Annotated in this window: 53 protein-coding genes and 1 tRNA gene (1 of these 54 running past the window's edge); 34 read left to right on the forward strand and 20 right to left on the reverse strand. The window is 63.4% G+C overall.

What is annotated here, in order from left to right; all coding sequences use genetic code 11:
- Positions 1-253: 253 nt before the first annotated feature.
- Entirely contained in the window at positions 254-1,633 is a 1,380-nt protein-coding gene (locus JAB6_RS12665) for a sodium-dependent transporter (RefSeq protein ID WP_070303131.1), read from the forward strand.
- On the opposite strand, the gene JAB6_RS12670 is transcribed toward JAB6_RS12665, so the two are convergent.
- The 7 genes from JAB6_RS12670 to JAB6_RS12700 form a co-directional block, all read right to left on the reverse strand.
- Entirely contained in the window at positions 1,634-2,248 is a 615-nt protein-coding gene (locus JAB6_RS12670) for a M15 family metallopeptidase (protein ID WP_070303132.1), read from the reverse strand.
- Positions 2,248-3,150, reverse strand: a complete 903-nt coding sequence (locus JAB6_RS12675) for a LysR family transcriptional regulator (protein ID WP_034752410.1) — start codon at positions 3,148-3,150, stop codon at positions 2,248-2,250. Before JAB6_RS12675 ends, JAB6_RS12670 begins: the two co-directional genes overlap by 1 nt.
- Before the next feature lie 83 nt (positions 3,151-3,233).
- Positions 3,234-4,034: an N-acetylmuramoyl-L-alanine amidase gene (locus JAB6_RS12680; protein ID WP_070303133.1), complete on the reverse strand. Its 801-nt coding sequence runs from the start codon at positions 4,032-4,034 to the stop codon at positions 3,234-3,236.
- Entirely contained in the window at positions 4,031-5,011 is a 981-nt protein-coding gene (locus JAB6_RS12685) for an N-acetylglucosamine kinase (RefSeq protein WP_070303134.1), read from the reverse strand. The genes JAB6_RS12680 and JAB6_RS12685 overlap by 4 nt, the downstream gene beginning before the upstream one ends.
- Before the next feature lie 93 nt (positions 5,012-5,104).
- Positions 5,105-6,766, reverse strand: coding sequence for a glycoside hydrolase family 10 protein (locus tag JAB6_RS12690; RefSeq protein WP_083292703.1), 1,662 nt, complete (start codon positions 6,764-6,766; stop codon positions 5,105-5,107).
- A gap of 91 nt (positions 6,767-6,857) precedes the next feature.
- Positions 6,858-8,168, reverse strand: a complete 1,311-nt coding sequence (locus JAB6_RS12695; RefSeq protein ID WP_070303136.1) for an MFS transporter — start codon at positions 8,166-8,168, stop codon at positions 6,858-6,860.
- A gap of 45 nt (positions 8,169-8,213) precedes the next feature.
- Positions 8,214-9,095 (reverse strand): N-acetylmuramic acid 6-phosphate etherase, encoded by an 882-nt coding sequence (locus tag JAB6_RS12700; RefSeq protein ID WP_034752419.1) that lies wholly within the window; start codon positions 9,093-9,095, stop codon positions 8,214-8,216.
- 187 nt (positions 9,096-9,282) lie between these two features.
- On the opposite strand from JAB6_RS12700, the gene JAB6_RS12705 reads away from it, so the two are divergent.
- Complete coding sequence (locus JAB6_RS12705; protein WP_070303137.1) at positions 9,283-10,341, forward strand: helix-turn-helix transcriptional regulator; 1,059 nt, start codon at positions 9,283-9,285, stop codon at positions 10,339-10,341.
- 127 nt (positions 10,342-10,468) lie between these two features.
- Positions 10,469-11,614, forward strand: a complete 1,146-nt coding sequence (locus JAB6_RS12710) for a nuclear transport factor 2 family protein (RefSeq protein ID WP_083292705.1) — start codon at positions 10,469-10,471, stop codon at positions 11,612-11,614.
- Positions 11,615-11,616: 2 nt separating this feature from the next.
- Here JAB6_RS12710 and JAB6_RS12715 read toward each other — a convergent pair whose 3' ends face one another.
- Positions 11,617-12,357, reverse strand: a complete 741-nt coding sequence (locus JAB6_RS12715; RefSeq protein ID WP_034752424.1) for a GntR family transcriptional regulator — start codon at positions 12,355-12,357, stop codon at positions 11,617-11,619.
- Positions 12,358-12,583: 226 nt separating this feature from the next.
- Here JAB6_RS12715 and JAB6_RS12720 point away from each other — a divergent pair, with 226 nt between their 5' ends.
- The 12 genes from JAB6_RS12720 to JAB6_RS12775 all read left to right on the forward strand — a co-directional run bounded on the left by JAB6_RS12720 (position 12,584) and on the right by JAB6_RS12775 (position 26,754).
- Positions 12,584-13,912: a serine hydrolase gene (locus JAB6_RS12720; protein ID WP_139143376.1), complete on the forward strand. Its 1,329-nt coding sequence runs from the start codon at positions 12,584-12,586 to the stop codon at positions 13,910-13,912.
- Positions 13,913-13,993: 81 nt separating this feature from the next.
- Positions 13,994-15,280: a D-amino acid dehydrogenase gene (locus JAB6_RS12725; RefSeq protein ID WP_083292706.1), complete on the forward strand. Its 1,287-nt coding sequence runs from the start codon at positions 13,994-13,996 to the stop codon at positions 15,278-15,280.
- 81 nt (positions 15,281-15,361) lie between these two features.
- Positions 15,362-15,814, forward strand: a complete 453-nt coding sequence (locus JAB6_RS12730; protein WP_070303139.1) for a YchJ family protein — start codon at positions 15,362-15,364, stop codon at positions 15,812-15,814.
- A gap of 40 nt (positions 15,815-15,854) precedes the next feature.
- On the forward strand, positions 15,855-17,477 hold the full coding sequence (locus JAB6_RS12735; protein ID WP_070303140.1) for a carboxyl transferase domain-containing protein: 1,623 nt from the start codon (positions 15,855-15,857) through the stop codon (positions 17,475-17,477).
- Between the two features lie 22 nt (positions 17,478-17,499).
- The gene (locus tag JAB6_RS12740) at positions 17,500-18,288 is read left to right on the forward strand and encodes an enoyl-CoA hydratase/isomerase family protein (RefSeq protein WP_035823218.1); all 789 of its coding nucleotides are present in this window, start codon (positions 17,500-17,502) and stop codon (positions 18,286-18,288) included.
- A gap of 19 nt (positions 18,289-18,307) precedes the next feature.
- Entirely contained in the window at positions 18,308-19,636 is a 1,329-nt protein-coding gene (gene bioA, locus JAB6_RS12745; RefSeq protein ID WP_070303141.1) for an adenosylmethionine--8-amino-7-oxononanoate transaminase, read from the forward strand.
- 1 nt (position 19,637) lies between these two features.
- Positions 19,638-20,834: an 8-amino-7-oxononanoate synthase gene (bioF, locus tag JAB6_RS12750; RefSeq protein WP_070303142.1), complete on the forward strand. Its 1,197-nt coding sequence runs from the start codon at positions 19,638-19,640 to the stop codon at positions 20,832-20,834.
- Positions 20,824-21,609 carry a dethiobiotin synthase gene (bioD, locus tag JAB6_RS12755; RefSeq protein ID WP_070303143.1) on the forward strand — a complete coding sequence of 262 codons (786 nt, stop codon included), beginning with the start codon at positions 20,824-20,826 and terminating at the stop codon, positions 21,607-21,609. The genes bioF and bioD overlap by 11 nt, the downstream gene beginning before the upstream one ends.
- Positions 21,610-21,654: 45 nt before the next feature.
- Positions 21,655-22,701: a biotin synthase BioB gene (bioB, locus tag JAB6_RS12760; RefSeq protein ID WP_070303144.1), complete on the forward strand. Its 1,047-nt coding sequence runs from the start codon at positions 21,655-21,657 to the stop codon at positions 22,699-22,701.
- Positions 22,702-22,861: 160 nt separating this feature from the next.
- Positions 22,862-24,889 carry an acetyl/propionyl/methylcrotonyl-CoA carboxylase subunit alpha gene (locus tag JAB6_RS12765; RefSeq protein WP_070303145.1) on the forward strand — a complete coding sequence of 676 codons (2,028 nt, stop codon included), beginning with the start codon at positions 22,862-22,864 and terminating at the stop codon, positions 24,887-24,889.
- A gap of 10 nt (positions 24,890-24,899) precedes the next feature.
- A complete protein-coding gene (locus JAB6_RS12770) occupies positions 24,900-25,832 on the forward strand; it encodes a glyoxylate/hydroxypyruvate reductase A (protein ID WP_070303146.1) in 933 nt (310 codons plus the stop codon).
- 1 nt (position 25,833) lies between these two features.
- Positions 25,834-26,754, forward strand: coding sequence for a hydroxymethylglutaryl-CoA lyase (locus tag JAB6_RS12775; protein WP_070303147.1), 921 nt, complete (start codon positions 25,834-25,836; stop codon positions 26,752-26,754).
- Between the two features lie 161 nt (positions 26,755-26,915).
- Here JAB6_RS12775 and JAB6_RS12780 read toward each other — a convergent pair.
- Positions 26,916-26,992, reverse strand: a tRNA-Pro gene (locus tag JAB6_RS12780).
- A gap of 205 nt (positions 26,993-27,197) precedes the next feature.
- On the opposite strand from JAB6_RS12780, the gene JAB6_RS12785 reads away from it, so the two are divergent.
- Positions 27,198-27,800, forward strand: a complete 603-nt coding sequence (locus JAB6_RS12785; RefSeq protein ID WP_070303148.1) for a hypothetical protein — start codon at positions 27,198-27,200, stop codon at positions 27,798-27,800.
- A 60-nt stretch (positions 27,801-27,860) separates the two neighbouring features.
- Here the strand turns inward: JAB6_RS12785 and rsmI are convergent, their stop codons facing one another.
- Entirely contained in the window at positions 27,861-28,769 is a 909-nt protein-coding gene (gene rsmI, locus JAB6_RS12790) for a 16S rRNA (cytidine(1402)-2'-O)-methyltransferase (RefSeq protein ID WP_070303149.1), read from the reverse strand.
- 165 nt (positions 28,770-28,934) lie between these two features.
- Here rsmI and JAB6_RS12795 point away from each other — a divergent pair, with 165 nt between their 5' ends.
- The 7 genes from JAB6_RS12795 (at position 28,935) to JAB6_RS12825 (ending at position 33,824) form a co-directional block, all read left to right on the forward strand.
- On the forward strand, positions 28,935-30,146 hold the full coding sequence (locus JAB6_RS12795) for a penicillin-binding protein activator (protein WP_083292707.1): 1,212 nt from the start codon (positions 28,935-28,937) through the stop codon (positions 30,144-30,146).
- A 9-nt stretch (positions 30,147-30,155) separates the two neighbouring features.
- Entirely contained in the window at positions 30,156-30,515 is a 360-nt protein-coding gene (locus tag JAB6_RS12800; protein WP_058049121.1) for a YraN family protein, read from the forward strand.
- Positions 30,516-30,572: 57 nt separating this feature from the next.
- The gene (locus JAB6_RS12805) at positions 30,573-31,169 is read left to right on the forward strand and encodes a phosphoheptose isomerase (RefSeq protein WP_034752465.1); all 597 of its coding nucleotides are present in this window, start codon (positions 30,573-30,575) and stop codon (positions 31,167-31,169) included.
- The gene (locus JAB6_RS12810; RefSeq protein ID WP_034752466.1) at positions 31,162-31,845 is read left to right on the forward strand and encodes a BON domain-containing protein; all 684 of its coding nucleotides are present in this window, start codon (positions 31,162-31,164) and stop codon (positions 31,843-31,845) included. Before JAB6_RS12805 ends, JAB6_RS12810 begins: the two co-directional genes overlap by 8 nt.
- A gap of 82 nt (positions 31,846-31,927) precedes the next feature.
- On the forward strand, positions 31,928-32,449 hold the full coding sequence (locus JAB6_RS12815) for a peroxiredoxin (RefSeq protein WP_070303151.1): 522 nt from the start codon (positions 31,928-31,930) through the stop codon (positions 32,447-32,449).
- Positions 32,450-32,541: 92 nt separating this feature from the next.
- Positions 32,542-33,132, forward strand: a complete 591-nt coding sequence (locus JAB6_RS12820; protein ID WP_070303152.1) for a sigma-70 family RNA polymerase sigma factor — start codon at positions 32,542-32,544, stop codon at positions 33,130-33,132.
- Positions 33,129-33,824: an anti-sigma factor gene (locus JAB6_RS12825; RefSeq protein WP_070303153.1), complete on the forward strand. Its 696-nt coding sequence runs from the start codon at positions 33,129-33,131 to the stop codon at positions 33,822-33,824. Before JAB6_RS12820 ends, JAB6_RS12825 begins: the two co-directional genes overlap by 4 nt.
- Before the next feature lie 106 nt (positions 33,825-33,930).
- Here the strand turns inward: JAB6_RS12825 and JAB6_RS12830 are convergent, their stop codons facing one another.
- A complete protein-coding gene (locus JAB6_RS12830; RefSeq protein ID WP_034782761.1) occupies positions 33,931-34,353 on the reverse strand; it encodes a PaaI family thioesterase in 423 nt (140 codons plus the stop codon).
- Positions 34,354-34,437: 84 nt separating this feature from the next.
- Positions 34,438-35,595 carry a PepSY domain-containing protein gene (locus JAB6_RS12835; RefSeq protein WP_070303154.1) on the reverse strand — a complete coding sequence of 386 codons (1,158 nt, stop codon included), beginning with the start codon at positions 35,593-35,595 and terminating at the stop codon, positions 34,438-34,440.
- A gap of 221 nt (positions 35,596-35,816) precedes the next feature.
- Between JAB6_RS12835 and JAB6_RS12840 the strand changes: the two genes are divergently transcribed.
- From JAB6_RS12840 to JAB6_RS12855, 4 genes are all read left to right on the forward strand, one after another.
- A complete protein-coding gene (locus JAB6_RS12840; RefSeq protein WP_070303155.1) occupies positions 35,817-36,362 on the forward strand; it encodes a YbhB/YbcL family Raf kinase inhibitor-like protein in 546 nt (181 codons plus the stop codon).
- Positions 36,352-37,173 (forward strand): helix-turn-helix transcriptional regulator, encoded by an 822-nt coding sequence (locus tag JAB6_RS12845; protein ID WP_070303156.1) that lies wholly within the window; start codon positions 36,352-36,354, stop codon positions 37,171-37,173. The genes JAB6_RS12840 and JAB6_RS12845 overlap by 11 nt, the downstream gene beginning before the upstream one ends.
- Before the next feature lie 69 nt (positions 37,174-37,242).
- Complete coding sequence (locus JAB6_RS12850) at positions 37,243-37,587, forward strand: hypothetical protein (protein WP_070303157.1); 345 nt, start codon at positions 37,243-37,245, stop codon at positions 37,585-37,587.
- Positions 37,588-37,677: 90 nt separating this feature from the next.
- A complete protein-coding gene (locus JAB6_RS12855; protein WP_070303158.1) occupies positions 37,678-39,834 on the forward strand; it encodes a TonB-dependent receptor in 2,157 nt (718 codons plus the stop codon).
- A 66-nt stretch (positions 39,835-39,900) separates the two neighbouring features.
- Here the strand turns inward: JAB6_RS12855 and JAB6_RS12860 are convergent, their stop codons facing one another.
- From JAB6_RS12860 to JAB6_RS12875, 4 genes are all read right to left on the reverse strand, one after another.
- The gene (locus JAB6_RS12860; protein WP_070303159.1) at positions 39,901-40,563 is read right to left on the reverse strand and encodes a uracil-DNA glycosylase; all 663 of its coding nucleotides are present in this window, start codon (positions 40,561-40,563) and stop codon (positions 39,901-39,903) included.
- A gap of 144 nt (positions 40,564-40,707) precedes the next feature.
- Positions 40,708-41,715, reverse strand: coding sequence for a lipoyl synthase (gene lipA / locus JAB6_RS12865; protein ID WP_034752483.1), 1,008 nt, complete (start codon positions 41,713-41,715; stop codon positions 40,708-40,710).
- Between the two features lie 39 nt (positions 41,716-41,754).
- Positions 41,755-42,459 carry a lipoyl(octanoyl) transferase LipB gene (gene lipB / locus JAB6_RS12870; protein ID WP_034752485.1) on the reverse strand — a complete coding sequence of 235 codons (705 nt, stop codon included), beginning with the start codon at positions 42,457-42,459 and terminating at the stop codon, positions 41,755-41,757.
- 75 nt (positions 42,460-42,534) lie between these two features.
- Positions 42,535-44,007 carry a PLP-dependent aminotransferase family protein gene (locus JAB6_RS12875; RefSeq protein WP_070303160.1) on the reverse strand — a complete coding sequence of 491 codons (1,473 nt, stop codon included), beginning with the start codon at positions 44,005-44,007 and terminating at the stop codon, positions 42,535-42,537.
- Between the two features lie 124 nt (positions 44,008-44,131).
- Between JAB6_RS12875 and JAB6_RS12880 the strand changes: the two genes are divergently transcribed.
- Entirely contained in the window at positions 44,132-45,397 is a 1,266-nt protein-coding gene (locus JAB6_RS12880; RefSeq protein WP_070303161.1) for a multidrug effflux MFS transporter, read from the forward strand.
- Here JAB6_RS12880 and yfcF read toward each other — a convergent pair.
- Positions 45,291-45,923, reverse strand: a complete 633-nt coding sequence (gene yfcF, locus JAB6_RS12885; protein WP_070303162.1) for a glutathione transferase — start codon at positions 45,921-45,923, stop codon at positions 45,291-45,293. The two genes, JAB6_RS12880 and yfcF, sit on opposite strands and share 107 nt — an antisense overlap.
- A gap of 108 nt (positions 45,924-46,031) precedes the next feature.
- On the opposite strand from yfcF, the gene gcvA reads away from it, so the two are divergent.
- A complete protein-coding gene (gene gcvA, locus JAB6_RS12890) occupies positions 46,032-46,937 on the forward strand; it encodes a transcriptional regulator GcvA (protein WP_070303163.1) in 906 nt (301 codons plus the stop codon).
- Here the strand turns inward: gcvA and JAB6_RS12895 are convergent.
- The 3 genes from JAB6_RS12895 to JAB6_RS12905 form a co-directional block, all read right to left on the reverse strand.
- The gene (locus tag JAB6_RS12895) at positions 46,930-47,226 is read right to left on the reverse strand and encodes a DUF493 family protein (protein ID WP_034752493.1); all 297 of its coding nucleotides are present in this window, start codon (positions 47,224-47,226) and stop codon (positions 46,930-46,932) included. The two genes, gcvA and JAB6_RS12895, sit on opposite strands and share 8 nt — an antisense overlap.
- Before the next feature lie 316 nt (positions 47,227-47,542).
- Positions 47,543-49,282: a DUF6600 domain-containing protein gene (locus JAB6_RS12900; protein WP_070303164.1), complete on the reverse strand. Its 1,740-nt coding sequence runs from the start codon at positions 49,280-49,282 to the stop codon at positions 47,543-47,545.
- Positions 49,283-49,385: 103 nt separating this feature from the next.
- Positions 49,386-50,027 (reverse strand): LysE family transporter, encoded by a 642-nt coding sequence (locus tag JAB6_RS12905; protein ID WP_070303165.1) that lies wholly within the window; start codon positions 50,025-50,027, stop codon positions 49,386-49,388.
- 192 nt (positions 50,028-50,219) lie between these two features.
- Here JAB6_RS12905 and JAB6_RS12910 point away from each other — a divergent pair, with 192 nt between their 5' ends.
- The 5 genes from JAB6_RS12910 to hemN all read left to right on the forward strand — a co-directional run.
- Positions 50,220-51,167: a DUF808 domain-containing protein gene (locus tag JAB6_RS12910; RefSeq protein WP_034782739.1), complete on the forward strand. Its 948-nt coding sequence runs from the start codon at positions 50,220-50,222 to the stop codon at positions 51,165-51,167.
- Positions 51,168-51,251: 84 nt separating this feature from the next.
- Positions 51,252-51,683 (forward strand): inner membrane protein YiaA, encoded by a 432-nt coding sequence (gene yiaA, locus JAB6_RS12915; RefSeq protein ID WP_034752499.1) that lies wholly within the window; start codon positions 51,252-51,254, stop codon positions 51,681-51,683.
- A gap of 45 nt (positions 51,684-51,728) precedes the next feature.
- A complete protein-coding gene (locus JAB6_RS12920; protein WP_070303166.1) occupies positions 51,729-53,837 on the forward strand; it encodes an EAL domain-containing protein in 2,109 nt (702 codons plus the stop codon).
- Positions 53,838-54,032: 195 nt separating this feature from the next.
- Positions 54,033-55,694: a PAS domain-containing methyl-accepting chemotaxis protein gene (locus JAB6_RS12925; RefSeq protein ID WP_070303167.1), complete on the forward strand. Its 1,662-nt coding sequence runs from the start codon at positions 54,033-54,035 to the stop codon at positions 55,692-55,694.
- 24 nt (positions 55,695-55,718) lie between these two features.
- Positions 55,719-56,495: the 5' portion of an oxygen-independent coproporphyrinogen III oxidase gene (gene hemN / locus JAB6_RS12930; protein ID WP_058050068.1), read on the forward strand. Its footprint extends 672 nt past the window's final position; 777 of the gene's 1,449 nt are visible here — the first part of the coding sequence; the start codon lies at positions 55,719-55,721; its stop codon lies beyond the right edge, outside the window.

The following is a 56,495-nucleotide window of genomic DNA, read 5'->3' on the forward strand; positions in this document are numbered from 1 at the left end:
ACAAAGCGTTGTGTTTGTCAGCTGCGAAGAAGGAAGAGTATGAAGCATTTCGCTACGTCCGTCAACTCCTTCTTTTTACTACCCAGCCTTTTCAGACTGTCCCTTTTATCTCGCATTTGACTGCGTCTCATTGGGGAGGCGAACTATAGCAAAGCGCCCCGGGAGTAGCAAGGCTTTTCCCGGGTATTTGCGGCCAACTGCTACAATTTCGCCCCCTCAGCGCAAATTCGCGTCCCACCATAGAAGATTCACCATGAAACAACAAGCTCAAGGATCAGGCCTGACCCTGAAACGGGCTGGCTTTACCACTGGCTTCGGCGTACTCGCCGCCACCCTCGGTTCCGCAGTCGGTCTCGGCAACATCTGGAAGTTCCCCTATCTGACAGGCGCCAATGGCGGCGCCGGCTTCCTGCTCATCTATCTGCTCGCTACCTTATTAGTGGGACTGCCTGTGATGATCGCGGAAATCACCCTCGGACGCCGGGCCAAGGTCAATCCCATCTCGACCATGGAGCAGTTGGCACCGAAGGGCAAGCCCTGGTGGCTGGTCGGCGTCATCGGCATGATCGCCGCCTTCCTGATCGTCGCGTTCTATTCGGAAGTGGTGGGCTGGGTGTTCGCCTATATTGCCAAGGCCATCGATGGCTCCATTCTCAGCAGCGACAAACTGGTGACGGAAGCGGCCTTCGCCTCCCTGATCAGCAATCCTCTGCAATCGCTGTTGTGGCAATGGGGCGTGCTGCTGTTTATCGGCGGCATCTTGATGCTGGGCGTGACCAAGGGCATCGAAGCGATCGCCAAGAAACTCATGCCGCTGCTGTTCCTGCTGCTGCTCCTGCTCTGCGCGGTCAGCCTGTCGCTCGATAAGGCGGGCGAAGGCCTGGCATTCCTGTTCCGTCCTGATTTTTCCAAGCTGACAGCTTCCGTCGTGCTGACAGCCATGGGCCTGGCCTTCTTTAAATTGTCTGTCGGCATGGGCACGATGATGACCTACGGCAGCTATTTCCGCGATGACCAGAATATCCCCGTCACGACCTTGCGCGTGATGGCGGCCGACCTCGGTGTATCAATGCTGGCCGGCATCGCCATCTTCCCCGCCGTGTTCACGTTCGGTTTCGCGCCCAGCGCGGGACCGTCGCTGGTATTCATCACCATCCCGGCCGTGTTTTCGCAGATTCCCATGGGACAAGTGCTGATGGTGGTGTTCTTCATCCTCGCCGCCGTCGCCGCCACGGGGGCGATGCTGTCGCTGATGGAAGTGCCCGTGGTGATTTTTCATGAACGCTTTGGCTGGACACGCACCAAGGCAACGGTCGTGACCATGCTGCTGCTGGCCGTGCTCGGTTCCGTGTGCGCGCTGAGTAACAGCACCCTGGCGGACTTCAAGCTGTTTGATTTGAATATGTTTGATCTGTTCGACTTCGTCTCATCGAATATCTTCTTGCCTGTGGGCGGCATCGCGATTGCCTTGTTTACAGGCTGGGCCTGGGGCAAGCAGCATTTCATCGATGCGATCAGCAATCGCGGCCAGTTGCAGAACAGGCAACTGGCACATGTGCTGCTGTTCCTGCTGCGCTTTATCTCGCCCGTGCTGATCCTGATCGTGATGCTGAAGGGTTTGAAAGTCTTTTAATCAGAGTACCCGGGTGTAGGTCTGGCGCACCAGCACCCGGTCGCCGCAATCGAAATGCCACCATTCGCTGTTGATGCCAAAGAAGCCCGCCTGGAACATGGCGTCGCGCAACAATCGGCGATTGTCCACTTGCTGCTCCGTAATTTCTCCCCTTTCCCGCATCACCAGTTCCAGTGCCGGATGCGAGCGCTCACTCAGGTCATCAAAACCCGTGCCCATGTCCAGTTCCTGCCCGTCCGGGCCGACGATGGTGATGTCGAGCGCCATGCCGAACGAGTGGATCGAGCCACGCGATGGCTCGGCGATGTAGCCGAGCAACTCCGTTCCCTGCAGCGCATCCCATAGTTGCTGCTGCACCCGCTGCGGGCGCAGGGCGTCGAGCACTAGCAGATGATGATCGGGCCGCCGCTCAGCCAGCCACGCCACGGCTTTCTCCAGCGCCACTGCCGCATCGCGGTGCAGCCAGGCGCAATCGATGGGGCTGTATAAGTCGCGGCCGACAAAATTGTCGGGCGTGGCATAGCGCAAGTCGACGGCGATGCCGGCGATGCTGCTCAGGTGGCGAAATTGCGGATCATTACTCACCGCTTCCAATTGCAGACTTGCAACAGACATCAGACTCCTCTTTCCAGGCAATTGCGCGCCGCCACGCCGATGCTGTCGGCCAGGCGCCGCGCGCCATGCGACAGCGGCGAATGGCTCGCCGTCAATAAATACAGTTGGATCGGTATCGTGGGCGCCCAGGGACGGCGCTGCAGCCGCTCGGGCGAGCCGGACGCGGCCGTAAACGGATCGACCACGGCCATGCCGGCGCCCGCTTCCACCAGCGAACGGGCGATTTGATAAGTTTGCACTACGGTGGAAAACACGGGGTGGATATCCTGCGCCTCGCAGGCGGCGATCACCAATTCGCCTAGCGGATCGTTGTCCGTATGGCCGATCAGCTCGCCGTTCAGGCCATGCGCCGTCAACGGGGTGCCGCAATCGGCCGCGCGCCAGGTGCCGGCCGGCGCGATCACCGTCATGACGCCCTGCGCGATCGGTTCGGCCACGATACCCGGATGGCGCGGGTCTTGCAGCGACACGGCCAGGTCCGCTTCACCGAGGCGCAAGGTATTGACGATCTCGCCCGTGTGGTGGGTAGCCAGCTGGCAACGCGTGTGGGGAAAGTCGCGCCGCCATTCCGTCATGGCGAACGGCAAGACGCTGATGGCAATCGTCGGCGTGGAGACCAGGCGGATGGTTTCCACCGCATGGCCCTTCAGGCTGGCCGCCAGGCGGCGGATGCCCAATAAATCGCGATTAAGCTTTTCTGTTTCTACAAACAAACGGTGCGCCTCGGGTTTCGGGTACAGCTTGCCCCGCACGCGCTCAAACAGCGGCATGCCCAACTGCAACTCGCAATGCTGCAAGACCTTGGTTACGGCCGGTTGCGAGATATGCAGCACCTGGGCGGCGCCGCTGATGGTGCCAACTTGCATGATGGCGTGAAACACTTCGATATGACGCAGCCGCATGAGCTATTCCTTTACCTTGCCGTGGCCGCCTGGGCCCTCAACGTTCAGCATATAAGAAAAAGTCATGGGCTGGAACGGCTATGCTACTTTGCAACAACAACTGGCGCCGGCGTCGTCAGCACTTCCAGCAGGGCCGCCGTTTCGCCGTCGGGTGTGCCGTCAAACAAGGTGTTGCGGTATTTCATCTGGAAGGCGATCAGCACATTGCGCGTCGCCTCGTCGAAAACGCCCGTGTTCGGCGTCGCATAACCGTGCTGGGCCAGCTTTTTCTGGAACCAGACGGCGTCCGGTACTTGCTGCTCAAAAATAAGGCGCTGCGCGGCAACACGGTTCGCATCGGGCCAGACGATCAGGCCCGCATCGGCCAGCTGGCGCCAAGGAAACAGCGGCCCCGGGTCCTGCTTGCGCTGCGGGGCGATCTCGTTATGGCCGAGGATATTTTCCGGCGCGATGTTGTAGCGGGCCTGGATATCTTTCAGCAGTGGAATCAGCTCATCGATCTGTGCCTGGGGAAACGGATACCAGAGGCGGCCTTCCGGCGTGTCCTTGTAGCCGGGGTTGACGATCTCGATGCCGATCGAGCTGACATTCAACTGTGTATAAGTCTTCCAGTTACTCACACCCGCGTGATTGGCCTGGCGCGATTCGTCGACCAGCACGTAAAACTTCGGCTTGTCCGTGTCCGTCAGCAAATAATGGCTGCTGACTACTTGTTCCGTCAGGATCTTGATCGAGCGGGGCAGGTCGCTGACCGTGTAATGGATGACGATGAATTTTACGCGCGGGCTCTGGCTGCGCGCATTCAAGCTGTGGTCGAGGTGCGGCGCGGGCGTGGTACAGGCGGAGAGCAGGGCCACCAGCAGGGCGAGGGCGATTTTTTTCATGAAAGATCCGTGTTCGGGTTAATAAAATGTTCAGTATTGGCCTGTGTATTGACCGCCGCCTTGACGGCTATCCTGGCTGCTGCGTCATGTGGACGGGCAACTTTCTGTTCCATCGTCAACGATACAGGCAAAGCGGCGCGCATGGCTGATGCGATGGCAGGGTGCAATTGCGCCGCGCGGCCCGCCAGCACCACAGGACGCGGACCATGGCGCGATACCAGTGCCAGGGCCAGGCGCGCCAGTTCCTGTCCCGCGCGCTGCAAGATGTCCAGCGCCAGCGGGTCGGCATCCGCACTGGCGGCCACGGCCAGCGCCAGCCGGCCGATGGCGCCCCGGTCCTGGCCATACATGAAGGCGCGCGACAATGACCAGTCGCTGCCGCCCAGTTGCGCAAACACGGCCTCGGCCATGGGCGACGCTTGCCAGCTGCCGGGCGCCTCGTCTTCGCGGCGCCAGATATGGCGCAAGGCTTCGCGCGCTATCCAGTAACCGCCGCCGCCATCGTCGAGCAGCACGCCGCGCCCGCCTGCGCGGTGAAACACGCCATCCGCATCGATCCAGGCCGCAATCGACCCTGTGCCAGCGTAGACCAGATAACCTTCGCCTGGTTCAAAACTGTCGCGATAAGCGATGTCGATATCGTTACCCAAGCGGACGTCGCCGGCATCCAGCGCCAGCAACTCCGCCAGCATGTGCGCCAGCGCCACATCGTCGCCGCCAAAACCCGTCAAGCCCGCCACCACGGCGCGCGGCTGGCCAACGGCCAGCACAGCCTGAGACAATTTCGCAAACGTGGCGTGCACGGCTGCGCGGCCCGCATCGCTGCTCATTTGCAAGGCAGACAAGCCTTCCACGGCCCCGTCCGCCACGATGGCGCCATCCGCGCCGGCCAAAGCCCAGCGCGTCTGCGTGCCGCCCGCGTCGATGCCCAGCCCGAGTACGGCCGTGTCAATATTGATTGCAGGGAAGGAAATCATGGCATGAGTGTAAAGCCAAGCGGAGCTTGCAGGCATGAAAGCTTGCGCATGTTTCATGCCTGCAGGTTATGGATTGCCGGTAAACCAGCAAAATTACTTGGCGGCGACCGTAAACGGTGCGCGCACGGTGACGCGGGGGCTTTCATTGCCGAGGCGGTCCACGGCGCTGACCACCACCGCATTGACTTTACCAATGGCATCGTCGACCAGGGTCAGTTCGCCTTGCATGCCCGTGACCACGGTAAAACGCCAGTCCTCGCCGTAGCGGGCCCAGACCGCGTACTGCGCCACGGGTTTGCCGCCGCCCGCCGTCAATTTGACGTTCAGGCTGGTGGAATCGCGGCGCAAGGCCAGCACGGGCGTACCCGGTGCTTCCTTGCCCAGCCATGGCGTGGCGGGAATCAGGGCAGGGCTTTGATACACGCTCGCCTTGAGTTGCTCGCTGACACCCTTGCGGTTCTGCATCAGGGGCACCATGCTGAAATGCACTTGGCCATTCGCGCCGGGGCGCGTGCGCGTCACTTCGATTTGCTTGATGATCTCTTGCGGCGTGAAGGACTTGGCGGAATTGTCGATACGGCTCGTGTACAGGCCAGGCCAAACATGGCGGCCATACGGGTTTTGCGCCAGCCAATAGTCGAGCAGTACGCCAAACGCTTGCGGCGCCTGCGCCACGGGCCAGTACAGCTGCGGCGACAGATAATCGAGCCAGCCCTTGGCCAGCCACAGTTCCGCATCCGCATACAATTTATCGTACTGGCTGAAGCCGACGATGCCGGCAGGGCGGCGGTCCGGACGGCCGATGCCGAACGGGCTGATGCCAAAGCGCACCCAGCTCTTTTCGCGGTGGATGCCTGTATACAAAGCCTCGATCAGCTGGTTGACGTTCTGGCGGCGCCAGGAAGGGCGGTCCAGCTGGCCGCCGGCCAGCAGATATTGCTGCCAGGAAGGCTCATCGGGAAACGGCAGTTCGCGCTTGGCGCCGCCGTTGCCCGCGTCCAGCGCGGCTGTTTCGGCCCCCGCACCGGCGCCAGGCGCGTCGATCGGGTACGGATAAAAGTAATCGTCGATGTGCACGCCATCGATATCGTAGCGGCGCACCACGTCGAGCACCACGTCCGTCGTGTGCTTGGAGGCGGCGGCGTCGCCCGGGTCCATCCACAGGTAGCGGCCGTATTGCTTGACGGACGCCGGGTTGGTGGAAGCGAAACTGTCGCGCGCCAGCGGCGACTTGGCCGTCGCGTGACGGGCCCGATACGGGTTGAACCAGGCGTGCAATTCCAGGCCGCGCGCATGCGCCTGGGCCACCCAGAAGGCCAGCGGGTCATACAGGGGCAATGGCGGCTGGCCTTGCTTGCCGGTCAGGTATTCCGACCACGGCTCCAGCTGCGACGGGTAAATCGTGTCGGCGCTAGGGCGCACTTGCAGCACAATCGCGTTCAGATTCAGGGACTTAGCACGGTCGAGAATGGCCAGCGCTTCCGCTTGCTGCTTGGCGACAGGCAAATTGCTGCGGCTGGGCCAGTCGATATTGGCCACCGTCGAGACCCAGGCGGCGCGGAATTCGCGCGGCGCCGGCGGCGGCACTTCACCCGTGATGTGCTGCACGGGCGGCACGGCCGGCAAACCCACTTCGCCCGGCGTCGCTGCGGAGGGGATCCTGGTGCTGGTACAGCTGCTGAGCAATGTGGCGGTGGCCAGCGCGGCCAATACGCCGGCGCTGGCGCTCAGGCGTTTTTTAAAAGTAGACAACAAAACAATTCCTTGCAGTGGTGAAGCGCAGGTCTATCGGTGCGGGCATTTTACTGTGCGCCCGCCATCCATGCGGGCGCACGGTTCAAAAGAATCAGGCCTCGGCCTTCTTGCCGAATTCGGGATCGATCTTGACCAGCGCGGCCATGATGAAAGCAGGAATGGTGGCGATGCAGACCCAGATAAAGAAGTGCTGGTAGCCAAGCATTTGCTGGATCCAGCCGCTGGCCATGCCCGGCAACATCATGCCCAGGGCCATGAAACCCGTGCAGATCGCGTAATGGGCCGTTTTATGCGCGCCATCGGAGACCATGATCATGTACAACATATAGGACGCGAAACCGAAGCCATAGCCAAATTGCTCCAACGCAATGCCACCGGCGATCACATAGATGCTGCTGGGCAAGGCGCTGGCCAGATAGACAAACACCAGGTCCGGCAGATGGACGGACAACACCATGATCCACAGGCAGCGTTTCAAGCCGAAGCGGGAAATGATGAATCCGCCCAGCAAGCCGCCCAGGGTCAGGGCGATCACGCCGATGGTGCCGTAGACGAGGCCCACCTGTTCCGTGCTGAGGCCCAGACCGCCCTTGGCGACAGGGTCGAGCAGGAATGGCGCGGCCAATTTGAGCAGTTGCGCTTCGCCGAGGCGGAACAGCAGCAAAAAGCCCAGAATGACGACAATATCCTTCTTCTTGAAGAAGGAAGCAAAGGTGGCGATGAATTCCTGCAAGGGAGAAACACCAACGCCCTGGATGCTGGGGCGGTCGTCCTTCGGTTTCGGCAAGACAAAATAGTGGTACAGGAAGAGGGCGATGAACAGGCCCGCCAGAATGGCGAAGACGACGGACCAGGCCAGCTGCACATTGCCCGTCGCATGCGTCAGATAGCCGGCCAGATACACGAGACCGCCCTGGCCGGCGATCATCGCCAGGCGGTAAAACGTGCTGCGCACGCCGACAAAGGCCGCCTGCTGGTGCTCTTCCAGGCCCAGCATATAAAAGCCATCAGCGGCGATGTCATGCGTGGCGGAACTGAAAGCCATCAGCCAGAAGATGGCCAGGCTGATCTGGAAGAAGTGCGGCAAGGAGGTCGTCAGGGCCACCAGCGCCAGCGCGGCGCCGATCACCAGCTGCAAGCCGACGATCCAGAAGCGCTTGGTGCGGTACATATCGATGAAGGGCGACCACAGCGGCTTGATGACCCACGGCAAGTACAACCAACTCGTATACAGCGCGATATCGGTATTACTGAAACCGTAGTTCTTGTACATGATCACGGACAAGGTCATGACCACTACATAGGGAATGCCCTGGCCGAAATACAGGGAAGGGATCCACAGCCACGGCTTATTTGACGGCTTATTTGCGCGCGCCGCGGCGGTTTGTTTCACTAGCTCCATACATCCTTCGTTGTCTCCCAGACAGAAGAATGCCGCGCCATCGGATCACGCCGCCAGTGCCGCCCGCACACTGCCGTTCGCGCCGGCCAACAATGCCTGTGCCTGGTTTGTGTTGATTTTTTTGATCAAGGCAACAATCGCCACCTTGACGTGATAGTGGCATTGCTCCAGCACGGTTCTGGCCTGCACTTCGCTGGCGCCGGTGGCGTGCATGGTCAGACGCACCGCCCGCCAGATCAGCTTGGCGTTGGTCGGCTTCAAGTCTACCATCAAGTTTCCGTAAGTTTTGTGCAAACCGACCATCAGGGCGCTGGAAATCGTGTTCAAGGTGATTTTTTGCGCCGTACCCGCTTTTAGGCGCGTGCTGCCGGATATGACTTCCGTCCCTGTGTCGAGCACGATGCCGCATTGCGCCTCGTGCGCCACGGGGGCGTCCACATTATTGGCGATGCCTATCGTCAAGGCGCCCGCCTGGCGCGCGGCCAGCAAGGCGCCCAGCACATACGGCGTGGCGCCGGAAGCGGCCAGCAAGATCACCACGTCGTTGACGTGCGGCTGCAGGGCCAGCAAGTCAGCCTCGCCTTGCTGTAAATCATCTTCCGCGCCTTCCACAGCAGTAAACATGGCGCCCGCGCCGCCGGCCAGGATGGCGACGGCCCGCTCGGGCGGCCAGGAAAACGTGGGATTCAATTCAACGCTGTCGAGCACACCCAGGCGGCCGGACGTGCCCGCACCCACGTACAGCAGCCGTCCACCGGCCGCGATGCGGGGCAGGGCGGCCGTGATGGCGGCGGCGATGTCGGGCGACGCCAGCCGTACGGCCTCGACGGCCCAGAACTGATCATCGACCAGCGCCGCCACCAGTTGCTCCACCGGATACAGGTCCAGATCCGGATGCCGCCGGCTCGGGGTTTCAGTTTTCAACATGATTTTAGAACATGGTTGAAGGTGAAACCAGTTTAATACCAACGAGCAATATCAGCCATGAAAGGTTGGCGGGCGGGCATAACGGGAGTTTATGGCTGGTGCAGGAACGTGGGGGTACTACTTGTACTTCGATACGGTTCCGTTTGTGTCTATACTTGGGTTCGACGCCAACATCAACGACATCCCCATGATCGCTCGCCAATTGCTGTTCCTGTTTAGCGCCCTTGGCGCCATCAACGGCATTTTTCTGGCCGTCTATTTTTTCAGCCGCCGGCCTCGCTGCCTCGCCGACTGCATGCTCGGTGCATTGCTGCTGGCCGTCGGGGTGCGCACCGCCAAATCCGCCTTCCTCTTCTTCAACCCGGCGATCGCACTCGAATTCCGCCAGCTGGGCCTGTCGGCCTGCCTGCTGATCGGTCCCTTGACCTATCTGTATGTGCGCTCTTTTCTGGCCGGGCTTGGACAATTTCCTGCTGGACAACAATGGCGTTGGCATCTCGGCTTGTCCTTCCTGCTCATTGGCATTGGCGTTGCCTTTCCGTATGCCGCGTATCGTTCTGTGTGGAACCTGTCGAGTCATGCCATTCATGTGTTCTGGCTAGGCTACCTGCTGGCGGCCGCCCGGCTGCTCTGGCAAAGCCGCCGCGCATGGTGGAACGACGGACAGCGGATGGCGACCAGCAACGTGCTCCTGCTGAGCGTCTTTGCAGGCAGCTGTGTCATGCTGGCGGCGTACGCGAGCACGCCGTTCACGTCCTATATCGTCGGTGCCTTGTCGTTCACCTTTTCGCTGCATGTCGCGGTCATGGTTTTTCTGCTGAGAAAAGAAACCTCGACGCCTGCCGAGCCAAAACAGAAGTACCAGCATAGCCGCCTGACGCACGACGATGCGCTTGCCGTGCTCGCTGCACTGGAACAACAGATGAGCGGGCAGAAATCCTATCTGAATCCGAATCTGACCCTGGCCCAACTGGCCAAGCGGGCCGGATGCACGCAGGCGCAGGTGTCGCAGGTACTCAATGACAAGCTGGGCAAGAGCTTCACTACCTACGTCAACGAATACCGTATCGCCGAGGCGAAACAGGTATTGACGGGCGAGCCACAACTGAACATGGATACCGTTGCCGAGCGCTGCGGGTTCAATTCCAGTTCCACCTTCTACTCGACCTTCAAGAAAGTGGCTGGGCAGACTCCCGCCAGCTTCCGGGCTCAATCCAGCCAGGCGGTCCCGGCCATTTCCGCATGAAACCGCTCCGGAATCGCCATTCCGGAGTCTGACATCCTGTTTGGCGACATCCATTCCCCTGCACTTCGCTAAATTATCGACCACCAGCGATCTGAAATAGTCGTTGCTCCGATAAACGAAATTCTTCATGCAGGGTAAAACCATGATCCAGTTTTTAGTGCGAACCGTACTCGCCTGTTGCTTGCTGGGCATCACCGCCGTCGGCACCGCCGCCACTGCGGACCAGGACGAACATGCCATCCAGGAAACCGTGCGCTTGTATCTGCATGGCACCAGCTTCAACGTGCAGGGCGAGATCAACCAGGCCTTCCATGCCAGCGCCCGCCTTTACCTGGACGGCAAAGACGATGCGGAATGGGAGTTGAGCGGTCCCGAATACGCCAAACTCTTTAGCGACGAGAAAAAAGGGCAATTCAATGGACGCCACGGGCGGCTGATCAAGGTGGAGGTGAACGGCAAGGTGGCCACGGCCAAGGCCGAGATCCACATTCCCCAACAAGGGGTCCGCTATGTGGATGTCTTCCTTTTGAAAAAGATCGCCGGCAACTGGAAGATCGTCAGCAAGTCGGCCGATCGCGAGCCAGCCGCGCGCCATGCGCGCAAGGTGCTGCTCGTCGTGTCGAACGTGCATCAATATCCCGGCACAAAAGTTAACGCAGGCAATAATTTCCCCGAGCTTGCCTATACCTATGATGCATTTCGCAAAGCAGGGTACGCGGTCGACTTCGTCAGTCCCGAGGGTGGCGCCGTTCCGTTGGAAATGATCGTCACGTCGGACGAGTTGCTCAAGAAGCATCTGTACGACAGTGATTTCATGTGGGCACTGGCCCATACCAAACCCGTCGCCGAGGTCAAGGCAGACGAGTATGCGGGCATGGCTTTCGTCGGCGGCGGCGCGGCCATCGTCGGCATCCCGGACAACAAGCCGCTGCAGGACATCGCCTTGCGTATCTACGAACAGCAAGGCGGGGTGATCGCGGCCATCTGCCATGGCACCGAGGGCATCAAGAACCTGAAGCTCAGCGACGGTACTTTCCTCATCCAGGGCAAGGTGCTCACCTCGTTCCCCGATGCGTTTCTCAACAAGGAATCGCCGATCTACAAGGCCTATCCCTTTTCGGCGGAAGGCAGCATCAAGCGCCAGGGCGGCATTTTCAGGCACGGCGCCAACGGACAGAGCCACGTCGAGGTCGATGGCCGGCTGGTGACCGGCATGAGCTGGGAGTCGTCCGTCGGCGTGGCGGAATCCATGATCCGTCTGATCGAGCAGTAAGTTTATGGGGCTCGGCGCATTTCCGCCACGAAATCGTAATGGTCGCTGCGGCAATACGAATGCGTGAGTTCCACCGCTTCGCCCGTCTCCAGGTAGGCGATGCGCGTGATGAACAGCACGGCCTGGCCATCGGGGATACCCAGTTGCTTGGCCAGCACGTCCGTCGCATTCATGGCGCGGATGTGCTGCAAGGCGCGCACGGGCGCCTTCTTGATGCTGCTCAAGTATTCATACAGCGAGTCGCCCATGGCGTCCGGGTCCGGCACCACGCTGAACGGCAGCACGCTCACTTCATACGCCATCACCACGTCGTCGGCCAGGCGCAAGCGCTCCAGGCGCGCCACTTTCGTGTTCTGCGCCAAGCCCAGGCTCAGCTGTTCATCGCTGCTGGCGATGACGACTTCGCGCTTGAGCCAGCGCGAGCCGGGGCGGTAGCCGCGCTGCTGCAGCTGCTCGGAAAAGCTCGACAGGTTCGACAGCGGCTGCTCGATGCGCGGAGCAATATAGTTGCCCGAACCACGGCGGCGCACGACGAGACCTTGCTCGACGAGCTGGTCGATGGCCTTGCGGGCAGTCACGCGCGATACGTCGAGCAGTTCGGACAGGGTACGTTCGGATGGCAGGGCCTGGTCTACCTGGTAGCGGCCGTTGCGTACGTCATCGCTCAGCTTGCGGGCGATCTGCATATATAAAGGCGAATTGTCATTTAAATCGACCTTGAGTTCTACGCTGGTCTGGCTCATACAGTTCTCCTTGTCCTCCTAGTGTAATAGCGATGGCGCTTGTGCGTAGCCCGTCCACCCATGAATAAATAGAAAATGGCCATAAATAACGGTTATACACTTAAAAAAACAATGTTTTACCGTACGTATAGCTTTGCATTATAGATAAATAAGCAATTTTCATTGGCGTCGTGAAGCATCCCGCCCTATGCTGGCGATGCCTCCACTACGCCGTGAACAGGGAAACATGCACAATAAAATGTCGGGTTTGCTGGGCTTGCTGCTGCTGGGCACGACCTGGAGCGCACTGGCCGCCCCGCCCGGTGGCGGCAAGGACCAGCAGCGCGCGCTCGATGCCACGCTATCGGCCATCGTCAATGATGCGGCCCACCCGCTGGCCAGCCTGTCCGTGCTGGCCATACGCCACGGCAAGGTGTCGTATGAGCAACAATTTGGCTACCGGCACATCGGCGCCACGCGGGCGGACAGCTTGCCCGTGACGCCGGCCACCCTGTTCCGCATCGCCTCGGTTTCGAAGATGATGACCACACTGGGCCTGATGCGGCTGGTCGAGCAGGGCAAGCTGAGCCTGGACCAGGATGTCGGCATCTATCTGGGCTTTTCCCTGCGCAACCCGCATTTCCCCCAACAAGCGTTGACCTTGCGCAGCCTGCTCAGCCATACCTCCTCGCTGCGCGACGCGGGCGGCTATGCCTGGGGGCCGGAACGCAGCCTGCGCGACGTGTTTACGGCCGGCGGCGACAGCATGTGGGACAAACAAACGGCGCCGGGCCGCTATTTTACGTACGCCAACCTGAACTGGGGCGTGATCGGCACCGTGATGGAAAAAGTCACGGGAGAGCGCTTCGACTTGCTGATGCGGCGCCTGCTGCTCGATCCGCTCGATGTGCGCGGCGGCTACAACCCGGCCGCATTCCCGGCGGAAGACGTGGCGAACACGGCCACGCTGTACCGCAAGCGCACGCTCGAGACAGAAGTGTGGCAGCCGCAAGGCCCGTGGATCGCGCAAGCCGACGATTTTTACCAGCGTCCACCGACTGCCCTGGCCAGCTATGTGATCGGCAGCAATGCCACCGTCTTCAGTCCCACGGGCGGCTTGCGCATTTCCGCCGCAGGACTGGGCAAGGTCATGCAGATGCTGCTCGACGGCGGCCGCTATCAACATCAGCAACTGTTGCAGCCGGCCAGCATCGCCCTGATGTTTGGCCGCCAATGGCAGCTGGCGCCCGATGCCGGCAATGGCGACAGCGAGCGGGGCCTGTACCGCGCCTGGGGCCTGGGCAACCAGCAGTTCGATGCGGTGGCCGGGCAGGGCAACCATCTGGTCGAGGGCGCCAGCTTCATGGCCGTGGGCCATTTGGGCGACGCGTATGGGCTCGTCTCCGCCTTCGTGCTCGATTTCCAGAACAAAAACGGCATGGTGATGCTGGTGGGCGGCACGGGCAGCGATCCCGAACAGTACCCTGGCACGTATTCCGCCATGGGGCGCAGCGAGGAACGGATACTCACCACCCTATACCGTGGTGCGATGGACAACAATCCATCCTTGCATTGAAATGGTGCATTCCTGAAAGTTATGGCTGCACCATGATGTTTCATTGGCTGCGTTGGCGGCCAGCCTCTAAGCTCTTCCCGAATGCTCCCGCACCATGGGAGCGCAACGCAGCGAGGCAACATGCAGCAACAAGTCATCATCATCGGCGGCGGCGTCGTCGGTCTGACATCGGCCTGGTGGCTGGCCGAGGCCGGCTACAGGGTCACCTTATTGGAACGCAATGAACAGGTGGCGATCGCCGCCAGCTACCGCAATGGCGGTCAGCTCAGCTATCGCTATGTGGCGCCGCTGGCGGACGCGGGCGTGCCCTTCAAGGCCCTGCAATGGCTGCTGCAGAAAGACGGTCCGCTGCGCTTCCGCCCCGAGGCCGACTGGCGCCAATGGCGCTGGATGGCCAGTTTCCTGCGCAATTGCAACAGCGCCAGCAATGCCCGCACGACGGCCAAGCTGCTGCAACTGGGAGAATGGAGCCGCGCCGGCATGGCCCAGCTGGAATTGACGGTGCCGCCGGAAGCGTATGCCCGCCGCGATGCGGGCAAGCTCATCGTCTACCGCTCGCCCGCCATCTTCCAGCGTGCCGTGGCGCGGCCCGAATCGGAAGAGGCGCGTGTCGTCCTGTCGCCGACGGAAGCCGTGCAGCGCGAACCGGCGCTGGCCGCCTTGCAGGGCTCCCTGGCGGGCGGCATCTTTACGCAGGGCGAAGCGGTGGCCGATTGCCACGCCTTTTGCCTGGCGCTGGAAGCGCGCCTGCTGCAGCACCCGAATTGTTCACTCTTGTTAAAAGGCGAGGCGCGCCGCCTCGTCACGCACAAGGGCAGGATCACGGGCGTCGACACCAGCCTGGGCCTGTTGCAAGCGGACCATTACGTGCTGGCGGCCGGCATCCAGAGCCGCGACCTGGCCGCCACGGCAGGCATTTACCTGCCCCTGTATCCGTTGAAGGGCTACAGCCTGACGGCGCCCATCCGCGCCCAGCACCGTGCGCCCGAGATCAGCATCACGGATTTCGAACGCAAGGTGCTGTATGCGCGCATCGGCAGCGACCTGCGCGTGGCCGCCATGGTCGACATGGTGGGCGCCGACAACAGTATCGACTGGGGCCGCATCGCCGGCCTGACGCGGCTGGCGCGCGAAGCCATGCCGCACGGCGCCGACTACGACCAAGCCACGGCCTGGGCCGGCCTGCGCCCCGCCACGCCGAACAGCGCGCCGCTGGTGGGCGCCAGCAAAGTGGCAAACTTGTGGCTGAACGTGGGCCATGGCCCGCTGGGCTTTACCTTTGCCGCCGGCACGGCGCGCATCCTGGCCGACCTGATGGCCGGCAAGGCGCCGCCGTTCGCGCTGGACTTCCTCGCGCCTCAAAAATAGGCGGACTGGCGGCAGCGGCGACCGGCGCCGCCGTTATGGCGGATAATTGCGGAACTTTTCAGTTCCCCTATTTGCCAGCGCATGCCCACACCCTCGACATCTGCCGCCTGCCCCTGTGGCGGCGCCTCCTACGCCAGCTGCTGCGGCCCGTATATCGCGGGCGACGCCTTGCCGCCCACGGCCGAAATCCTGATGCGTTCGCGCTACACGGCGTTTACCTTGCGCGACGAGCCATATCTGCTTGCCACCTGGCATGCCAGCACTCGTCCCACCGACGCTTTATTTGCCGAAGAAGAAAAAGTCCACTGGCTGGGACTTGAGGTAAAATCTGCTTTACGTTTACGTCAACGTAAAGCAGAATCAGACGATCAAGCCGAAGAGATACACCGCGACACTGTCGAATTCGTGGCCCGCTACAAGGTCAACGGCCGCGCGCACCGCCTGCATGAAGTGAGCCGCTTCGTGCGCGAGGCGGACAAGAGCGGTGATGGCGCCCTGCGCTGGTTTTATCTCGACGGCAGTTTTCCCGAATAGCGCGACCCGAGAGACCGGGCGATAATAAAAAGGAACCGCAATGCCGCACATCGAAAGCAAACTCAATCCGCGCAGTGAAGATTTCAAGGCCAATGCCGCGGCCATGCAAGCCATCGTCGACGATTTGCGTGACAAGGTGGAAAAGATCGCGGCCGGCGGCGGCGAAGCGGCGGCCGCCAAGCACCTGGCACGCGGCAAACTGCTGCCGCGCGACAGAGTGCAGATGCTGCTCGATCCCGGCACGCCCTTCCTCGAGTTTTCCCAGATGGCGGCTTATGCCATGTACCAGGACGCCAAGGGTGTCGATGCGGCACCCGCCGCCGGCATCATCACCGGCATCGGCAGGGTCTCGGGCCAGGAATGCGTCATCGTCTGTAACGACGCTACAGTCAAGGGCGGCACGTATTACCCGATGACGGTCAAAAAGCATTTGCGCGCCCAGGAAATCGCCGACCAGAACAACCTGCCGTGCATCTACCTGGTCGACTCGGGCGGCGCCAATCTGCCGAACCAGGACGACGTCTTCCCGGACCGCGACCATTTCGGCCGCATCTTCTACAACCAGGCGAATCTGTCGGCCAAGGGCATCCCGCAGATCGCCGTCGTGATGGGTTCTTGCACGGCCGGCGGGGCCTACGTGCCGGCCATGAGCGATGAATCGATCATCGTCAAGGAGCAGGGCACGATTTTCCTCGGCGGCCCGCCGCTGGTGAAAGCGGCCACCGGTGAAGTAGTGACGGCCGAAGACCTGGGCGGCGGCGACGTGCACACGCGCTTGTCCGGCGTGGTCGACCACCTGGCGCAGAACGATCTGCATGCGCTGTCGCTGGCGCGCACCATCGTCTCGAACCTGAACCGCACCAAGCCGCAGCAGATGGACTTGCGTGCATCCGTCGAGCCGAAATACCCGACGCAGGAACTGTATGGCGTGATCCCCGTCGATACGCGCAAGCCGTTCGACGTGCGCGAAGTCATTGCGCGCATCGTCGACGGCAGCGATTTCGACGAATTCAAGGCCCGCTACGGCACCACCCTGATCTGCGGCTTTGCGCATATCTATGGGGTCAAAGTCGGCATCATCGCCAACAATGGCATCTTGTTCTCGGAATCGGCGCTGAAAGGCACGCATTTCATCGAATTGTGCTGCCAGCGCAAGATCCCTCTCGTCTTCCTGCAAAATATCACGGGCTTCATGGTGGGCCGCAAATACGAAAACGAGGGCATCGCCCGCAACGGCGCCAAGATGGTGACGGCTGTCGCGACGGCCGCCGTGCCGAAATTCACGGTCATCATCGGCGGCAGCTTCGGCGCCGGCAACTACGGCATGTGCGGCCGCGCGTTTTCCCCGCGTTTCATGTGGATGTGGCCCAATGCACGCATTTCCGTCATGGGCGGCGACCAGGCCGCTTCCGTGCTGGCGACCGTCAAGCGCGACGGCATCGAAGGCAAGGGCGGGCAGTGGAGCGCGGACGAGGAAGCGGCCTTCAAGCAGCCGATCAAGGATCAATACGAACACCAAGGCCACCCCTACTATGCCACCGCGCGCCTGTGGGACGATGGCGTGATCGATCCGGCCGATACCCGCATGGTGCTGGGCCTGGGCCTGTCGGCCGCGCTCAACGCCGAGATTCCGGACACGAAGTTCGGCGTATTCCGCATGTAACGGGCAATAAGGAGCGAAGACCATGGAATTTGAAACCTTAAAGCTGGTCATCGAGGGCAATGTCGCCACCGTGACCCTGAACCGTCCCGATGTGCGCAATGCCTTCAACGAGACGACGATCGCCGAACTGGCGCGCGCCTTCGAGGGCCTGGGACGCAGCGACATGGTGCGCGCCATCGTCCTGGCGGCGAATGGCGCGGCCTTTTGCGCCGGTGCGGACCTGAACTGGATGAAGAAGATGGCAGGCTACACGCATGCCGAAAACCAGGCCGACGCGCTGCAGCTGGCGCAGATGCTGCGCACGATTTACCTGTGTCCCAAGCCCGTCGTGGCGAAGATCCAGGGCGACTGTTATGCGGGCGGCATGGGCCTGGTCGCCGCATGCGATATCATTCTGGCTGCGGAAGACGTGCATTTCTGCCTGAGCGAGGTGCGCCTGGGACTGATCCCGGCCACTATTTCACCGTATGTCATCAAGGCCATGGGCGAAAACGCGGCACGCCGCTATTTCCTGACCGCGGAGCGATTCTCCGCGCAAGAGGCGCTGCGCATCGGCTTTGCCCACGAGGTAGTCGAGGCAAGCGCGCTGGACGCGAAAACGGCCGAGGTGCTCAAAGCGCTGACGGGCAACAGCCCGCACGCTGTGGCGCAAGCGAAAACGCTGGTGCGCGAGATCGTCGGCCAGCCGGTCGACGACGCGCTGCTGGCCGACACGGCCGAGCGCATCGCGCAAATCCGCGCCTCGGAGCAGGGACGCGAAGGCGTGCAATCGTTCCTCGACAAGCGCAAGCCGAGTTGGCTCATGGGCTAGCAATATCATTGGAGCAGTTTTGAAAGCAGAAAAACAATCGGGCTGGGTCGAACGCAGTCTGCGCAGCGTGTGGCATCCGTGCACGCAAATGCAGCATCACGAGACTGTACCGCTCATCCCCGTCAGCCATGGCCGCGGCGCCTGGCTGTATGACCACGAAGGCCGACGCTACCTGGACGCCATCAGCTCCTGGTGGGTGAACCTGTTCGGCCATGCGAATCCGCGCATCAATGCGGAACTCAAGGACCAGCTGGACCGCCTGGAACACGCCATGCTGGCCGGTTTCACGCATGAACCGGTGATCGAACTGTCGGAAAAACTCTCTGCCTTGACGGGCGGCGTGCTTGGCCACAGCTTTTACGCATCCGATGGGGCATCGGCCGTGGAAATCGCCCTGAAAATGAGTTTTCACGCATGGCGCAACAGCGGCAAGAGCGAAAAACAGGAATTCGTCTGCCTGAAAGGCAGCTACCACGGCGAAACCATCGGCGCGCTGGCCGTCACCGATGTCGCCCTGTTCAAGGATGCCTACGGCCCGCTGCTGCGCGCCACGCAGACGGTGATGTCGCCCGACTTTCGCCAGGCAGCCGAGGGCGAGACCGCCGAGGACGTGGCGCGCCGCGCGGCCGCCGAAGTCGAGCAGCTGTTCCAGCAAAAAGCCGACAAGATCGCCGCCATCATCATCGAGCCGCTGGTGCAGTGCGCGACCGGCATGGCCATGCACGACCCGCTGTATTTGTCCCTGGTGCGCGCCCTGTGCGACCGCCATCAAGTCCATTTGATCCTCGATGAAATCGCCGTCGGCTGCGGCCGCACGGGCACCTTCTTTGCGTGCGAGCAGGCCGGCATCTGGCCCGATTTCGTCTGTCTCTCCAAGGGCATCAGCGGTGGCTATCTGCCGCTGTCCCTCGTGATGACGCGCGAAGATATCTACCAGGCGTTCTACAGCACCGACGTGCGCCGCGGCTTTTTGCATTCGCATTCGTACACGGGCAACCCGCTGGCCTGCCGCGCCGCGCTGGCGACCCTGTCGATTTTCGAGGAAGACGATGTGCTGGCAGCCAACCACGTACGCGCTGAAAAAATCACGCGCGCCCTGGCGCCGCTGGCGCAGCACGAGCGCGTAAAACACTTCCGCCAGCAGGGCATGATCTGGGCCTTCGATGCGGTGGACGCTGCCCCGGATTTTTCGCGCCGCTTCTTCAGCACGGCGCTGGAACACGAACTGTTGATGCGCCCCATCGGCTCCACCGTCTACCTGATGCCGCCGTACATCCTCGACGACGAAGAAATCGCGGGCCTGGGCCAGCAAACGCTGGCCGTCTTCAATCATGTGATCGGGGCCTGAGATGGAACTGATCGCGCGATTACAACTGCAGCTGCAAGGGCTGGAAGAGCGTAGCCTGATCCGCCGCCGCCGCACCGTCGACACGCCGTGCGCGCCGCGCCTGACGGTGGATGGGCGCGAGATGCTGGCCTTTTGCAGCAATGACTACCTGGGCCTGGCCGCGCATCCGCGCATCGTCGCCGCGCTGAAAGAGGGCGCCGACCTGTATGGCGCCGGCAGCGGCGCTTCGCACCTGATCAGTGGCCACAGCCGCGCCCACGCGCAGCTGGAAGAACGCCTGGCCGCTTTCGTGGGCGCCAACCTGGAACAGGCGCGTGCCCTGTATTTCTGTACAGGCTACATGGCGAATTTAGCTGTGCTGACGGCCCTGTCGGCGGGCGATCCGGACGCCGAGATTTTTTCGGAAGCGCTGAACCACGCCTCGCTGATTGACGGCACGCGCCTGGCCCGCGTCAAGACGCGCGTGTATCCGCACGCCGACCTCGATGCCCTGGCGGCCCTACTGGCGGCCAGCACGGCACAGACGAAAATCGTCGTCACCGACAGCGTCTTCAGCATGGATGGCGACCTGGCGCCGCTGCCCGCGCTGCTGGCCCTGTGCGAGCGCTATGGCGCCTGGCTGGTGGTCGACGATGCGCACGGCTTCGGCGCGCTGGGAGCCGATGGCCGTGGCGCGCTAGAACATTTCAATCTGCATTCGCCCTACCTCGTGTATGTGGGCACCCTGGGCAAATCGGCCGGCGTGGGCGGCGCCTTTGTGTGCGCGCACGAAGCCGTGATCGACACCCTGATCCAGAAGGCGCGTCCTTACATCTTCACCACGGCGGCCCCACCCGCGCTCGCGCATGCGCTGCTGGCCAGCCTGGACATCATCGCCGGGGAAGAAGGACAACAACGCCGGGCTCACCTGGCGGCGCTGGTGGCGCAGTGGAATGACGGCTTGCAGCTGCGGCGCTGGCAAGCGTTGCCGTCATTGAGCGCCATCCAGCCCGTCATCATCGGCGAGAATGCGGACATGCTGGCCGTCGCCGCCCAACTGTACCAGCAGGGACTGTGGGTCGGCGCCATCCGCCCGCCCACCGTGCCAGTTGGTACGGCGCGCCTGCGCGTGACCCTGTCGGCCGGCCACACGGCGCAGGAAGTGGCGCAATTGATCAACGCAGTCAACACCCTGGAAAGGACTCGCCATGAGCCTTGATGACCCTATCGTGGCGGACGTGCTGGCGGACCTGGCGCCGGCCGTGCAAGCGGCGCCGGCGGCCACCGGCCTGCCATCGCGCTTTGCCTGTTTCGTCACCGGCACCGACACGGAAATCGGCAAGACCCTGACCTCGTCGGCCCTGCTGCACGCGCTGGTCGCGCGCGGCGTGCGCGCCTGCGGCATGAAGCCCGTGGCCGCCGGTGCCGAAATGCGCGACGGCGAACTGCATAATGAAGACGCCGACAGCCTGATCGCCGCCGGCAACGTCACCATGCTGCGCAGCCTGACGACGCCCTACATGCTGAAGGAACCGGCCGCCCCGCACATCGCCGCCGCGCTCGAAGGCGTGAGCATCGAGTCCGTGCCGATCCTGGCCGCCTACCTGGAAATCGCCGCCGCCTCGGACGCCGTCGTGGTCGAAGGCGTGGGTGGCTTCCGCGTGCCGCTCTCCAGCGATTTCGATTCAGCCGACCTGGCGCAGCAGCTCGATCTGCCCGTGATCCTCGTCGTCGGCATGCGTCTGGGCTGCATCAGCCAGGCCTTGCTGACAGTGGAAGCCGTCGAAGCGCGCGGCTTGACGGTGATCGGCTGGGTCGCCAACACCCTGGAAGTGGAAATGCGCTTCCTCGACGAAAATATCGATGCGCTGATCGAGCGCATCCCGGCGCCGCTGCTGGGCAGGGTGCCGCGCCTGGCGCAGCCGAGCGCGGAAGCGGCGGCCGCGTATCTCGATTTCACCGGCTTGCCCAACTGGCCGGCGCAACAGAATTAAACCGAACACTTAACGTAGCTAAAAAATAGAAGCGAAGGAATCACCATGTCCGTAGTCCAAGAAGCAGCAAAAACCGTCGAACTGCACCGCCCTGCGGCGCGCATCACCCTGCCCGAAGCGGCCACCTGGCCCATCGATGATGTGCTGGCCCTGTTCGACCTGCCATTCAATGACCTGATGTTCAAGGCCCAGCAAACCCACCGCGCCAACTTCCCCGATGGCGACGTGGAACTGGCGACCCTGTTGTCGATCAAGACGGGCGGCTGCGAGGAAGACTGCGGCTACTGCCCGCAGGCGGCCCGCTACGACACGGGCGTGGAAGCGAAAAAAATCCTCGACATCGACACGGTACTCGACGCGGCCCGCCAGGCGAAAGCCAATGGCGCCACGCGCTTCTGCATGGGCGCCGCCTGGCGCGGCCCGAAAGACCGCGACATGGACAAAGTCGAAGAGATGGTCAGCAAAGTGAAAGCGCTGGGCCTGGAAACCTGCGCCACCCTGGGCATGCTGGAAGAGGGACAAGCGGACCGCCTGAAAAACGCGGGCCTGGACTTCTATAACCACAACCTCGATACGGCGCCCGAGTTCTACGACAACGTCATCTCGACGCGCGAATACCAGGACCGCCTGGATACCCTGGGCCGCGTGCGCGAAGCGGGCTTGAAAGTATGCTGCGGCGGTATCGTCGGCATGGGCGAGACGCGTCTGCAACGCGCGGGCCTGATCGCCCAGCTGGCCAATCTGAACCCGTATCCGGAATCGGTGCCCGTGAACCACCTGGTGCAGGTGGAAGGCACGCCGTTGTTTGGCCTGGAAGCGCTGGACCCGTTCGAATTCGTGCGCACGATCGCCGTGGCCCGCATCACCATGCCGAAAGCGCGCGTGCGTTTGTCGGCCGGCCGCCGCCAGATGGGCGAAGCCGTGCAAGCGATGTGCTTCCTGGCTGGCGCCAACTCCATCTTCTACGGCGACAAGCTGCTCACCACCGACAACCCGGAAGCGGAAGACGACCGCGTCTTGCTCGGCAAACTGGGCTTGCAGACGCGCGGCGCCATGCTGGAATCGGTACAGAAAGAGAAGTGCGGCTGCTGATGACAGCCTTGTCGGGTTACGCCGTGCCGGCTGACCCGACCTACGAATACCGCCTCACCAATGCGTAGGTCGGCTTAGCGCAAAGCGCGTAAACCGACACACCAGCAGACAAGGTCCGCCAAGAGACAGCTGCCCCTTTTTGAGAGAATAGAGAGAGACCATGTTCACTAAAATCCTGATCGCCAACCGCGGCGAAATCGCTTGCCGTGTCGCCGCCACCGCGCGCCGCATGGGCATCCAGACCGTCGCCGTGTATTCGGAAGCGGACGCCAATGCCAAGCACGTCGCCGTGTGCGACGAAGCCGTATTGATCGGCCCCGCGCCGGCCAAGGAAAGCTATCTGTGCGGCGACAAGATCATCGCCGTGGCGCTGGCGACAGGTGCGCAGGCGATCCACCCAGGCTATGGTTTCCTGTCCGAGAACGCCGACTTTGCCGACGCCTGCCACGCTGCGGGCCTGGTCTTCATCGGCCCGCCGGCATCGGCCATGCGCGCCATGGGCTCGAAGTCGGCCGCCAAATCGCTGATGGAAAAGGCCAATGTGCCGCTGGTGCCCGGCTACCATGGCGAGGAACAGGATGCGGACTTCCTGCACACGCAAGCCGACAAGATCGGTTACCCCGTGCTGCTGAAGGCGTCCGCTGGCGGTGGCGGCAAGGGCATGAGAGTCATCGAGCATTCCGATGATTTCAAGGCCGCGCTGGCCTCGTGCAAGCGCGAAGCGATCAGCTCTTTCGGCGACGACAAGGTGCTGGCCGAAAAATACCTGTCGCGTCCGCGGCATATCGAAATCCAGGTGTTTGCCGATACCCTGGGCAACTGCATCTACCTGTTCGAGCGCGATTGCTCGGTGCAGCGCCGTCACCAAAAGGTGCTGGAAGAAGCGCCGGCGCCGGGCATGCCGGCCGAACGCCGCGCGGCCATGGGCGAAGCGGCCGTTGCCGCCGCCAAGGCCGTCGGCTATGTCGGCGCGGGCACGGTGGAATTCATCGCCAATCAGGATGGCTCGTTCTACTTCATGGAGATGAACACGCGCCTGCAGGTCGAACACCCGGTGACGGAAATGATCACCGGTACCGACCTCGTGGAATGGCAATTGCGCGTCGCCTTTGGCGAGCCGCTGCCGAAAAAGCAAAGCGAACTGACGATCCACGGCCACGCCATCGAAGCGCGCATCTACGCGGAAAATCCGGAGAAGGGCTTTTTGCCATCGATCGGCACCCTGCGCCACATGCAGTCGCCTTCGGCCGTCACGTTCGAACTCGGTGGCACGGTGGTGCCGGCCCCCGTGCGCATCGATTCGGGCGTGCGCAAGGGCGACGCGATCTCGCCATTCTACGACCCGATGATCGCCAAGCTGATCGTCTGGGGCGCGGACCGCCGCGAAGCGCTGGCGCGCATGGCGCAAGCACTGGCCGACTACCAGATCGTGGGCCTGGCCAGCAATATCGCCTTTTTGAAACGCCTCGTCGAAGGCCAGGCATTCGCCAGCGCCGACCTCGATACGGGCCTCATCGAGCGCAATCAAGCATCGCTGTTCCCTGCCCTGCAGGCGGCGCCTGACACGGCCCTGGCGCTGGCGTCCGTCGCCTTGCTGCTGGAAGAAAAAGCGGCGGCCGAAACGCAATCGGCCAACCGCGCGGACCCGTGGGGCAATGCCCTGGGCTGGCGTTTGAACAGCACCCTGGGGCGCAGCCTGTCGTTCGCCGATGAATTCACGCAGGCGGGCGAGGGCCAGGCCTACGCGGCGCGCGTTGCCTACAAAACGGATGGCTGGCTGTTCAACGGCCTGCCCTTGAGCCTGACGGCGCACACAGGCAACGAGCTGCATATCAAGCTCGGTGAGCGGGCCGTGCATGGCACCGTGCTGCGCGACGGTGAGCAGTTCCACGTATTTACCAACGGCTTGCACTACACCCTGCACTACAACGATCCGATGGCGCATGCGGGCGAAGTGGAAGCGGAGGGCGGGCGCCTGACGGCGCCGATGCCGGGCAAGGTCGTCGCCGTACTGGTGAACAAGGGCCAGGACGTCAAGAAGGGCGAGCCTCTGGTCATCATGGAAGCGATGAAGATGGAACACACGATCGCCGCGCCGCACGACGGCCTGGTGGAAGACGTGCTGTATGCGGTCGGCGACCAGGTGGCCGATGGCGCACCGCTGCTGGCCTTCAAGGCAGCCGCATAGAGGTAAGCACATGCGCATCCTGTTACAACGTTCGGACGGCAAGGAAGCGGCGTGGATCAGCGACTTCCGCGACTTGCTGCCCGAAGCCGAGATTGTCTTCTGGCGCGAAGGCGAAGCGGTTGAACCATGCGACTACGCCGTCGTGTGGCAGCCGCCCGCCGCCATGCTGCCCGAGCTGGCCAAGGTCAAAGCCATCTTCAACACGGGCGCCGGCGTCGACGCGCTGTTGAAATTTGGCGACGCGCTGCCGGCCCACGTGCCACTGGTCCGCCTCGATGACGCGGGCATGGGCGTGCAAATGGCCGAATATGTAAGCCATGCCGTGCTGCGCCACTTCCGCCGTTTCGACGATTACGAGGCGCAGGGCCGCGCCGGCATCTGGCAGCCGCTGCCCGCGTTCGACAAGGCGGACTTTCCTATCGGCGTGCTGGGCATGGGCGTGCTGGGCACGCGCGTGCTCGAAGCGCTGGCGCAGTTCGAGTTCCCGCTGCGTGGATGGAGCCGCAGCCCAAAACATGCCGATGGCGTGCAATGCTATGCAGGCGAAGAGGGGCTCGATGCCTTTTTGCGCGGCACGCGCGTGCTCGTGTGCATGCTGCCGCTCACGCCCGACACGCACAACCTGCTCGACCGCGCACGCCTGTCGATGCTGCTGCCGGGCGCCTATGTCATCAACGTGGCGCGCGGCGCGCTTATCGCCGAACCGGATTTGCTGACGCTGATCCGCTCCGGGCATATCGCGGGGGCGACCCTGGACGTGTTCCGCAACGAGCCGCTGCCGCAGCAGCACCCGTTCTGGCAAGAACCCCGCATCACCATCACGCCGCATATTTCGGCCGCCACCCTGCGCCGCGAAAGCGTGGCGCAGATCGCCGCCAAGATGCGCCGCCTGCAATCCGGAGACTCTGTCGCCGGCATCGTCAACCGTTTGCAAGGATATTGAGATGAACCCTACTACCAGTCTGCCCAAGCAGGTCAAGATCGTCGAAGTGGGTCCGCGCGACGGCCTGCAAAACGAAAAGGAAACCATCAGCGCCGCCGTCAAGATCGAGCTGGTCGACCGCCTGACCCAGGCCGGCTTCGTCAATATCGAGGCGGCGTCGTTCGTCTCGCCGAAATGGGTGCCGCAGATGGCCACCAGCGCGGAAGTGATGGACAAGATCGCGCGCCGCGCCGGCACGATTTATTCGGCGCTGACGCCAAACATGCAAGGCTTTGACGCAGCGCTGGCGGCGAAGGCCGATGAAGTGGTGATCTTCGGTTCCGCGTCCGAAGCGTTCTCGCAAAAGAACATCAATTGCTCGATCGCCGAATCGATCGTCCGCTTCGAAGGCGTGGCGAAAGCGGCCAAGGAACACGGCCTGCGCCTGCGCGGCAGCATCAGCTGCGCCTTCGGCTGCCCCTACCAGGGAGACGTGCCGCTGGACGCCGTGGCCGACGTGGTGGGCCGCATGCGCGACCTCGGTTGCGACGAGATCGACATCGCCGACACCATCGGCGTGGCCACGCCACGCAAGACGCAGGCGGTGATGGAGCGCGCGATTGCCGCCTTCCACGTGGGCGGGCTGTCCGGCCACTTCCACGACACCTACGGCCAGGCGCTGGCGAATATCTACGCCAGCCTGGAAACGGGCATCGCGATCTATCACTCGTCCGTGTCCGGCCTGGGCGGCTGCCCGTACGCCAAGGGCGCCACCGGCAACGTGGCCACCGAGGATGTGCTGTACATGATGCAGGGGCTGGGCATCGCCACCGGCATCGACCTGGACCTGGTGGTGGACGCGGGGCAGTTCATCTCGCAGCAGCTGGGCCGCAAGGGATCTAGCCGTGCGGGCAATGCGATCGCGGCGAAGCGCGCAGGCTGAAATTTGGGGTCAGACCCTCAATGCCGCTGGCGTCAAGCTCAGTGCCAACACATCCGGGGGTCTGACCCCGGCAGTGAAGACTCCTGCAGTGTGAATGCAGTGCTCCGTACGGACGAAAAAAAACCCAAGAGCCGAAACTCTTGGGTTTTTTTCTACAAATTTGGTCGGAGTACAAGGATTCGAACCTTGGACCCCCTGGTCCCAAACCAGGTGCGCTACCGGGCTGCGCCACACTCCGAAGACCAAGATAATACAGGCCGTATCGACTTCGGTCAAGGGTCAGGTGAAACTCTCTGTAAATTATTTACGCGCGGCACTGAGACCCATGTATTTTTCAACATGCCGGAAATATGCGACACTGGCTTGGCAAGTTTTCCCGATCAGACATGAAGGCGACGACGGCAATGGAGTTCAGGATAGAAAGAAGCGGCGGCGGCCAGCCCATGCCGAGCCGCCGCGGCATCGTGCTGGGCATCGCCGTGTCCTTGCTGCTGCATGGCGCATTGATCACTCTGTGGCGCCATGTGCAGCCAGCCGCGCCACCGGACACGGCCCCGCGCGTGGAGTCGATCGCTGTGTGGATACGTCCGCTGGCCGCCAAGCCGCCCCCGCCGCCCGTCGAAGTCGTCAAGCCGAAGCGCGAACCAAAACCCATCAGCAAGCCGAAACTCGCCACGACCCGGGAAACGCCGGCGGCGCCCACGGCGCCAACATCGAGCCCGCAATCCGTCACGGTCGTGCCGGCATCACCGGCCACGCGGGCGGCCAGTCCCGATACCGCCAGGCAAGAAACCCCGGAAACGCCAAAGTTCGACATGGAAGCGGCCAGGAAAACGGCGCGCAAGATGGCCGGCGAGCGCGATCCATCCAAGGTGGGTACGGCCGTGGGGCAAATCCCCGACAAGCCGCTGCAAACGGAAACCCAGCTGGCGCGCGACATCGCGCAGGGCAAGCGCGGCGATTGCCGCACCGCCTACTCAGGCGCAGGCTTGCTGGCGCCCGTGTTGATGTTGCTGGACAAAAAGGATAGCGGCTGCAAGTGGTGAGCCTGACAACATACCCAGATTGGGTACGACCATACCCAATCTGGGTATTTCGCGGTCACTTTATTCCTGCCCCTTCAACTGCAACGCCCGCTCATACAGGGCATTCTTCTTGCGGCCCGTGATCTGTGCTGTCAAATTCGCCGCCTGCTTGACGCTGCATTCGGCCAGCAGGATATTGAGGATGCGCTCCGCTTCCACGTCTTCCGCGTCCTGCGCTTGCGTCGCGCCTTCGAGCAGGACGACGAATTCTCCCTTTTCGCGGTGCGCGTCAGCACGTATCCACGCTTCCGCCTCGGACAGGGGGCAGCGGTGGATTTCCTCGAACAGTTTCGTCAGTTCGCGCGCGAACACCACCTGGCGCGTCGGTTCGAACGCTTCCACCAGGGCCGTGGCACAATCGAGGATGCGGTGCGGCGCCTCATAGAACACCATGGTGGCCGTCACGCCGCGCAGGCTGTGCAGCATGTTTTCGCGCTGCTTGGCTTTCGCGGGCAGGAAGCCGACAAAGTAGAACTGGTCGTTCAACAGGCCGCTGGCGGAAATGGCGGTGATCGCCGCCGACGGGCCGGGCAGGGGCAGCACGCGCAAGCCGGCCGCGCGCACGGCATCGACGATGCGCGCGCCCGGGTCGGACACGGCGGGCGTGCCGGCGTCGGAAACGAGGGCGATGCGCTCGCCGGCGTGCAGGCGGGCGATCAGGGTCTGCGCCACTTCGCGTTCGTTATGTTGATGCGCCGCAATCAGGGGCTTGTTCAAGCCAAAGCGCGTCAGCAGGTGCGCCGTGTTGCGCGTATCTTCACAGGCGACGGCGTCGGCAAGGCTCAGCAGATGCAGCGCGCGAAGGCTGATATCGGTCACATTACCGATCGGCGTGGCCACTATATACAATGTTGCGATAGGATAGACCTGGTGCGCCGCCTCTGTCATGATGGGCAGGCTGGCGATGGAACTGATTTCTTGTACGGTCATTTTGGAGGTTAAATGCTTGCTAATAGTGTGAAGTTACTGCTTGTTTGTGCCGCGACCGGCATGCTGAGCGCTTGCAGCACGCCTTGCGACGCGCCCGGGCAATTGTGCGCGCCTATTGAATCTAACACAAGGGCGCTGCCGCCACCGAAGCCGCTGCCACCGCCCGTGCCGCCCAAGCCGCCCGCGCCCGAACCGGTGACGTTTGCCGTGGCCGTACCCGATATTACCGCCTACGACGGCAATGGCGCGCCGCTGGCGCCCATCAATACCAAGCCGGCGACCGGCACGCCGCAGGACATGCCGGCCGCCACAGCGCCGGCGCCGTCCGACGGCAAGGTCCACCACATCGGCCTGCTGCTGCCGCTGCGCTCCGCTTCCCTGGGCCCGGCCGCCGAACTGCTGCGCGCCGGTTTCATGGCCGCGTATGAGCGCGACCGCAGCGGCTTTGAAGTGACGGTGATCGACACGGGCGACGGCAGCAGCGACGTGCTGAACAAGTTTGCGCAAGCACAGGAAGAACAGGACATCGTCGTCGGGCCTTTGTCGCGCTCGGCCGTCACGGCCGTGGCGAACAGCGACCTGGTACGCAAGCCGACGATCGCCCTGAACCACCCCGACAACCGCGGCGAGGCGCGCCTGCCGGCCAAGCTGCTGGTGATGGGTTTGTCGATCGAGGCGGAAGCGCGCCAGGTCGCCGCCTGGGCCGCCAGCGAACAGCCGGGCGCCAGCGCGCTGGTCCTGTCGGCCGGTTCGCCCTCGCAGCGCCGCATCAGCGCCGCCTTCAAGCAGGAATGGCTGCGCCAGGGCGGCAAGATCGAGACGATGGACTTGACGGCCACGAATGGCTACCTGAGCGATGCCGAGCTGGTGCAGCTGCGCGCGCGCCTGGCCGCCACGCCGCCGGGCCTGCTGTTTGCCGCGCTCGACGCCGACCAGGCGCGCCAGCTGCGCGTGGCCATCGGCAGCGATCTGCCCCTGTATGGCACCTCGTCCTTGAATCCCGGCGCCGGGCGCGGCGCCAGCGGCCCCGAGCTCGACGGCGCGCGCCTGCTGGACCTGCCATGGCAAGTGCAGCGCGACCATCCGCAAGTCATGGTGTATCCGCAGCCGCCACAACCGGCCGACGCCCGCCTGACGGCCGACATGGAACGGCTGTACGCGCTGGGCATCGATGCCTTCCGCGTGGCGCGCGAAGTGGCGCTGCGGCCGAACGCGCCATTTACCCTTGATGGCGTGACGGGCCGCCTGGCCGTGCGCTTCGAGAATGAGCAAAGCGTATTCGAACGCACGGAACAGGCCGCCACCTACCAGCAAGGCGTGCTGGGCACCTGGCCACCTGCCGCGCCGGCGCCTGTCGCCGTACCGCCGGCCCAATAAGGACACGCCATGCCACCCCTGCCTTTCCAGAATAAACAGGCACGGGGACGGCAAGGGGAAGACGATGCGCTCGCGTATCTGCTGCTGCAAGGCCTGGTGCTGCTGGAGCGTAACTATCTGTGCAAGGGGGGCGAGCTGGACCTGATCATGCGCGATGGCGCATCGGTCGTCTTCGTCGAAGTGCGGCTACGCAGCAGTGCAGCCTTCGGCGGCGCCCTGGCCAGCATCACGCCAGCCAAGCAACGGCGCATGACGGTGGCCGCGCAAACCTGGCTGCTGGGGCAAAAGACCGTGCCGCCGTGCCGTTTTGACGCGCTGGCCATCGATGGCGGGCGCATCAGCTGGCTGAAGAACATCCTCGATATGTAAGCATTTTTAACAGTGCTTGTCCGCCATGCCGCGCGCCTGCACTATAATCGGCAGACTATGAATAATCAACGCATCCTCTCGCACTTCCACGAAAGTGCCGAACTCAAGATCCAGGCCGCCACCGTACTGGCGCAACCCATTGCGCAGGCGATCGACCTGATGTTTTATGCATTGTCCAACGGCAACAAGATTCTCGCCTGCGGCAATGGCGGTTCCGCCGCCGACTGCCAGCATTTCGCAGCCGAGCTGGTGGGGCGCTTCGAACGCGAGCGCTTTCCGCTGCCGGCCCTGGCGCTGACGACGGATACGTCGATCCTGACGGCCGTGGCCAACGACTACAGCTACCGCGAGATCTTCTCGAAGCAGGTGCAGGCCTTCGGCCAGGCCGGCGACATCTTGCTGGCCATTTCCACGTCGGGCAATTCGGCCAACGTGATGGCCGCCGTGGAAGCGGCGCTCGAGCGCGAAATGCGCGTCGTGGCGCTGACGGGCAAGGACGGCGGCGCCATCGGCAAGATGCTGACGGACGCCGACGTGCATATCTGCGTGCCGGCCGAGCGCACGGCGCGCATCCAGGAAGTCCACCTGACCACCATACATTGCATCTGCGACGGCATCGACGTCGCGCTATTCGGAGGAGACGTGAATGACTAAATTCGGTACTGGCCCAGGCTGGAAACGCGTACAACGCCCATTGGCCACCGCACTGCTGTGCGGCGCCATGCTCACCTCGCTCACCGGCTGCATCGAATTGATGGTCGGCGGCGCGGTGATGGGCGGCGTTGCCGCAGCGGACCGCCGCACCCTGGGCGCCCAGACCGAAGACAAGTCGATCGCCGTCAAAGGCGAGTCGCGCATCCCCTCCATCACCGGCGACGTGGGCCATGTGAACGTCACCAGCTTCAACCGCCGCGTCCTGCTGACGGGCGAAGTGCGCGACGAGGCGATGAAAAATGCCGTCGAGCGCGAAGTGCGCAATATCGAAGGCGTGGAATCGGTGGCCAATGAATTGATCATCGCCGGTCCGGCCAGCTACACCTCGCGCTCGAACGACGCGCTGATCACCACCAAGGTCAAGGCCAGCCTGGTCGACATGAAAACCATCTCGGCCGCCTCGTTCAAGGTCGTCACGGAAAACGCCACCGTCTTCCTGATGGGCCGGGTCACCCAGCGCGAAGGCACGGTCGCGGCCGACGTGGCGCGCGGCGTGGGCGGCGTGCAGAAAGTAGTCAAGCTGTTCGACTACATTTCGGAATCGGAACTGAAGCAGTTGCAGCCCGATCCGGCGCCAGCACGCACCACCAGCACTGGCGACACGGCGCAGCAATAAACGCCTCCTCCGTTTGACCTACGGCTTTGATGCGGCGATATGGCTATAATGGCCGCATCGCCGCGCTTTTCAAGTAAAAACCATGTCAACTTCGCCATCCGCAAGCAAGTCCTGGGTCAAGCCAGCCCTGATCGCCGTCTTCGTGGCGGGCGTGGCCGCCGCCGCTTATCTGTCGCTCAATGACAAGCAAAGCGCACCGGACGTGACCTTCCACGGCATCCATGGCGAAAAAATCACGTCGGCCAGCCTGCGCGGCAAGGTCGTAATGGTCAATTTCTGGGCCACCTCGTGCACCACCTGCGTGGCGGAAATGCCGGACATGGTCGACACCTACAACAAGTACAAGGGGCAGGGACTGGAATTCGTGGCCGTGGCCATGAAATACGATCCGGCCAACTACGTGCTGAACTTCGCCGAAACGCGCCAGCTGCCGTTCAAGGTGGCGCTCGACGTGACGGGCGAGGCGGCCAAGGCGTATGGCGACGTGGCCCTTACGCCCACCACCTTCGTGCTCGACAAGCAGGGCAAGATCCTCAAGCGCTACGTGGGCAAGCCGGAATTCGCGGAACTGCACAAGCTGCTTGAATCTGCTATCGCCGGCTAAGGCTCGGCACCGCACAAAACCTTGTTGCCAAGTGTTATCAACCTGTTATAACCTTCCCAGGCGTGATCCCACTCCCCTTGTGAAGGCCAGCCGTGCCCCTAGCCGCTCAATCGCTCGACCCGCAGCAACTGAAAACCTGGCTGCTCGCCACCGGCAACAAGGACGCCTCCGCGTTCCGCCAGCTATATAACTCCACCTCATCGAAACTGTTTGGCTTCGCGCTGCGTATATTGCATAAGCAAGAGCTCGCAGAAGAAGCCTTGCAAGAGGGTTTCGTCGCCATCTGGAACAACGCCGCCACGTATCAAAGCCATCTGGCGGCGCCGATGACCTGGATGGCCACCATCGTGCGCAACAAGGCGTTCGATGTGCTGCGGCGCAGCGACGATACCGTGGAAATCGATGCCGAACAGTTTGATAGCGAAGTCATGAATGCACTCCGAGACCCCCAAGCCACGCCGATCGAATCACTGCAACTGAGCGGTGACGCCAAGGCGCTGGCGTTTTGCATGTCCGCCCTGGAAGGGCTGCACCGGCAGGTGGTCGCCCTGGCGTTCTATCACGACCTGTCGCACAGCGAAGTGGCGCAGCAGATGTCGCTGCCGATCGGCACCGTGAAGACCTGGATACGCCGCAGCCTGGAACGGCTGCGCACGTGTCTGGCGAAACGGGAGGCATCATGAATATCCGCGGCAATGACGTGCTGCGTCAGAAACTGGCGTCCGAATACGTGCTCGGCACCTTGAAAGGGGGCGCGCGGCGGCGTTTCGAAGGCTGGCTGCACAACGACGCCGACTTGCGCAATATCACGGCCGAATGGCGCCAGCGCCTGGAACCGATGGCCGAATTTGCCACGCCCGTGGCGCCGCCCAAGCGCGTATGGCAGCAGATCGAGCAGCGCCTGCACCTGAAGCCGCAGGGCGGCTGGTCCTTGTTCCGCGATTCCCTGTCGTTCTGGCGTTCGCTGGGCATGGCCTCGAGCGCCATCGCCGCGCTGCTGGTCATCGTCGTGGCCACGCGCGTAATGGATGCACCGCAAATCAGCTATGTGGCCAGCCTGACGGACGAGAAAGCGCAAACGGCCCTGCTGTTGACGGCCGACAGCCGCCACGGCGCGCTCGAGGTGCGCATGGTGGGCAACGCACCCGTGCCGAGCGATAAGGATCTGGAACTGTGGGCCGTGCCGAAGAGCGGTAACCCGCGCTCCCTGGGTTTATTAGCCGACAAGGGCAACGTGAAACTGGCCTTGTCCCAGCGCGCCATCGGCAGCGACGTGGCCCTGCTGGCCGTCACCTTGGAGCCGAAAGGCGGTTCGCCGAATCCGGACGGACCGACGGGGCCTATCTTGTACAAGGGTAACTGGGTGAAAATCTAACCCGAAGGCAAAAATCCGGGGTCAGTCCCTTCGGGATCGGAATTTGCCCCATTGGGACAAATTCCCCCGCCGGGTCTGACCCCAGCAGTTGATTTAGGGTGTCGGTTTATTTGGGATATAGAATCATCTGCGTGCAGCGGAACAAGGCAATCGTCTTGCCCGTTTCCTTGCTTTTCACCACGGCATCCCACACTTGCGTGTTGCGGCCCTTGTGCTCGACCTTGGCCGTGCAGGTGAGCGTGCCTTCGCGGGCCGTGCCCAGGTGGTTCGATTTCAATTCGATGGTCGTGAAATTGCTGGCGCCTTCAGGCAGGTTGACGATGCAGCCATAGCCGGAAGCCGTGTCAGCCAGGGTCACCACGCTACCCGCGTGCAAGTAGCCGTTCGGCGCCAGCAGATGCGGCAGCACGGGCAATTCCGCCGTCAGCTGGCCGTCGCCCACTTCCGTGATGACGATGCCCAGGTGGCCGGGCAGGCGGCCCGTGCCGCGTTCATTCAACATTGCTACGGTGATCTCGGGATTGCTCATGCTGGTCCTTGTGCGGGTGAGTCCGGGATACGCCGGAACATACTATGATGATAGCAACTTTCCCGGCAACGGTCTGGCGGCCGCTTATTTCCGGCCGCGCCGCCGTTTCCACCACACCAATGTCCCCGTCAGCAGGAACAGCAGCGGCATCAGGCCGAAGGCGGTAATAAAACTGCGCCCGGCCACGCCAAACGCCTGGCCCGAATGCAGGGGAAATTGCCAGCCCAGGAAGACGTCGCCGGCCGGTGCCCGCAAGGGATCGCGTATGCGCAGGGGCAAGCCGCTGCGCGCGTCGAGGGTGATGCGCGTGGCACCGTCGCCCTCGGCGATTTCGCCAGGCTGGCGCACGCGCACGTCATACGGCTGGTCCTTCTTGGCCGGCAGCACGATGCGCGACACGCGTGCCTGCGGATACAGCTGCTGCGCGGCGGCCATGGCCTGGCCCGCATCGAGCAGGTCGCCATCCTGCCGCAGATTTTTCAGTTTGGCCTTGTCCGGCGCCGTCGAGACGAGCTCCACCAGCGGCACGATCAGCTGCGGCAAATTGAAATAGATACCGGAAAAAGCGAGCATGGCCAGCACGGGTGCGGCAAAAAAGCCGGCCGCCTTGTGAAACGTGTAGTTGAAGCGGGGCCAGGAACCGCCATGCGACACCGTCAGCGCGCGCTTGATCGCCGTCCACTGCAGGCGCGGCCACCACAGATAGATGCCGCTCAAGGCCATCAGCAGCAGCATCACGCCCGAGATACCCGTAATGGTTTTACCCACTTCGCCCGACAATAAATAACGGTGCAAATGAAACATGCCCGACATCAGCAGCGGGCGCGTGAGGCCGAAACGGCCCCAGTCGCGCTCGCCTTTGACTTGCAAAGTGTAGGGGTCGACCATCACCTGGCGCACGATGGCCTGGCTGAAGGGCGACGGTTTGCCGGCCTGGCGGTACGAGGCCACGTACACGTCGCGCGCATCGGCGGGCGGATTGAGCTGGGCCGGCTTGCCGTAGGCGGGGTCGGCCGAGAGCCCATCGACCACCGCTTGCACCGTGCGCGGCGTCACCTGGAACACCTGGCCGGGCGCGGGCGTGCTCGCCTGCAACAGGGTCGGATTCAGATACGCATCGAGCTCCGGCATCCAGGCGATGGCGGAACCCGTCAATCCCAGCAGGACGAACAGGGCGCCGAACCACAGGCCCGCATACAGGTGCAGCTTGGCGAACAACCACTTGATCGGGCGTTTGGACATGGGGAGGCGACTCGGGGAAATTTGGGCTGCAGAACGATAGCATGAAAGCTCCGCAGTGAAAATCATGCGCAGGCAGGAAACGGCAAACGCAACAACACGCTCACGGGAACATTGAAATCAGGTGGAAACGAGCGTTTCGGCACCATCATCGAGCGCATCGGCATCGCAAGTCAATGTTGCACGACATACACTTTCCCCTATACTTCATCGAAAGGAAAACCATGACCACCTCCCGTTTGCTTGCCGTCACGCTGGGTCTCGCTTTGCACCTGGGCGCCCACGCCGCCGACTTTACCGTCACCAGCACCGACATCGCGCCGGGCCAGACCCTGGCGCCGGCGCAAGTATTCCAAGGCTTCGGCTGCACGGGCGGCAACCTGTCGCCGCAATTGTCATGGCACGGCGCGCCAGCCGGCACCAAAAGCTACGCCGTCACCCTGTACGACCCGGACGCGCCCACGGGCAGCGGCTGGTGGCACTGGAGCGTGTTCAATGTGCCTGCCAGCACCACGTCCTTGCCAGGCGGCGCCACGGCCAGCACCCTGCCGGCGGGCGCCATACAAGGACGCAACGATTACGGCGACAGCGCCTACGGCGGCGCCTGCCCGCCACCGGGCGACAAGGCGCACCGTTACCAGATCACCGTGTGGGCATTGAGCGTGGACAAGTTGCCGCTGGACCAGCACGCCAGCGGCGCCATGCTCGGCTACATGCTCAACGCCAACGCGCTGGGCAAGGCGCAGCTGACGGGACTGTATGGCCGATGAGATCGACGCGGTGGCCCTGAGCGAGCTGCGCATCGCCCACGGCACCATCGAGGCGCGCCGCGCACAAACCCTGCGCCGCGTGCTCGTCTTCCAGAGCGCCCTGTGCCGCGTGCGGCAGGGAACGAAGCTGCTGGAATGGGGCGCTCGCCAGGCCCGCGCCGGCACGCACGACGTGGTGCTGATGCCGGCAGGACAGGAACTGGGCGTGGCCAACCTGCCCGGCGCGCAAGGCTACCGGGCCGAAGTGCTGAGCTTTTCACCGGCCCTGATCGCCCGTTTCCGCGCGCGCCATGGCAGCCTCGTCGATACCCAACTGCGCCAGGCGGCCACGGCCAGCCTGTGCGTGCCGCTCGATAGCCACGCGGCGCAGGCCTGGGACCAGCTGATGGCCAGCCTGGCGGGTAGCGCACCGCCCGCGCTGCTGGCGCACCAGGCGGAAGGCTTGCTGCTGGCCCTGGCCTTGGGCGGCCATTGCGGCCCGCTGTTGCTGGACCGCCGCGATCCGCTGGCTGCGCGCGTGCAGCAAGTGCTGCTGCTGGACCCGGGCGCCGACTGGAGCGTGGCCAAAGTCGCCAGCCATCTGCACTTGGGCGCGTCCACCCTGCGCCGCCAACTGGCCCTGGAACAACGCCACTTCCGCGCCATTCTCGAAGACGTACGGCTAGGACTGGCCTTGCAGGAATTGCAATCTGGCATCTTACCCATCGGCGACATCGCGGCCGCCTGCGGCTATGCCTCGCCATCGCGCTTCGCGGCCCGTTTCCGCCAGCACTACGGCCTGTCGCCGCGCGCACTGCGCGCCACCCTGTAAGGTCCTCTCACCGCAATCGAATTGCAACAAGCGCTGACAACGGGGCGATTTTCTTGCTACTATGCGCCCATGTCTTCCCGCCAGCCCACCCGCAAGCTTGCTCATCACGGTGCCGCCGCCCTCGCGCGCACGGCGTGGCGGCTGTGCGTGGCGCTGTTCAGTGCGCTGGCCCTCGTGTTCCTGCTGTCGACGGCCGCCTCGCACCTGCACAAGACCACCTTTGATGCGGAAGAGTGCGCGCTGTGCGCCACGGCCATCGACAAGGTGGCCGACATTGCCGTGCCGCCGGCCATCGCCGAGCCGCCCGCCCAGTTATTGCCGTACCGCTTGCTGGCCATCGCGCCCGCCACCCTGGCGCCCGTCGCCGCCCTGATCCTGCCGCCCGTGCGCGGCCCGCCCGCCGCCTCACTGTAGTTCCCACGCTGTTTTTCCTTTTTCAGGCTGCCCCTAGTCGCGCGTTCATACGCGCCGGGCCGCCTGGCGTTGACTATTTTGAGGTTCATCATGCAACACACTCCCCGTCTGAGCGCGCTGTCGCTCGCCCTTGCCAGCCTGTTTACCGTTTCCGCCCACGCCGCCGAGCCTGCCGAGGCCAATACCGATGCTGCCCCGCAAGACATGCAAAAGGTCGAAGTCACCTCTGCCCACCTGAAAAGCGCGCGCATCGAGCTGTCGCCGAAAGTCGGCACCACCATCTACAGCATCGACAGCCATATGGTCGACATGCTGGGCCAGGGCGACAACACGCCATTCAATGAAGTGCTGCTGCGCCTGCCGGGCGTGTCGCAGGATTCGAAAGGTTCGGGCGCCCTGCACGTGCGCGACGACCATGCGAACGTGCAATACCGCATCAATGGCGTGCAACTGCCGGAAAGCATCACCGGCTTTGGCCAGTCGATCGACACGCGCTTGATCGACAAGACGGATTTCATGACGGGCGCCTTGCCGGCCCAGTTCGGCCTGCGCACGGCAGGTATTGTCGATATTGAAACGAAAGAGGGCGGCATGACGCCGGGCGGGCGCATCGGCATCATGGTCGGCAGCCACGATCACGTGGAGCCGAGTGCTGAATTTTTCGGCAGCGTCGGCAAGTTCAATTACTACCTGTCCGGCAGCTACCTCGGTAACTCCCTGGGCGTGGAAAACCCGCAAGACACGCGCAGCGCCCTGCACGACAAGACGCGCCAGAACAAATCGTTCGGCAGCCTGTCATATTTCCTCGATGACAATACGCGCCTGGGCGCCATGTTCGGCACGTATAACGGCCGCTTCCATATCCCGAACAACCCGAACCAGGCGCCGGCCTTCTCGCTCGATGGCCACAGCGATGCGCAGGCGGGCACGACCACGTTGCCGTCGTCGCAGCTCGATGAAAACCAGCGCGAAGTGAACCGCTTCCTCGTGCTGTCGCTGCAAAAAAGCCTGGGCGACGTCAATTACCAGGTGTCGGCCTTCCACCAGTATTCGGAGCTGCACTTCACGCCGGACTCCATCGGCGACCTGATCTACAACGGCGTGGCTTCGGACTCGCGCCGCGCGAACAGCGCTTCCGGTGCCCAGTTCGACATCAGCTACAAATTGCACCAGGACCACACCGTGCGCGCGGGTCTGGCCTACACGCGCCAGAAAACGACGAGCGACAACACGGTGGCCGTCTTTCCGGCAATCGACGGCGCGCAAACGTCCACCACACCGATCACGGTACTGGACAACAGCGGCAAGACGGGCACCCTGGCCAGTTTCTACCTGCAGGACGAGTGGCATATCAGCAAGCCTTTGACACTGAACTATGGCGCCCGCTTCGACAAGGTCTCGGCCTACACGAGCGAACAGCAATGGAGTCCGCGCGTCAACCTGGCGTATCAGCTGGCGCCGGGCACGGCCCTGCACGCCGGCTATTCGCGCTACTTCACGCCGCCGCCGCAGGAACTGGCGGCGCAGGGCAGTATCGACCTGTATGCGAACACGACAAATGCGCCGGAAATCGGCCAGTCGGACAACGTCAAGGCCGAACGCACGCATTACTACGATGTGGGCATCAGCCACCAGGTCAATTCGAAACTGACCGTGACGGCCGATGTGTACTATAAAAAGATCAACAACCTGCTCGACGAAGGCCAGTTCGGCCAGGCATTGATTTTGACGCCATTCAACTATGCGGATGGCTACGCCAAGGGCCTGGAGTTATCGGCCATCTACAGCGAGAAAAACTGGGGCCTGTTCCTCAACGCCAGCACGCAAAAGGCGCAGGGGCGCAACATCAATTCGGGCCAGGCCCTGTTTGGCGCCGATGAGTTGAACTACATCAGCCAACACTATGTCTACCTCGATCATGACCAGAAATACACCTTGTCGGGTGGTGGACATTATCACTTTGGCGATTCGCAAGTAAGCGCTGACTTCCTCTACGGCAGCGGCCTGCGCATGACCCCGGACGGTGGCGCGCCGAATTCCGGCCATTTGCCAAGTTACTTCACCGTCAACACGGCGCTCACGCATACGTGGAAGAACACGCCGGTGGGCAAGGTGGAAGGACGTTTGGCCCTGATCAACCTGTTCGACAAATCGTATCTGCTGCGCGACGGTTCCGGCGTGGGCGTGGGAGCGCCGCAGTACGGCGCCCGCCGCAGTTTCTACGCAGGCCTCTCAACCAGCTTTTAACCGTTACGCGCGAAGACAGCGGCAGGGAGCAACGCCTGCCGCTGTCGGTTGCCGTCAACTAAGGAGTTATCCCCAGGCGATGCCTTCCTGGCCATGCGCCTGCAAATACGCATTCGCCTGGCTGAACGGCTTGCTGCCAAAGAAACCTTTGCTGGCCGACAATGGCGAGGGATGCGGCGCCGCCAGCACCAGGTGTTTGCCGGGATCGATCAGGGTGCGCTTGGCTTGCGCATAGCCGCCCCACAGGATGAACACGAGATTGTCCCGCTCGGCGGACAGGTAGCGGATGGCGCTGTCCGTCAATTTCTCCCACCCTTTGCCCGCGTGCGAACCGGCCGCCCCCGCGCGCACCGTCAGCACGCTGTTGAGCAGGAATACGCCTTGCTCGGCCCAGTCAGACAAATCCGTGCGCGTGCGCGCCACGCCCACGTCGCTGTGCAATTCCTTGAAGATATTTTGCAGGCTAGGCTGCGGCGGCGTGCCATCGGGAATCGAGAAGCACAGCCCCATGGCCGCACCGGGCGTGTGATACGGATCTTGCCCCAGGATCACGACCTTGACTTGCTCGAACGGCGTCAGGTCGAACGCGCGGAAGATCGTTTTACCCGGCGGAAAACACGGCCCCGCCGCATACTCTTGCTTCACGAAGGCGGCCAGGCGTTCCCAGTAGGGCTGGGCAAACTCGCCCTCCAGCCGCGCCTTCCACGATGCGTCGATGCGTACGTCCATGCGTCACCTCATAGCTTATCCGTCAACCATGCTTTTTCAGCATGCCAGTATAGGACGCTCAGCCGCATGAGGTGGGTACGATACGAACAGGCAAAAAAAAACCGCCCGGCTAAAGCGAACGGTTTTTGATACAGCACAAGGTGCTTAGAAATTCAGCGCCGATTCCACGCCGGCGCTGTGCGCCTGTTCATCCGCGTGGTACGAGCTGCGCACCATGGCGCCGACGGCGGCGTGGGTGAAGCCCATCTTGTACGCTTCTTCCTCAAACATTTTGAAGACGTCCGGGTGCACATAGCGGCGCACGGGCAAGTGGCTGTTCGACGGCGCCAGGTATTGGCCGATGGTCAGCATGTCGATGTCGTGCTCGCGCATATCGCGCATGACTTGCAGGATTTCCTCGTCCGTTTCACCCAGGCCCACCATGATGCCGGACTTGGTTTTCACGTCCGGATACATGGCCTTGAAATCTTTCAGCAGCTTCAGCGAGTGCATGTAATCGGAACCTGGGCGCGCTTCCTTGTACAGGCGCGGCGCCGTTTCCAGGTTGTGGTTCATGACGTCAGGCAAGCCATCCTTGAACAACAGCAACGCTTTTTCCAGGCGGCCGCGGAAGTCCGGTACCAGCACTTCGATGCGGGTATTCGGCGACAGGGCGCGCGTTTGCTGGATGCACTCGACGAAATGGCCGGCGCCGCCGTCGCGCAAGTCATCGCGGTCGACGGAGGTGATGACGACGTAGTTCAAACGCAGCTTGGCGATGGTTTTCGACAAGTTGGCCGGCTCTTCCTTGTCCAGCGGGTCCGGGCGGCCATGGCCGACGTCGCAGAACGGGCAGCGGCGCGTGCACTTGTCGCCCATGATCATGAAGGTGGCCGTGCCCTTGCCGAAGCACTCGCCGATGTTCGGGCAGCTGGCTTCCTCGCACACCGTGACGAGTTTGTTTTCGCGCAGGATGTCCTTGATTTCATAGAAACGGGTCGATGCCGACGCGGCCTTCACGCGGATCCAGTCCGGCTTTTTCAGGCGCTCGACTTGCTCGATCGGAATGATCTTGATCGGGATACGCGACGTCTTGCTGGCGCCTTTTTGCTTTTCGCTCGGGTTGTAGGCGGGAGCGGCGGGGGCGGTGCTGGAAATGGTCTCAGAAGTCATGGCTGCAAGCCCTTGAGGGGCAAAGTTTGGTTTGTTTGCTCAGGCATCCGCTGCCTGAGGCGCGCCTGCGGCGCTGTTTGCTTCGCTTACATCGAGTAATACGGTCAATTCATGGGCCAGGGCCCGCTGCACTTCGGCCAGCGGCGCCACCACGCCCATGCTGCGCATGTCCACCGTCTTCAGTCCGGAATAGCCGCAAGGGTTAATCCAGGAAAACGGCGCCAGGTCCATCGCCACGTTGAGCGATACGCCATGGTAGGTGCAGCCGTTGCCGCGCACTTTCAAGCCCAGCGCGGCGATCTTCGCACCCTTGTCTGGTCCGCCGGCAATATAGATGCCAGGCGCGCCATCGATGCGCTCGCCAGCGAGATTATACGCCGCCAGCACGTTGATGATGGCTTGCTCGATTTTATGCACGAACTGGCGCGCATACAGCTTGCCGCCCGGCTTGTTGCGGCGCAAGTCCATCAGCAGGTAAATCACCACCTGGCCAGGGCCGTGGAACGTCACTTCGCCGCCCCGGTCCGTCTGCACCACGGGAATCGCGTCCGCGCCAGCCAGCAGATGGCCGCGGTCGGCCGCCAGGCCCAACGTAAACACGGGCGGATGCTCGACGATCCACAGTTCGTCGCGCGTGTCCGTCGTGCGCGCATCGGTAAAGGTGCGCATGGCGGCAAAGGTGGGCTCGTAATCGACGCGGCCCAGCTCGCGGATCAGCGCCGTTTCGGTGCGGGTGGTGGTCATGACAGATTCTGTAATCAGCTGCCGGCGCCCTGCGGACGCTGCGGCGAAGCCGTGATTATAAGCCAGGCGGCCATTTCATTCCGGGGCGGACTCTGGCAACAGCAGCAATCTGCCCAATTTTTGTGCAGCGTGGCGTACCTGGGCCAGGCTCAAGGCCGTATAACCGAGCAGCACGGCCGGCGCCAATTTTGCGCCATGGCAAAAGTCGCCGAGCGGCTGCAGCGCCAGCCCTTCCTGCGCGGCGCGCGCGCAAAACACCCGTTCATCGCTGTCCGGCGGCAGCCACAGCACGCAATGGAAACCCGCCTGCTGTCCCGTGATCGTGTAGCGGCCGGACGCGGTCTGCTCGAGACAGACCAGCAACAGGTCGCGCCGCTCCTTGTAGGCCAGCCGCGCCTGGCGCAAATGGCGCACGAAGGCGCCTTCCTCCATCCAGGCGGCCAGCGCCAGCTGTTCCGTCACGCCCACGGAGCGGCCCGTCAACTGCACGATGCGCAGCAACTGCGGGCGCAAAGCGGGCGGCAGCACCATGAAGCCCACGCGCAGGCCGGCAAACAAGGTTTTATTAAAACTGCCACAGTAAATCACGCGCTGGTACTGGTCCAGCGCCTTCAGGGCCGCCAGCGGCGCGCTGTGGTAATTGAATTCACTGTCGTAATCGTCTTCCACCACCCAGGCGCCGTGGTCGTTCGCCCATTCCAGCAAGGCCAGGCGGCGCGTGACGGACATGGTCACGCCCAGCGGCGACTGGTGCGCCGGCGTCACGTACGCGAGGCAGGCGTCCGCGTGCGCGGCCAGGGCGGCGCAATCGATGCCCTCGGCGTCGACGGCAATGTCCACCGGCACGGCGCCGGCCAGGGCGAACAGGGCGCGCGCGGCCGGGTAGCCCGGATCTTCCAGGCAGACTTTGTCGCCATCGCGCACGATGCCGCGCGCCAGCAAGTCGATCGCGTGGCGGATGCCGGTCGTGACAACGATGTCTTGCGGGTCGCAGCGGATGCCGCGGTACTTGGCGAGGAAATCGGCGATCTGCTGGCGCAGCTGGGGCAGGCCGGCCGGCTCGGCGCTGCACAGCTGCTCCGGCGTGACGGCGGCCAGCGCCCGCGTGGCGCACTTGGACCAGGCGGCCATGGGAAACAGGCTGGCGTCGGCGCGCCGCGCAACAAACGGCAAGCCGTCGCGCACGCCCGTGTCCGATGCGGGCGCGGGCGCCACAGCCGGTGCCGCCAGGGTGGCCTCGCCAAAGCCTGCCATCAAAAAACGTTCCGGCACGACGGCGCACACGCGCGTGCCAGAGCCGGGCACGCGCGTCACATACGCTTCCGCGTGCAGGCGGTCGAACACGGTTTCGATGGTGCCGCGCGACAACTCCCACCGTTCGGCCAGGGTACGGCTGGACGGCAAACGGCTGCCGGCCGGCAGCATCTTCGTCAGGATGGCCGAGCGCAGCGCTTCATACGCGCCATCCTGCTTGTTGACGCCTTCCTTGTCGAGCCAGCTGGTCGGGCGAGGCAAGTCCAGGGCGTGCGGTGATTTTCCTCGCGGCATGATAATCGTCCAAGTGGTCCAATGAGTTTTCTGATGAGTGGCACTTCGCATTACACCACAACCATCCTACTCTCACCGTTCCGGTGCGCCAGCGGGGCGCACGCTTGTATGGATCGTATAAACAATGCAGAAACAAATCGCTGTATGGGCCTGGGGCGGCATCGTGCTGCTGCTGGTCTGCCTGTCGCGCATCAGCATCGACATCTATTTACCTTCGCTGCCGGCCATGGCCGATGCCCTGCATGCCAGCGATGCCCAGTTACAACTGACCTTGAGCCTGTTCATGGCCGGTTCGGCCGCCTCGATGCTCGCTTGCGGGCCGCTGGCCGACCGCTACGGACGCCGCCCCGTGCTGCTGGCCGGCACGGGCATTTTTGTGCTCGCCAGCATCGTCTGCACCGTGACCAGCGACGTGCACGTGCTGATCGCCGCGCGCGTGCTGCAAGCGTTCGGCGGCTGCAGCGGCACCATCATCGGCCGGGTCATGGTGCGCGACCGCTTCGATCCCGCCACGCAGGCGCGCATGCTGGGGAAAATTTCGATGGTGATGGGCTTGTCGCCTATCCTCGCGCCGCTGGCTGGCAGCGTGCTCGACGCGGCATTCGGCTGGCGCGCCGTGTTTGGCGTGCTGTGCCTGCTGGGAGCGCTGTCGCTGGGGCTGATCGTCGCGTATGTGCCGGAAACCAGGCCGGCCAGCGTCGTACCACAAGGACATACCCTGGCCCTGTACCGCCGCCTGCTGGGCGATGCGTATTTCCTGCGCTATGCGCTGGCCATCGGCTGCGTGTATTGCACGTATTTCCCGTTCATCGCGGAATCGTCCGTGCTGTTGCAAAGGGGCATGCATCTGTCGCCGCACGCATATGCGCTGGTGTTCGCGCTGACGGTCAGCGGCTATATCGCGGGCTCGAGCCTGTTCCGCGCCCTGGGACCGCGCCTGGGCGCCGATTACATGCTGGGCCTGGCGGTGCTGATCAATGTGGCGGGCGCGGCCAGCCTGTTGCTGGCGGGTACGTTGGCGCCGCGGCAAGTGGCATCGCTGGTGGCGCCCATGCTGCTGGTGATGGTGTCGGTGGGCATGGCCATTCCCGCCTGCCAGCTGGCCGTGCTGCAGCCGTATGGCGACCAGGCGGGCAGCGCCTCGGGCCTGTTCTTCTTCGTGCAGATGCTCATCACGGCCGTTTGCGGCGCCGTCATCGCCGCCATCACGGACGGCAGCGAAAAGCCGCTGCTGTGGGTGACGGCGGCGGCCAGCGCGGCCTTTGCCCTCGTGTGGCGTCTGACTAAATCGGCTGCGGCACCTGGGCCAGCCACTGCTGTACGGCAGGGCGCTGCCACTGGGCCAGCGCATAGTCGCGCAGGGCAGGGGGTACGGGCTCGCCGCTCTTGATCAAACGCAACAGCATCAGGGCCAGGTCCGTGTCGGCGATGCTCCAGGCGCCAGCCAGGTAGTCACCGTGCACAAGTTCGCCCGCGATCTGCAGCAGCTTCGCGGCGGCGGCCTGCGCCGCCGGCGACAGCGGCGCATGGTCCGCGCGGGGCGGGTGGAACACGACGGTGGAATCGCGCTCGCTGCGCAGCGCCAGCAGATCGCTGCGCAGCCACGCCTGCACCTGCCGCGCCCGTGCCCGTTGGCGTACGTCGCGCGGCAGCACCGATGGATAGTCGGGCGCGGCAAAGACGTCGTCGAGATAGTCGGCGATCGCGTTTGATTCCGTCAGGACAAAGCCGGCATGCTCGATGGCGGGCACGCGCTGCGTCAGGCTCAGAGTGCTGAACGGCGGCTGGCGCGCCGCGCCCGCGTCCAGGTCGACGTCCTGCACGGTGAAGGAAACCCGCTTTTCGCTCAGAGCGACAAAGGCGGACAGGGCGTACGGGCTGATGCGGTTGCGGTCGACATACAAAATGAGGGACATGGCGGATTCCTGTGGATAAGTGAACAGGATTCATCATAAAGCGCCGTGTGAAGCTAACAAAACGAGTTATATTCGTTGTTGTTGTTACTTTTATTCACATCAAACGCCATGTCCAGACTGCCTAATTTTTCAGCATTGCGCGCCTTCGAGGCGGCCGCCCGCCACGGCAATTTTTCGCGCGCGGCCGAGGAACTGCACCTGACGCACGGCGCCATCAGCCACCAGGTGCGCAAGCTGGAAGAAGAGCTGGGCTTGCTGCTGTTCCAGCGCAACGGCCGCCACGTGACGGTCACGCCGCAGGGACGGCAATTTGCGCTGGTGCTGGGCAAGGCTTTTACGGAGATCGCCACGGCGGCGCAAGCGCTGCGGCCCGCGCCCGCCAATACGCGGCTGACGATCACGGCGATTCCCTCATTTGCGGCGCGCTGGCTGGCGCCGCGCCTCGGGCATTTCATCGAACGCCATCCCGGCATCGAAGTGGTGCTGCAAACGAGCGGGGCCTTGCAGGACCTGGAAGGCGAGGGTATCGACGTGGGCATCCGCTTCGGGCGCGGCCATTATCCGGGCTTGCTGGTGCAGCCGCTGATGGGCGACGTGTATTACCCCGTCTGCAGTCCCCATTACCGGGGCGGCAACTTGCCGGCCACGCCGGGCGAACTGGCGCACGCGACCTTGCTGCGCTCGCTCGAACCGTGGCGGCCGTGGCTGCAAGCGGCCGGCTTGCCATTGGCCGAGCCCGTGGGCGGGGTACTGTACGAGGATTTGTCGATGCTGATACGCTCGGCCATCGATGGCGACGGCGTGGCGCTGGTGCGCCATGTGGTGGCGCTGCAGGAGGTGGCGGCGGGGCGGCTGGTGCGTCTGTTCGACATGGCCGTGCCCTGCGCCGATTCGTATTACCTGGTCAGCCCGCCCGCTGCGGCGCAGCGCGAGCCCGTGCGCGCCTTCCGTGCCTGGCTGGGCGAAGAAATCGCCGCCTTCCAGGCACGCGAAGCGCCCACCTTGCTTACATGACGATCTTGACCATCGGGTGGCCCGACAGCGCCGTGTACAGGGCGTCGAGCTGCTCGCGGCTGATGGCGCGCACGGTGACGGTCAGGCCCGTGTAATTGCCCTTGCCCGATGGGCGCTCTTCCATGCGGCCCGCGTGGAAGGTCGGATCGTGGCTGATGACCAGCTCGAGCATGGTCGGCGCGAAGTCGACATGCGTCGGGCCCATGATCTTGATGGGAAAATCGCTCGGGTATTCGATCAGCGATTCGCTGGGAGGAATCGTCACTTCGGTCGGTGGGGTCGTTTGCATGGGAAATCCAATCAGTGCCGGTCAGAACAGGCAGCGCTTATCGCGCGGCGGCTGCATAAAAGCGTATTGTAGCCAACTTTGAGGGCGGCTGCGCCAGCCGCCATGGCGCAGACAGCAAGGCAAAAAAAAAGCCAGCTGGGTAAGCTGGCGGAAAACTATTTCGTTTGGACAAAATAGCCGGAAAAGCGATGCTGTCACTTGGAGGATAAGCAGTGGTCGTACTGTAGACAAACGACGGCGGCTTTACCCCCGGTATGTGACGAACTGCGCATTTCGCGGCTTGAACGTCGATACGGCGCGACAGGCGGCGCGGCCGTCAGCGCTCCACTTCCTGCATCCGGCCATTGCGGCCGGGACCGCCGCGCTCGTTGTTACGCTCATGGTTGCGCTCACGCGGCGGATTGGGGCGCTCGGCACCGCGCACCTCCTGGGACGGACGGGCGGCCGGGGCAGGGATCGGCGGCGGCGCAGGCCGCGGCTGGGCCACGGGCGGCGGGGCAGGCAAGGACGGCGGCGGCGCCGTCTGCAACGCTTCGCGGCGGGGGCCACGCTCGGCGCGGTGCCAGTCGGCGCGGGGCCGCTCCTCGCCACGCCACCCGGGGCGGGCCACATGATCTTGCACGGGCGGCAAGGCCGGCATCGCCGGCATCAAGGGCTGTTGCGGCACCGGCGGCTGGGCCGGCACGGGCGGCCGGTTCGGCTGCATGGGACGCGGTGCCATGTGCGTCTGGCCATCGTCCGTCTGCAAGCGGCCGGGACGGTTGACCCAGTCGCGCCGGGGTTCCCTCGGCTCGGCGGAACGCTGCCAGTTGCCAGCCGGCGCAGGCGCCGTGCTCAACGGCAAGCTTTGCATGACGGGCGGCGGCATGGTGGTGCGGTTGCGGCGCGGCACGTCGACCGTCCGCGAGCCGCCAAAACGCTCGCCGGGCAGCATCGTCATGCCTTCGCGCCGTTCGCGCTCGCCCGCCACGGGGCGGCGCCCCTCGGCCATCCGGTTGATGCGGCGCTCATACTCGGCGCTGGCGCGGTAGCCGGGCACGTAGCGCTCGTGCGGCGACAAAGGAAACCAGCCGACGCCGGGGCGCTGGCCATGCTGTGGTCCGTTATGTGGTCCATGATTACCGCCGACCCAGCCCACCAGCGCCGGCGCCCAGGGCACGCGGCCACGTTCGCGGCCCGGCGCCCAGCCCCAGCGGTGGCCCAGCAGCACCCAGCGGCCGTAGTGCGAGGGCGCATAACCCCACGGCGCATTGTCGACCCAGGTCCAGCCCCACGGCGCGATCCACGTCCAGCGCCCGTCGCTGTACGGCGCCCAGCCGGCCGGCACCGCGCTGGGCAGCCACAAGGGGCCGTATTCCGCGTCTTCCTGCCAGGCGCCGTAGCGGTCCAGCTCTTCATAGCCGGTCGTATCGTCCGTGACATAGCGCAAGGCCGGCGCGGCGGCAGGCAAGGCTTCGGGCCAGTTGTCGAAGGCGATCCGCTGCAAGGCGCCCGTGCGCAGCTCCTCGTCCGTCAGCTCGGCGCGCTTGCCTGCCCGCAAGGTGACGCTGCCCGTCGCGCCATCCACGTCGGCCGCACCGTCGAGTACGCTGACGACGCTGGCGCCGGGCTGGCGCCCCGCCTCGATACGCACCCAGCCCGGCTGGGTCAGGATCACGCGGGCCTGGGCTGTGGTCAGCTCGAAACCGCGCAGCGCGTCGGGATTGCGCACGCGCACGCTGACCGTGCCATAGCTGAGGTGCAATTTGAAACTGTCGTCATCGAGCTCGCTCACTTCCAGCTCGGAATCGCCATCGAGGCGCACGGCGGCCGCGCCCACGCGAAACTCGGCCAGCGCGCCGCGCATCGTGCTCAAACGGTTATCCGTCGTGACGGGCCAGTTCAGCAGGGCGTTTTGCGCATCGCCATCGCCGGCGCGCACCAGCACCTGCCCTTCGACGGTGGAAATACGCCCCACGCGGGCGGGCGGATCCTCGGCCAAGGCCAGGGAGCATGCCGACGACAGCAGCACGGCGCACACGGTGTTGAGCAGAGGGAAAGACAGGATAGGACGCATGGCAGCGCTCCAGGCAGGACTTACAAGGACAACATGCTCCGATTACATCCGCATCAGGCGGACATCGCAAGCGGGCTTACAAATGTTTGCATATTGACTTCGTTCAGGATGCCGTCTGGCCACCGCGCTTGACGAAGAACAGGGCCGCGCCGACAGCCATCAGCAAGCCGCCAAAGAAGCGGTTCTGCTTTTTCACGGCCTTGGCATCGCGGAAAAAACGCTGCATTGACGAGGCGAGGAAGGCATAGCTGTGCATGACGATCTGATCGATCGTGCACATGGTGACGGCCAGGATCAGCAGTTGCGGCAGCAAGGGCGCAGCAGGGCTGATGAATTGCGGCAACACCGCCACCATGAAGATGATGCCCTTCGGATTCGTCACGTTCGTCAAAAAACCCGTCAGCACGCGCCGGCGCCAGGACGGCACCACGGCGTCGGCATGCAGGTCGCCGGCCACCGCCACCTTGGCGCGCCACTGCGACAGGCCCAGGTAGATCAGGTACAGGGCGCCCACCGTCTTGACGATATTGAACGCCACTTCGGAGGCCAGCAGCAGGGAGCCCACGCCGGCGCCAGCGATACCGAGCACCACCAGCAGCCCCAGCTGCAGGCCGAGAATCGTCGCGCTGGCCTTTTTCACCCCGTACGACAGGCCGTGCGACATCGACAGCACGGCGCCCGAGCCGGGTGAGACGGCGATGATGGAGGCGGCGATGACAAAGGTGATCCAGGTAGCAAATGGCATGCGGTTTCCAAAAAATGGTGGAGATCAACAATTTTAACCCGCTCAGTGCGGCCTTGCCGGCCCGCCCTGAGGTAAGATCGCTGTCATGCCTTACCTGGGCCATCCCTTGCCGTACAACCAAGAATAACATCATGAAAAACAACACTTTCCTCGCTCCCCGATTCCCTGTCACCAAAGCGGGAGCGCGCTGAGATGGCCGGCTCCAGCCTGTTGGCCCTGCTCGACGACATCGCCAGCATCCTCGATGACGTTTCCCTGATGACCAAGGTGGCCGCCAAGAAGACGGCCGGCGTGCTCGGTGACGACCTGGCCCTGAACGCGCAGCAAGTGGCCGGCGTGCGCGCCGAACGCGAATTGCCGGTGGTCTGGGCCGTCGCCGTCGGTTCGCTGAAGAACAAGGCCATCCTCGTGCCCGCCGCGCTGGCCATCAGCGCGTTTGCGCCGTGGGCCATCACGCCGCTCTTGATGGTGGGCGGCGCCTACCTGTGCTTCGAGGGTTTTGAGAAGATCGCGCATAAATACCTGCACCCGGACGACAGCCACAAGGCCGAGCTTGCCCAGGCGCTGCGCGACCCGCAGGTCGACCTCGTCGCCTTGGAGAAAGACAAGATCAAGGGCGCCATCCGCACCGATTTCATCTTATCGGCGGAAATCATCGTCATCGCGCTGGGCACGGTGGCCGCGGCCACTTTCGCCGAACAGGTGGCCGTCGTCGTCGGCATCGCCCTCATCATGACGGTGGGCGTGTACGGCCTGGTGGCCGGCATCGTCAAGCTCGATGACGCCGGCTTTTACCTGGCAGCGCGCAAGGGCGCGGGCGCGCTGATGGACGGCGTGCGCGGCTTTGGCCGCATGCTCGTGTCGGCGGCGCCGAAACTGATGAAATTTCTCTCCGTCGTCGGCACCCTGGCCATGTTCATGGTCGGCGGCGGCATTCTGACGCACGGCTGGCCCTGGGCCAGCGGCATGCTGCACCACGCGGAAGAAGCCGTCGGCGGCGTGGCCGGCATCGGCCCCGTGCTGGCAGCCGTCACGCCCAGCCTGATCAACGCGGTAGCCGGCCTCATCGCCGGTGGCCTGGTGCTGGCCGGCGTCACGGCCGTGTCGGCTTTGTTGCGCATGGTCAAGCCAAGCAAATAGGCTTTCTGGTCTGATGGGGCGGCAGGCGCATCCGTGCCTGCCGCCCCGGCCATGCCGGCGGCGCCGTCCGTCCATGGAGACCCTATGCAGACTTCCCCCATCCAACGCCCCAGTAGCGCCTTTATCGGCGCCTCCTGGGCGGCATTGCTGATCGGCGTCATCACCTATCTGTCCGGCCTGTGGAACACCAGCATGGCGCTCAACGAGAAGGGCTATTACTTCACGATCCTCATGTACGGCCTGTTCGCCGCCATCTCGCTGCAAAAATCCGTGCGCGACCGCGCCGAAGGCATCGCCGTGACGGGCATCTATTTCGGCCTGTGCTGGATTTCCGTCCTGCTGGCCTTGCTGCTGCTGACGGTCGGCCTGTGGAACGCCACCCTGCAGAACAGCGAGAAGGGTTTCTATGCGATGGCATTCCTGCTCAGCCTGTTTGCCGCCGTGGCCGTGCAAAAGAATGTGCGCGACGTGGCGCGCGCCTCGGCCGCGACGCCCGCCGAGATACCGGGAACTTAAACACCAGCCGCGTATCTATCCTTGTATCCATCTCAGGAGAGGACGATGAGCGACCAGCAAAAACGTTTGCAGATGGCGCTGGAGGCGGCGCACATGGCGATCTGGGATTCGCGCCTCATCGACGGCCAGGTCATCGACGGCACGGTCAGCTGGTCGGCCAAGGGGGCTGCCTTGCTGGGCCTGGAAGAGCGGGCCCTGACACAGCCATTTCGCACCTTTCTCGGCTTCGTCCATGTGGATGACCAGGGCCCGCTGCTCGAGGTGATGCAGGAAGCCGTGCGCCAGCGCGACGGCTACGCCCTGCAATACCGCGTCGTCTGGCCCGATGGCAGCGAACGCTGGCTGGCGGCCAAGGCGCAAGTGTTCACGGATGCGGATGGCCAGCCCGACCGCACCCTGGGCATCATCTGGGATATCACCGAGCACATGCTGCGCGAACTGCTGATCGCCGAGCGCAAGGAACTGGCCGAAGTGACACTCAGCTCCATCGGCGACGGCGTCATCACCACCGATCCGTTCGGCAAGACCCGCTACCTGAACCGGGTGGCCGAGCAATTGACGGGCTGGAGCAACGAACTGGCACGCGGCATGGATATCAGCCAGACCTTGCCGCTGGTCGACGAACGCACGGGCGAAGCGCTCGAACACGTGGCATACAAATGCCTGCAGCAGCGCCAGGCCATCGGCATTTCAGCGCATTCGCAGCTGGTCACGCGCGATGGACGGCACATCGCCGTGGAAGACTCGGCCGCGCCGATCTGGTCGCGCGACGGCGACATCCTCGGCGCCGTCGTCGTGTTCCGCGACGTCAGCCATGAGCGCAAGCTGAGCCAGCAACTGTCGTGGCACGCCACGCACGATACCCTGACGGGCCTGATCAACCGGCGCGAATTCGAACACCTGGTTGCCGGCGCCCTGCACACGGCCAAGCAGGATGGCCACGTGCATGCGCTGCTGTACCTGGACCTGGACCAGTTCAAGGTCATCAACGATACCTGCGGCCATGGCGCCGGCGACGTGCTGCTGCAGCTGCTGGCGAAAATGCTGCAGGCACAAATGCGCGACAGCGACATCCTCGCGCGCCTGGGCGGCGACGAACTGGGCGTGCTGTTGCCGCACTGTCCGCTCGACCATGCACGCCAGATCGGCGAACAGCTGCGCCAGTCCATCCGCGATTTCCGTTTCGCCTGGGATAGCCGCAGTTTTGAGCTGGGCGTGAGCATCGGCATGGTCGAAATCAGCCAGGACAGCAAGTCCATGAGCGAGCTGCTGAGCGCCGCCGACCAGGCCTGCTACCTGGCCAAGGAGCAGGGCCGCAACCGCATCCATGTCTACCAGGAGTCCGACGTCATGCTGGCCCAGCGGCACGGCGAAATGCTGTGGATTTCGCGCCTGAACGAAGCGTTCGCCCACGATTATTTTCGCCTGTACGCCATGCCCATCGTGCACCTGAACGACAGCCAGGAACACCACGACGAAGTGCTGATCCGCATCCGCAACAGCCAGGGCGACCTGATCTTGCCCGGCGCCTTCATCCCCGCCGCCGAGCGCTACGACATGATGCTGTCCATCGACCGCTGGGTCATCCGTGCCGTCTGCGCGCATATCGAGAGCGTGCGCGACAGCCTGCCGCCGATCGAAGCGATGGCGGAAAGCCGGCGCCGCGCACCTGCCCTGTATTCCGTCAACCTGTCGGGCATGTCGCTGGCCGATGCCGGCTTGCACGACTACATCACCGAGCAGTTCGTGCAATTCGCCATCGCACCCGAGCAGCTCTGCTTTGAAATCACGGAAACGGCCGTCATCGCCAACCTGCCCAAGGCACAAGTGTTCATGCGCCAGCTCAAGGCCATGGGCTGCCGCTTCTCGCTCGACGACTTCGGCAGCGGTTTTTCCTCGTTCGGCTACCTGAAGGCCCTGCCCGTCGACTATCTGAAGATCGACGGCGTCTTCGTGCGCGACATCGCCAGCAACGCCATCAACCGCGCCATGGTCAAGGCCATCAATGAAGTGGGCCACGTGATGGGCTTGAAAACGGTGGCCGAATACGTGGAAGACGAAGCCACCCTGGCCGTCATCCGCGAGCTGGGCATCGACTACGCGCAAGGCTACGCCGTGGGCAGCCTGCGCCCGCTGACGGCGGGCGTGGATTAGCCACCAACGGCAACCAGTAGCTTTAAAACAATGCCGCATTGCTATTGCTAAATGCGTGCAAGCACGACCAATCTGGAGGATTTTGATCTACATCAATAAATTTGCGCAGGCGACTCCTTACACTGATCTCCATTCTTGCAATCGTGCAAGTCTTACTCACCAATTAGCTATTCAACTGATCAGGAAGCCGCGACCATGCGACAAAATTTGCCAGTGACTAACCGTGAAGTCCTCGTCCTGGACGATCAGGCCATCGTGTCGAAAACGGATATGAACGGCAATATCGTGTATGTGAATCCGTACTTCAGCCAGGTCAGCGGCTTCAGCGAGGCCGAGCTGCTCGGTTCGCCTCAGAACATCGTGCGCCACCCGGACATGCCGGCCGAAGCGTTTGCCGACCTGTGGGCCTCGGTCCAGGCCGGCACGCCGTGGACGGGCCTGGTCAAGAACCGCTGCAAGAACGGCGACTTTTACTGGGTGCGCGCCAACGTCACGCCGATCCGCGAAGCGGGCAAGACCATCGGCTACATGTCCGTGCGCGTCAAGGCTGACAAAGATCAGGTGAAAGCGGCCGAGGAAGCCTACGCGGCCATCCGCAACAAGGAAGGCGGCAACATCGTCATCAAGCACGGCCAGATCGTGCGCCCGGGCCTGGCGCACCTGCTGCACAATCTGACGCACATGTCGCTCAACCTGCGCATCTGGGCCGCCACCTCCATCGTCAACTGTCTGCAACTGCTGGTGTGCGTCATCAGCCTGTTCGCCAGCGGCGGCAAGATCACCAATTACGCCATCTTCGGCGCCACCCTGTTCGGTTTCCTGATCAACGTTTTCCTCTGGTACACCTTGCGCATGTCCGTGCTCAAGCCGCTGGGCAAGGCCCTGAACGGCGCACGGGCGATTGCCGCCGGCGACCTGTCGGGCAGTTTCGAGACGGACAGCACGGATGAAATGGGGCAATTGCTGCGCGCGCTGCAACAGATGAACAGCAACCTGATCGCCACCATCCGCGACGTGCGCATCAACGTGGAAACCATGGCCGTGGCCACCAGGCAAATCGCCGTCGGCAATATGGATTTGTCGGGCCGCACGGAATCGCAGGCGGCCAGCCTGGAAGAGACGGCTTCAAGCATCGAGGAATTCTCGTCGACCGTGAAACAGAATGCGGACAATTCCGTGCAAGCAAACGAGCTGGCCGTGGCCGCCTCGAAAGTGGCCGTGCAGGGCGGCGAGATCGTCTCCGAAGTGATCACCACCATGGACGACATCAACACTTCCTCGAAGAAAATCGTCGACATCATCGGCCTGATCGAAGGCATCGCCTTCCAGACCAACATCCTGGCCCTGAACGCGGCCGTGGAAGCGGCGCGTGCCGGCGAGCAGGGCAGGGGCTTTGCCGTCGTGGCGGGCGAAGTGCGCAACCTGGCGCAGCGCTCGTCCGTGGCGGCCAAGGACATCAAGCAATTGATTGAAATTTCCGTCGGCAAGGTGGGCGCCGGCATGCTGCAGGTGAACCGCGCCGGCGCCACCATGGAGCAGGTGGTCAGCTCCGTCAAGCAGGTGACGGCCATCATGCAGGAAATCTCGATCGCTTCGCGCGAACAGAGCATCGGCGTCGACCAGGTCAACCAGGCCATCGCCCATATGGACCAGGTGACGCAGCAGAACGCGGCCCTCGTGGAAGAAGCCGCCGCGGCCGCCACGCGCCTGGCGGAAGAAGCGGCCAGCCTGTCGCAAGCCGTGAGCCTGTTCAATTTCGGCAAGATGCCGCCACCGCGCCGCGTCGCCATGCCCAGCGGCAAGGGCGGCGCCGCGAACGCCGGCAAGCCCACCGCCATGAAACGCCTGGCCGCCTAAACCTTTCAAGACTTCATACACATCATGCCTACACTACTCAGCAGTGCTTCCGCCGACCTGGACGCCGTCGTCGAATTCGACCCGGTCATCATCGGCAAGATGAGCCAGTCCGGCCCCCGCTACACGTCCTATCCGACCGCCGACCGTTTCCATGCCGACTTTGGCTATGGCAACTTCCTCGAAGCGCTGGCCGCCCTGCGCATGCGCGGCGGCCGCCGTCCGCTGTCGCTGTACGTGCACGTGCCGTTCTGCGACACCCTGTGCTACTACTGCGCCTGCAACAAGATCATCACGAAAGACCGCAGCAAGGCCGCCACCTATCTCAGCTATCTGAAACAGGAAATCGCCATGCAGGGCAAGCTGTTTGCCGGCATGAACCAGATCGAGCAATTGCACTTCGGCGGCGGCACGCCCACCTACCTGAGCGAAAAGCAGATGGACGAACTGATGGCGCACCTGCGCCAGCATTTCGAATTCGCTTCCGATGAAGACGGCGAGTATTCGATCGAGATCGACCCGCGCACCGTGTCGCGCGAGCGCGTGTTTTCGCTGCGCGCGCAAGGTTTCAACCGCATCAGCCTGGGCGTGCAGGATTTCGACGCCGACGTGCAAAAAGCCGTCAACCGCATCCAGCCGGAAGCGGAAACGGTAGCCATCATGCAGGCGGCGCGCGACGCCGGTTTCCGCTCGATCAGCATCGACCTGATCTACGGCTTGCCGAAACAGAACCTGGAAACGATGACGGAAACGCTGCGCAAGGTGATCAACGCCAGCCCCGACCGCATCGCCCTGTACCACTAC

This window comes from Janthinobacterium sp. HH104 (assembly GCF_001758715.1).
In the GTDB taxonomy this organism is placed as follows: domain Bacteria; phylum Pseudomonadota; class Gammaproteobacteria; order Burkholderiales; family Burkholderiaceae_D; genus Janthinobacterium; species Janthinobacterium aestuarii.

What these genes read in the sequence shown, in the direction of transcription:
- JAB6_RS12665 (WP_070303131.1), top strand. Translation starts at nt 254, where the DNA reads ATGAAACAACAAGCTCAAGGATCAGGCCTGACCCTGAAACGGGCTGGC.
- JAB6_RS12670 (WP_070303132.1), bottom strand. Translation starts at nt 2,248, where the DNA reads ATGTCTGTTGCAAGTCTGCAATTGGAAGCGGTGAGTAATGATCCGCAA.
- JAB6_RS12675 (WP_034752410.1), bottom strand. Translation starts at nt 3,150, where the DNA reads ATGCGGCTGCGTCATATCGAAGTGTTTCACGCCATCATGCAAGTTGGC.
- JAB6_RS12680 (WP_070303133.1), bottom strand. Translation starts at nt 4,034, where the DNA reads ATGAAAAAAATCGCCCTCGCCCTGCTGGTGGCCCTGCTCTCCGCCTGT.
- JAB6_RS12685 (WP_070303134.1), bottom strand. Translation starts at nt 5,011, where the DNA reads ATGATTTCCTTCCCTGCAATCAATATTGACACGGCCGTACTCGGGCTG.
- JAB6_RS12695 (WP_070303136.1), bottom strand. Translation starts at nt 8,168, where the DNA reads ATGGAGCTAGTGAAACAAACCGCCGCGGCGCGCGCAAATAAGCCGTCA.
- JAB6_RS12700 (WP_034752419.1), bottom strand. Translation starts at nt 9,095, where the DNA reads ATGTTGAAAACTGAAACCCCGAGCCGGCGGCATCCGGATCTGGACCTG.
- JAB6_RS12705 (WP_070303137.1), top strand. Translation starts at nt 9,283, where the DNA reads ATGATCGCTCGCCAATTGCTGTTCCTGTTTAGCGCCCTTGGCGCCATC.
- JAB6_RS12710 (WP_083292705.1), top strand. Translation starts at nt 10,469, where the DNA reads ATGCAGGGTAAAACCATGATCCAGTTTTTAGTGCGAACCGTACTCGCC.
- JAB6_RS12715 (WP_034752424.1), bottom strand. Translation starts at nt 12,357, where the DNA reads ATGAGCCAGACCAGCGTAGAACTCAAGGTCGATTTAAATGACAATTCG.
- JAB6_RS12720 (WP_139143376.1), top strand. Translation starts at nt 12,584, where the DNA reads ATGCACAATAAAATGTCGGGTTTGCTGGGCTTGCTGCTGCTGGGCACG.
- JAB6_RS12725 (WP_083292706.1), top strand. Translation starts at nt 13,994, where the DNA reads ATGCTCCCGCACCATGGGAGCGCAACGCAGCGAGGCAACATGCAGCAA.
- JAB6_RS12730 (WP_070303139.1), top strand. Translation starts at nt 15,362, where the DNA reads ATGCCCACACCCTCGACATCTGCCGCCTGCCCCTGTGGCGGCGCCTCC.
- JAB6_RS12735 (WP_070303140.1), top strand. Translation starts at nt 15,855, where the DNA reads ATGCCGCACATCGAAAGCAAACTCAATCCGCGCAGTGAAGATTTCAAG.
- JAB6_RS12740 (WP_035823218.1), top strand. Translation starts at nt 17,500, where the DNA reads ATGGAATTTGAAACCTTAAAGCTGGTCATCGAGGGCAATGTCGCCACC.
- bioF (WP_070303142.1), top strand. Translation starts at nt 19,638, where the DNA reads ATGGAACTGATCGCGCGATTACAACTGCAGCTGCAAGGGCTGGAAGAG.
- bioD (WP_070303143.1), top strand. Translation starts at nt 20,824, where the DNA reads ATGAGCCTTGATGACCCTATCGTGGCGGACGTGCTGGCGGACCTGGCG.
- bioB (WP_070303144.1), top strand. Translation starts at nt 21,655, where the DNA reads ATGTCCGTAGTCCAAGAAGCAGCAAAAACCGTCGAACTGCACCGCCCT.
- JAB6_RS12765 (WP_070303145.1), top strand. Translation starts at nt 22,862, where the DNA reads ATGTTCACTAAAATCCTGATCGCCAACCGCGGCGAAATCGCTTGCCGT.
- JAB6_RS12770 (WP_070303146.1), top strand. Translation starts at nt 24,900, where the DNA reads ATGCGCATCCTGTTACAACGTTCGGACGGCAAGGAAGCGGCGTGGATC.
- JAB6_RS12775 (WP_070303147.1), top strand. Translation starts at nt 25,834, where the DNA reads ATGAACCCTACTACCAGTCTGCCCAAGCAGGTCAAGATCGTCGAAGTG.
- JAB6_RS12785 (WP_070303148.1), top strand. Translation starts at nt 27,198, where the DNA reads ATGCCGAGCCGCCGCGGCATCGTGCTGGGCATCGCCGTGTCCTTGCTG.
- rsmI (WP_070303149.1), bottom strand. Translation starts at nt 28,769, where the DNA reads ATGACCGTACAAGAAATCAGTTCCATCGCCAGCCTGCCCATCATGACA.
- JAB6_RS12800 (WP_058049121.1), top strand. Translation starts at nt 30,156, where the DNA reads ATGCCACCCCTGCCTTTCCAGAATAAACAGGCACGGGGACGGCAAGGG.
- JAB6_RS12805 (WP_034752465.1), top strand. Translation starts at nt 30,573, where the DNA reads ATGAATAATCAACGCATCCTCTCGCACTTCCACGAAAGTGCCGAACTC.
- JAB6_RS12810 (WP_034752466.1), top strand. Translation starts at nt 31,162, where the DNA reads ATGACTAAATTCGGTACTGGCCCAGGCTGGAAACGCGTACAACGCCCA.
- JAB6_RS12815 (WP_070303151.1), top strand. Translation starts at nt 31,928, where the DNA reads ATGTCAACTTCGCCATCCGCAAGCAAGTCCTGGGTCAAGCCAGCCCTG.
- JAB6_RS12825 (WP_070303153.1), top strand. Translation starts at nt 33,129, where the DNA reads ATGAATATCCGCGGCAATGACGTGCTGCGTCAGAAACTGGCGTCCGAA.
- JAB6_RS12830 (WP_034782761.1), bottom strand. Translation starts at nt 34,353, where the DNA reads ATGAGCAATCCCGAGATCACCGTAGCAATGTTGAATGAACGCGGCACG.
- JAB6_RS12835 (WP_070303154.1), bottom strand. Translation starts at nt 35,595, where the DNA reads ATGTCCAAACGCCCGATCAAGTGGTTGTTCGCCAAGCTGCACCTGTAT.
- JAB6_RS12840 (WP_070303155.1), top strand. Translation starts at nt 35,817, where the DNA reads ATGACCACCTCCCGTTTGCTTGCCGTCACGCTGGGTCTCGCTTTGCAC.
- JAB6_RS12845 (WP_070303156.1), top strand. Translation starts at nt 36,352, where the DNA reads ATGGCCGATGAGATCGACGCGGTGGCCCTGAGCGAGCTGCGCATCGCC.
- JAB6_RS12850 (WP_070303157.1), top strand. Translation starts at nt 37,243, where the DNA reads ATGTCTTCCCGCCAGCCCACCCGCAAGCTTGCTCATCACGGTGCCGCC.
- JAB6_RS12855 (WP_070303158.1), top strand. Translation starts at nt 37,678, where the DNA reads ATGCAACACACTCCCCGTCTGAGCGCGCTGTCGCTCGCCCTTGCCAGC.
- JAB6_RS12860 (WP_070303159.1), bottom strand. Translation starts at nt 40,563, where the DNA reads ATGGACGTACGCATCGACGCATCGTGGAAGGCGCGGCTGGAGGGCGAG.
- lipA (WP_034752483.1), bottom strand. Translation starts at nt 41,715, where the DNA reads ATGACTTCTGAGACCATTTCCAGCACCGCCCCCGCCGCTCCCGCCTAC.
- lipB (WP_034752485.1), bottom strand. Translation starts at nt 42,459, where the DNA reads ATGACCACCACCCGCACCGAAACGGCGCTGATCCGCGAGCTGGGCCGC.
- JAB6_RS12875 (WP_070303160.1), bottom strand. Translation starts at nt 44,007, where the DNA reads ATGCCGCGAGGAAAATCACCGCACGCCCTGGACTTGCCTCGCCCGACC.
- JAB6_RS12880 (WP_070303161.1), top strand. Translation starts at nt 44,132, where the DNA reads ATGCAGAAACAAATCGCTGTATGGGCCTGGGGCGGCATCGTGCTGCTG.
- yfcF (WP_070303162.1), bottom strand. Translation starts at nt 45,923, where the DNA reads ATGTCCCTCATTTTGTATGTCGACCGCAACCGCATCAGCCCGTACGCC.
- gcvA (WP_070303163.1), top strand. Translation starts at nt 46,032, where the DNA reads ATGTCCAGACTGCCTAATTTTTCAGCATTGCGCGCCTTCGAGGCGGCC.
- JAB6_RS12895 (WP_034752493.1), bottom strand. Translation starts at nt 47,226, where the DNA reads ATGCAAACGACCCCACCGACCGAAGTGACGATTCCTCCCAGCGAATCG.
- JAB6_RS12900 (WP_070303164.1), bottom strand. Translation starts at nt 49,282, where the DNA reads ATGCGTCCTATCCTGTCTTTCCCTCTGCTCAACACCGTGTGCGCCGTG.
- JAB6_RS12905 (WP_070303165.1), bottom strand. Translation starts at nt 50,027, where the DNA reads ATGCCATTTGCTACCTGGATCACCTTTGTCATCGCCGCCTCCATCATC.
- JAB6_RS12910 (WP_034782739.1), top strand. Translation starts at nt 50,220, where the DNA reads ATGGCCGGCTCCAGCCTGTTGGCCCTGCTCGACGACATCGCCAGCATC.
- yiaA (WP_034752499.1), top strand. Translation starts at nt 51,252, where the DNA reads ATGCAGACTTCCCCCATCCAACGCCCCAGTAGCGCCTTTATCGGCGCC.
- JAB6_RS12920 (WP_070303166.1), top strand. Translation starts at nt 51,729, where the DNA reads ATGAGCGACCAGCAAAAACGTTTGCAGATGGCGCTGGAGGCGGCGCAC.
- JAB6_RS12925 (WP_070303167.1), top strand. Translation starts at nt 54,033, where the DNA reads ATGCGACAAAATTTGCCAGTGACTAACCGTGAAGTCCTCGTCCTGGAC.